Source organism: Mycobacterium sp. pV006, from assembly GCF_041287115.1.
Lineage (GTDB): Bacteria > Actinomycetota > Actinomycetes > Mycobacteriales > Mycobacteriaceae > Mycobacterium.
In genome coordinates this window covers 1-47942 of record NZ_JBGGKT010000023.1, presented here as the reverse complement: position 1 = coordinate 47942, position 47942 = coordinate 1, and the positions used below count along the sequence as shown (strand labels likewise).

Annotated in this window: 37 protein-coding genes and 3 pseudogenes; 13 read left to right on the top strand and 27 right to left on the bottom strand. The window is 62.4% G+C overall.

Features of this window, described 5'->3' with window-relative positions:
* Positions 1–2126, top strand: a 2126-nt coding sequence (locus ACAG25_RS23320) for an endo-1,3-alpha-glucanase family glycosylhydrolase (RefSeq protein ID WP_370490852.1), incomplete at its 5' end; no start/stop codon positions are given.
* A 60-nt stretch (positions 2127–2186) separates the two neighbouring features.
* On the opposite strand, the gene ACAG25_RS23315 is transcribed toward ACAG25_RS23320, so the two are convergent.
* The gene (locus ACAG25_RS23315; protein WP_370490851.1) at positions 2187–3356 is read right to left on the bottom strand and encodes an acyl-CoA dehydrogenase; all 1170 of its coding nucleotides are present in this window, start codon (positions 3354–3356) and stop codon (positions 2187–2189) included.
* Between the two features lie 258 nt (positions 3357–3614).
* On the opposite strand from ACAG25_RS23315, the gene ACAG25_RS23310 reads away from it, so the two are divergent.
* On the top strand, positions 3615–4340 hold the full coding sequence (locus tag ACAG25_RS23310) for a hypothetical protein (RefSeq protein ID WP_370490850.1): 726 nt from the start codon (positions 3615–3617) through the stop codon (positions 4338–4340).
* A gap of 18 nt (positions 4341–4358) precedes the next feature.
* Here the strand turns inward: ACAG25_RS23310 and ACAG25_RS23305 are convergent, their stop codons facing one another.
* The 15 genes from ACAG25_RS23305 to ACAG25_RS23235 all read right to left on the bottom strand — a co-directional run bounded on the left by ACAG25_RS23305 (position 4359) and on the right by ACAG25_RS23235 (position 22111).
* Positions 4359–5645: a Wzz/FepE/Etk N-terminal domain-containing protein gene (locus ACAG25_RS23305; protein ID WP_370490849.1), complete on the bottom strand. Its 1287-nt coding sequence runs from the start codon at positions 5643–5645 to the stop codon at positions 4359–4361.
* A 73-nt stretch (positions 5646–5718) separates the two neighbouring features.
* On the bottom strand, positions 5719–7026 hold the full coding sequence (locus tag ACAG25_RS23300; protein WP_370490848.1) for a hypothetical protein: 1308 nt from the start codon (positions 7024–7026) through the stop codon (positions 5719–5721).
* Positions 7026–7802 carry an SGNH/GDSL hydrolase family protein gene (locus tag ACAG25_RS23295; protein ID WP_370490847.1) on the bottom strand — a complete coding sequence of 259 codons (777 nt, stop codon included), beginning with the start codon at positions 7800–7802 and terminating at the stop codon, positions 7026–7028. Before ACAG25_RS23295 ends, ACAG25_RS23300 begins: the two co-directional genes overlap by 1 nt.
* A 36-nt stretch (positions 7803–7838) precedes the next feature.
* Positions 7839–10808: a hypothetical protein gene (locus ACAG25_RS23290; RefSeq protein WP_370490846.1), complete on the bottom strand. Its 2970-nt coding sequence runs from the start codon at positions 10806–10808 to the stop codon at positions 7839–7841.
* A 17-nt stretch (positions 10809–10825) separates the two neighbouring features.
* The gene (locus ACAG25_RS23285) at positions 10826–11530 is read right to left on the bottom strand and encodes a hypothetical protein (protein ID WP_370490845.1); all 705 of its coding nucleotides are present in this window, start codon (positions 11528–11530) and stop codon (positions 10826–10828) included.
* Positions 11531–11589: 59 nt separating this feature from the next.
* Positions 11590–12732, bottom strand: a complete 1143-nt coding sequence (locus ACAG25_RS23280) for a glycosyltransferase (protein WP_370490844.1) — start codon at positions 12730–12732, stop codon at positions 11590–11592.
* An 11-nt stretch (positions 12733–12743) separates the two neighbouring features.
* A complete protein-coding gene (locus ACAG25_RS23275) occupies positions 12744–13976 on the bottom strand; it encodes a WcaI family glycosyltransferase (protein WP_370490843.1) in 1233 nt (410 codons plus the stop codon).
* Positions 13973–14545 carry a DapH/DapD/GlmU-related protein gene (locus ACAG25_RS23270; protein ID WP_370490842.1) on the bottom strand — a complete coding sequence of 191 codons (573 nt, stop codon included), beginning with the start codon at positions 14543–14545 and terminating at the stop codon, positions 13973–13975. Before ACAG25_RS23270 ends, ACAG25_RS23275 begins: the two co-directional genes overlap by 4 nt.
* 15 nt (positions 14546–14560) lie before the next feature.
* Positions 14561–15742 carry a lipase family protein gene (locus ACAG25_RS23265; protein ID WP_370490841.1) on the bottom strand — a complete coding sequence of 394 codons (1182 nt, stop codon included), beginning with the start codon at positions 15740–15742 and terminating at the stop codon, positions 14561–14563.
* A 55-nt stretch (positions 15743–15797) separates the two neighbouring features.
* A complete protein-coding gene (locus ACAG25_RS23260) occupies positions 15798–16766 on the bottom strand; it encodes a GDP-L-fucose synthase family protein (RefSeq protein ID WP_370490840.1) in 969 nt (322 codons plus the stop codon).
* A 7-nt stretch (positions 16767–16773) separates the two neighbouring features.
* Positions 16774–17796 carry a GDP-mannose 4,6-dehydratase gene (gene gmd, locus ACAG25_RS23255; RefSeq protein WP_370490839.1) on the bottom strand — a complete coding sequence of 341 codons (1023 nt, stop codon included), beginning with the start codon at positions 17794–17796 and terminating at the stop codon, positions 16774–16776.
* Positions 17797–17915: 119 nt separating this feature from the next.
* Complete coding sequence (locus tag ACAG25_RS23250) at positions 17916–19385, bottom strand: sugar transferase (protein WP_370490856.1); 1470 nt, start codon at positions 19383–19385, stop codon at positions 17916–17918.
* A gap of 433 nt (positions 19386–19818) precedes the next feature.
* Positions 19819–20205 (bottom strand): hypothetical protein, encoded by a 387-nt coding sequence (locus tag ACAG25_RS23245; protein ID WP_370490838.1) that lies wholly within the window; start codon positions 20203–20205, stop codon positions 19819–19821.
* Positions 20202–20507: a hypothetical protein gene (locus ACAG25_RS23240; protein ID WP_370490837.1), complete on the bottom strand. Its 306-nt coding sequence runs from the start codon at positions 20505–20507 to the stop codon at positions 20202–20204. Before ACAG25_RS23240 ends, ACAG25_RS23245 begins: the two co-directional genes overlap by 4 nt.
* A 77-nt stretch (positions 20508–20584) precedes the next feature.
* On the bottom strand, positions 20585–22111 hold the full coding sequence (locus tag ACAG25_RS23235; protein WP_370490836.1) for a glycoside hydrolase family 71 protein: 1527 nt from the start codon (positions 22109–22111) through the stop codon (positions 20585–20587).
* A gap of 155 nt (positions 22112–22266) precedes the next feature.
* Here ACAG25_RS23235 and ACAG25_RS23230 point away from each other — a divergent pair, with 155 nt between their 5' ends.
* Positions 22267–23064 carry a hypothetical protein gene (locus tag ACAG25_RS23230; RefSeq protein WP_370490835.1) on the top strand — a complete coding sequence of 266 codons (798 nt, stop codon included), beginning with the start codon at positions 22267–22269 and terminating at the stop codon, positions 23062–23064.
* Here the strand turns inward: ACAG25_RS23230 and ACAG25_RS23225 are convergent.
* From ACAG25_RS23225 to ACAG25_RS23190, 8 genes are all read right to left on the bottom strand, one after another.
* Positions 23057–23614, bottom strand: a complete 558-nt coding sequence (locus tag ACAG25_RS23225; RefSeq protein WP_370490834.1) for a YdcF family protein — start codon at positions 23612–23614, stop codon at positions 23057–23059. The two genes, ACAG25_RS23230 and ACAG25_RS23225, sit on opposite strands and share 8 nt — an antisense overlap.
* A 168-nt stretch (positions 23615–23782) precedes the next feature.
* Positions 23783–24430, bottom strand: coding sequence for a hypothetical protein (locus ACAG25_RS23220; RefSeq protein ID WP_370490833.1), 648 nt, complete (start codon positions 24428–24430; stop codon positions 23783–23785).
* Between the two features lie 211 nt (positions 24431–24641).
* Complete coding sequence (locus ACAG25_RS23215) at positions 24642–26315, bottom strand: ABC transporter (protein WP_370490832.1); 1674 nt, start codon at positions 26313–26315, stop codon at positions 24642–24644.
* Positions 26308–27765, bottom strand: a complete 1458-nt coding sequence (locus ACAG25_RS23210; RefSeq protein ID WP_370490831.1) for a glycosyltransferase — start codon at positions 27763–27765, stop codon at positions 26308–26310. The genes ACAG25_RS23215 and ACAG25_RS23210 overlap by 8 nt, the downstream gene beginning before the upstream one ends.
* Positions 27762–29282 carry a hypothetical protein gene (locus ACAG25_RS23205; RefSeq protein WP_370490830.1) on the bottom strand — a complete coding sequence of 507 codons (1521 nt, stop codon included), beginning with the start codon at positions 29280–29282 and terminating at the stop codon, positions 27762–27764. The genes ACAG25_RS23210 and ACAG25_RS23205 overlap by 4 nt, the downstream gene beginning before the upstream one ends.
* Positions 29279–31156 (bottom strand): hypothetical protein, encoded by a 1878-nt coding sequence (locus ACAG25_RS23200; RefSeq protein WP_370490829.1) that lies wholly within the window; start codon positions 31154–31156, stop codon positions 29279–29281. The genes ACAG25_RS23205 and ACAG25_RS23200 overlap by 4 nt, the downstream gene beginning before the upstream one ends.
* Positions 31157–31878: 722 nt before the next feature.
* Entirely contained in the window at positions 31879–32379 is a 501-nt protein-coding gene (gene purE / locus ACAG25_RS23195) for a 5-(carboxyamino)imidazole ribonucleotide mutase (RefSeq protein ID WP_370490828.1), read from the bottom strand.
* Positions 32376–33533 (bottom strand): 5-(carboxyamino)imidazole ribonucleotide synthase, encoded by a 1158-nt coding sequence (locus tag ACAG25_RS23190; protein WP_370490855.1) that lies wholly within the window; start codon positions 33531–33533, stop codon positions 32376–32378. The genes purE and ACAG25_RS23190 overlap by 4 nt, the downstream gene beginning before the upstream one ends.
* Positions 33534–33663: 130 nt before the next feature.
* Between ACAG25_RS23190 and ACAG25_RS23185 the strand changes: the two genes are divergently transcribed.
* Positions 33664–34335, top strand: a complete 672-nt coding sequence (locus ACAG25_RS23185; RefSeq protein WP_370490827.1) for a GtrA family protein — start codon at positions 33664–33666, stop codon at positions 34333–34335.
* Here the strand turns inward: ACAG25_RS23185 and ACAG25_RS23180 are convergent.
* The 3 genes from ACAG25_RS23180 to ACAG25_RS23170 form a co-directional block, all read right to left on the bottom strand.
* On the bottom strand, positions 34290–34808 hold the full coding sequence (locus ACAG25_RS23180) for a PH domain-containing protein (protein ID WP_370490826.1): 519 nt from the start codon (positions 34806–34808) through the stop codon (positions 34290–34292). The genes ACAG25_RS23185 and ACAG25_RS23180 overlap by 46 nt on opposite strands.
* 123 nt (positions 34809–34931) lie before the next feature.
* Positions 34932–36260 (bottom strand): UDP-glucose/GDP-mannose dehydrogenase family protein, encoded by a 1329-nt coding sequence (locus ACAG25_RS23175; protein WP_370490825.1) that lies wholly within the window; start codon positions 36258–36260, stop codon positions 34932–34934.
* Between the two features lie 60 nt (positions 36261–36320).
* Positions 36321–36842: a low molecular weight phosphatase family protein gene (locus ACAG25_RS23170; RefSeq protein WP_370490854.1), complete on the bottom strand. Its 522-nt coding sequence runs from the start codon at positions 36840–36842 to the stop codon at positions 36321–36323.
* A gap of 614 nt (positions 36843–37456) precedes the next feature.
* Here ACAG25_RS23170 and ACAG25_RS23165 point away from each other — a divergent pair.
* The 9 genes and pseudogenes from ACAG25_RS23165 to ACAG25_RS23125 all read left to right on the top strand — a co-directional run.
* Positions 37457–38929, top strand: a complete 1473-nt coding sequence (locus tag ACAG25_RS23165) for a sugar transferase (protein WP_370490824.1) — start codon at positions 37457–37459, stop codon at positions 38927–38929.
* Positions 38930–39172: 243 nt separating this feature from the next.
* Positions 39173–39673: pseudogene (locus ACAG25_RS23160) on the top strand (glycosyltransferase); the annotation flags it as partial.
* Between the two features lie 51 nt (positions 39674–39724).
* Positions 39725–40273, top strand: coding sequence for a glycosyltransferase (locus tag ACAG25_RS23155; protein ID WP_370490853.1), 549 nt, complete (start codon positions 39725–39727; stop codon positions 40271–40273).
* Between the two features lie 587 nt (positions 40274–40860).
* Positions 40861–41847: a glycosyltransferase gene (locus ACAG25_RS23150; RefSeq protein WP_370490823.1), complete on the top strand. Its 987-nt coding sequence runs from the start codon at positions 40861–40863 to the stop codon at positions 41845–41847.
* A gap of 287 nt (positions 41848–42134) precedes the next feature.
* Positions 42135–43310 (top strand): glycosyltransferase family 4 protein, encoded by a 1176-nt coding sequence (locus ACAG25_RS23145; RefSeq protein ID WP_370490822.1) that lies wholly within the window; start codon positions 42135–42137, stop codon positions 43308–43310.
* Positions 43311–44046: 736 nt separating this feature from the next.
* Positions 44047–44886: a hypothetical protein gene (locus tag ACAG25_RS23140; protein ID WP_370490821.1), complete on the top strand. Its 840-nt coding sequence runs from the start codon at positions 44047–44049 to the stop codon at positions 44884–44886.
* A gap of 154 nt (positions 44887–45040) precedes the next feature.
* A pseudogene (locus tag ACAG25_RS23135) lies at positions 45041–45615 on the top strand (transposase); the annotation flags it as partial.
* 483 nt (positions 45616–46098) lie between these two features.
* Positions 46099–46695 carry a hypothetical protein gene (locus ACAG25_RS23130; protein WP_370490820.1) on the top strand — a complete coding sequence of 199 codons (597 nt, stop codon included), beginning with the start codon at positions 46099–46101 and terminating at the stop codon, positions 46693–46695.
* A gap of 199 nt (positions 46696–46894) precedes the next feature.
* Positions 46895–47318 (top strand): annotated as a pseudogene (locus tag ACAG25_RS23125) (ATP-binding protein); the annotation flags it as partial.
* Positions 47319–47942 lie beyond the last annotated feature (624 nt).

Below are 47942 nucleotides of genomic sequence, written 5' to 3'. Positions count from 1 at the left end.
GCATCTCCGTCATCGACACCACAACCAACCAACAGATCGACGCCAATCCCAGCATCTTCTCCAAAACCATCCGAGTCGGCTCACGGCCATCGGGCTTGGCCATCAGCCCCGATGGCGGAGCCATCTACGTCACGAATCAGTACAGCAACAGCCTGTCAATAATCAATGCCTCAACGCTTTCTGCCGTTGCGTCGATTTCTGTGGGCATGCGTCCCTCGAGCATCGCCATCAGCTCCGACGGAATGACCCTTTACATCGCGAACGCCAATGACCGCATTACCGTGGTCGACACTGTGACCAGGCGAGTGGAAACTGTAGCAGCGAGTTCTTTGACTGGGTCGAGGGTACCCACACTCGCTTTGAGCCCTGATGGCAACGTTCTCTACCTTGGCGACGAGGTCCGAGATGCGGTGCACCGCATCGCTGTTGTTCGCGGCAACACCGCTCCGACGATCGAAGAGGGACCAAGCCTCGGAGAACCTGACAATGCGACCGGTGCTATCACCGGTTCTTTGCACGTGACTGATCACGACGGCGATGCGCTAAGTTACGTTGTTGTCGGCCAACCCAAGCACGGTGCTGTCACGATAGACACGACCGGGACATTCACATACACACCGAAGCCCGACGCTCGTCAGAGTTCACCATCAACAGTCGACGTCAATAGCACCGCCGATTCGTTCACCATCAGAATCAGCGACGCTCATACCAGTACTACGGTCACGGTGACGGTGCCCGTCATCACCGCTGGACAAGTCCTGTCCACTCCTTACCTGCCGTTCGACATGGTGGTGACCGCCACTCCGCAAAAGGTGTTCGCTCACTACGTGCCTTGGATGCCGATTTCCATTGACAACCTGCCATCCGAAACCGACTATTACACAGTCCATCTGATGAATCCTGACGGAGAGAACGGGATTCATGCCCGCTACGGTGGTTACATGCGGAACAGACCAATGCCGCGCGACCCCATCAGCGGTACGGATTGGCGCTACCAGGATGCGCTTACCGACGTCAATCAGGCCAGAAGCGTTGGTATTGATGGATTCACCGTCGATATTACCAACACAACCCTGCAGGACCAGGCCGTCCGAAATTTGTTGCGCGCAGCAGAGGCAACGCCGGGCTTCAGCATACAACCGCAAGCCGACCTGGCCTCCGACACCATCGCAGGTATGACACCCACGCAGTTCGCGGCAGCGTTCGCGCCGTACTTAGCCGCGGACGGCGCATTTCGTCTGTCTGATGGCCGCGTTGTGTTGAGCGCGTTCTACGCCGAACGCAAGTCCACTGCCTGGTGGGACGATGCACTGGGCGCGCTTCGGAAAACTTATGAGCTCGACGTTGCATTCGTGCCCACCTTCCTGCATGCGCATCTCTATATGACCGCGTTCGCTCCGATCAGCTATGGGTTCGGAAACTGGGGCGGCCGGAACCCATCGACTGTGGACCCTGACAACCCGGGTTTCGGTGCGCAGGTCGGTCTGGTGCGAGATGCCCACGCGCTCGGCAAGATCTTCATGCAGCCCGTTGCCTTTCAGGACAACAGACCCCGATCAGGCTTGTTCGAAGAGCCGTTCAACTCGCAAACTAACGCCAACGGATGGGAAATCGCTGTCAATGAGGGCGCGGAGTGGGTGCAGTTGGTGACGTGGAACGACTACGCCGAGGGCACAGCAATGGCACCCTCGGTTCAGCATGGCTGGAAGATGTTGGACATGCAGGCATTCAACATTGCGCAGTTCAAATACGGCAGCGATCCGACGCTGGTCCGCGATGCGCTCTACGTCTCGCACCGATCACAATTGGCCGACTCAGTACCGTCGTACGACACCAGTTTTCCCATGCAAACCGTTCCTGGCAGCCCGGCGGCGGTAGACAATGTCGAGGTGGTGGTGTTTACGACCGCACCAGCGACGGTGCGGGCAACCATAGGTGGCATCACCTCCACATGCGCCGTGGGCGCGGGCCGGAGCGTCTGCAACTTCGACCTACGTCCCGGCGAGGTGATCGTGAGCCTTGAACGCGCCGGTAACGTTCAGGCCCTTGTGCACTCACCTTTCCGTGTTACCGACTCGCCGTACATTCAGAACATGGACTACCACATGGCGGGCGGCCTTCGCTGAAACCGAATTCGTATTGCTGACCTGGCCGCCTACCACGGGTCGCCAAACTGTCGTGTCCGATTACTTGAGCAGGGCTCGGCTCATCACTACGCGCTGAATCTGGTTGGTGCCTTCGTAGATCTGGGTGATCTTGGCGTCGCGCATCATCCGCTCGACCGGGAAGTCGACCGTGTAGCCGGCCCCGCCGAACAGCTGCACCGCATCGGTGGTGACCTCCATGGCCACGTCCGAGGCCAGACACTTCGACGCCGCGGAGATGAAACCGAGGTTGCCCTCACCCCGCTCAGCGCGTGCGGCGGCGCTGTAGACCATCAGCCGGGCGGACTCGACCTTCATCGCCATGTCGGCAAGCATGAACTGCACGGCCTGGTTATCGGCGACCGGCCGGCCGAACTGCTTGCGGTCCTTGGTGTACTCGATAGCCGCGTCCAGCGCCCCCTGGGCGATGCCGACGGCTTGGGCGCCGATGGTCGGGCGGGTGTGGTCCAACGTCGCCAGCGCGGTCTTGAAGCCGGTGCCCGGGTCGCCGATGATCCGGTCGCCGGGGATGCGGCAGTTCTCGAAATACAGCTCGGTGGTCGGTGAGCCCTTGATGCCGAGCTTGCGCTCCTTGGGCCCGATCGCGAAGCCCTCGTCGTCGACGTGCACCATGAACGCCGAGATGCCGTTGGCGCCCTTGTCCGGGTCGCTGACCGCCATCACCGTGTACCACGAAGACTTGCCGCCGTTGGTGATCCAGCACTTGGCACCGTTAAGGATCCAGTCGTCGCCGTCGGCCTTGGCGCGGGTGCGCATGGCCGCGGCGTCGCTGCCGGCCTCCCGCTCGGAGAGCGCGTAGGACGCCATCGCCGCACCGGACGCGATGTCGGGCAACACCTTCTGCTTCAGCTCGTCGGAGCCGCGCAAGATCAGCCCCATAGTGCCCAGCTTGTTGACCGCCGGGATCAGCGAAGCCGACGCGTCGACCCGGGCGACCTCTTCGATCACGATGCACGCCGCGACCGAGTCCGCGCCCTGACCGCCGTACTCCTCGGGTACGTGGACGGCGTTGAAGCCCGACGACACCAGCGCGTCGAGCGCCTCCTGGGGGAAGCGCGAATTCTCATCTACATCGGCGGCGTGCGGCGCGATCTCCTTCTCACACAGCGCGCGGATCGCCTCACGCAGCTCCTGATGCTCCTCAGGCAGCTGGAACAGATCGAACGACGGATTTCCAGCCCAACTAGCCATCTTCTTCTCCTTGCTACTCGCCAGTAACTTTAGCGTGTTCGGGGCCGAGGTTAAATCTCGGGTTCCCAGCCAGGCTCGTCTCCGATCCGGCGGGCTGTCAATGTCACAGCGCCCTCGGGGCGCCTCTACCGAATAAGGGCTCCGATTTCCGGCCTGACCAGGATCGAAGCCAGTGCTATCGTGCCAATGAGTGGCCTACGACAGGCCTGATCTCCACCCACGGGCAGCTGGGTTGTCCCGGAGCGAGAGGTGTAACGGTTGATCGCGGAGACTTCGTTGAATCGTCCGAACGCGCTGCTGTCGCTCGTCGTGTGGTTGTTGCCGCATAGCCGGTTCAAAATCTGGGCTCTGCGGCGTCTGGGGAACGCCATCGGCGACAACGTTGTCATCGCTCCAAATGTGGTGCTCGGCTGCGGACCTTTCGAACTCGACGACGACGTCGTCATGTACAAGCTGAACATCTTTCGCAATCTGGCCGCCGTCAGACTGGGGCCCAAGGCGATGATCGGTTCGATGAACCAGATAACGGCCGCTCCAGGCTACCAACAGTTCAGCAGGTTTGTCGGAATGCTCATTCTCGAGGAACAAGGCGGCATTACGAATCGCCACTATCTGGACTGTTCCGGTCAAGTTGTGCTTCGCAAGTACGCGGCCATCGGCGGAGTCAAGAGCATCTTTCAGAGCCACGAGATAGACCTGTCGGACGATAAGACGACCGTTGGTCGGGTGATCTTGGGCGAGCGCTCCATCAGCACGACTTCAGTGATCATGCTCAAGGATTCGTACCTGCCTGCGCGTTCGGTACTTGCGGCCGGTTCGCTGATGGGCAAGCAACGCGAAGGTGCCGAACTACCCGAATCCATGCTTTACGCGGGTGTTCCGGCCAAACCGATCGCACCGGTGGATGACTTCGCGTGGTGGCATCGCGACTCCCATGTGACGCCGGTGACATCGTTCGACGACAGCGTGTTCCGTCGAACGTAAGTCGCCACGCCGCAGCGGTCAGACGTACACCGTCTCCGGCGTGCTGGTCTCCTTCGCTTGGTTGACAACGATCCCGAGCACCGGGGTGTCCAAGACATCCATGGAGGCCCTCAGCCGTGCCAACGCGTCCAGATGAGTGTGACCGGGGCGCACAACGAGGAGTGCGGCATCGGCTACCTCCGCAACCATCTGGGCCTCCGCGGTTTCGGCAAACGCCGGAGCGTCCAACACGACGAGATCGCACTCCCCCGCGAGGCTACCGATGAGATTGCGCAGAGCCCTCTCGGAAAACCCCGCTTCACCCTCGTGGATGCAGAAGTACTTCAGACCAGGAAGCTTTGATTCACCAGAGGTCAATGCAGCACGATGCAGTGGGGGCTCACCAGTCCGATCCGCATCGATCAACGCGACTCGGTGTCCGCGGTCAGCCAGCGCAGCAGCCAGTGCGGCGGCAACCACTGACCGTCCTTCAGAGCCCGAGACACTCGATACCGCGACGCTCGGGACTGTGCCGGTACCCGCCATCCGCCCGAGCACATGGTCGACATTGACGGATAATCGCCGCGCTGATTCTGCGAACGCAGTCACGTCCTGATAAGTCTCCAGCACCGAGCGAGACTCGAGGGCGCGGGCAGGAGGCAAAGTTCCCACGACGGGTGCTCCGGTAGCCTCCTCGATCTGCTTGCGGGACCGGACCCTCGTGTCGAAGCGCTCCAAGAACCACACGAATGCGCCCGACAGAACCAGCGCGAGAATTGTGGCCAGAGTGACAAGCAGCCACAGGGGCTGGCCTCCGCGAAGTGCGTTCTCGGCAGTCGCCGGCTTCACGACGACGACCAGCGGAGGCACGTCAGGATCGTTTTCGAGGTTCTCGACGCGCGCGATGTACTGCCCGAACACGTCGCCGTAGGCGTTGGCGATATTCGCTGCCCGTTGCGCGTCGCTGTCAGTCAACGAGATCGTTACCAAAACGGTGTCCTGCACGATCTCAGCATCGACGCGTTTGGAGAGCTCGGAAGGCTGCTCTGGCAACCCGAGCCGGTCGATCACCAGTGTCGCCACCTCTTCGCTCGTAATCATCGACACGTACGTCTGCGCGCGCTGGCGGGAGAACAAGTCACCCTGGTAGGCGCTCGCCGAGCTCTTGACATCGGGAGCTCTCAGGAAGATCTCTGCAGAAGCGGTGTACTCCTCGCGCTGTGTCGCGTTGATAAGGCTCACCGCGACGATGGCCGCCACGACCGTGATCATGAGTACCGGCCAACGACGCCGCACTACCAGCCATCCACGCTTCAACAGTTCCATGCCCGCCCCGTCCTCTTGAGATCCTTTGTCGAGTAATCAATTCCAGGCCTGCTCCGGTACGACTTGGGCCCAGTCATCTCTGTGATTCCAAAGTGCTGACCGCTTCCGGATTCAGGATCAGAATCTTGCCCAGGTAGTCCGCGTCCGCCAAACCCAGCAGATACTCACCCTCGTCGATGTCCTCGGCCGCTGTCGCAGGTGGACACAAAAGAGCGCAGGACCCAGCGCGGTTGGCCAGGTCGATCGCATCGGTCGATTCGAGAACCGCCGGGCCCTGCAACAACACGTAGTCAAACCTACGACCCAATTGCGTCACTACTTCGGTGATCGCATGACTGGTGAAAGCAGCTGTCACGTTTTTCGGCGGCTTTCCCGGCCCGACCAATGCGTGCCGATGAGGCCCCAAAGGGATGAGAGCGTCATCGATAGCGACCTCTTCGGAGAGCAATTCGCCCAAGCCAGGGCCGTCGATCCCGAAGGGGTGCATCGTGTAGTCGGCAGCCACCAGTACCGTGCTGGCACCCGACTCTGCCAGCGCCCGACTCAACTGCAGTGCTGCGGTGAACGCCAGCTCGGACGACCGCGGCGCTGTCAGTAACACCGCACCCGCGGGCTTCTCGTCGAGAGCAGCCAACAGCGCGATGCGGAGGAATCGCGTGTCGCCGCTGATGTCCCGAACCTCGCCATCATCGTTGATCTCGTTCATGGTGATCACACCGAGCAGGTTCTCACCAGTTGCGGGGGGCAGCACGTCACGGCGACGGGTACGGAAGGCTGCCAGGGTCATACCAATCACCAGTCCGACTGCCAGCCCCGCGCCGACATTCACCAAGACCCGTGGCGACGTCGGACCGCTTGGTGCAACAGCCGGCCTGACGATGATCGGCTGCACCGGAGAGGCGCTGTTGAACGTCGGCTTCTCGACTTCTTTGATGACCGTTATCAGCTGCTCGGCCACCGCATTGGCGATCGTCGCAGCGCCACCGGCAGACTCGTATCCGGCTTCGATGTTGATCATGACCGTGTCAGGGACGGGCCTGGTGGAGATGTGCTCGCCAAGCTGCGCCGGCGTCATCTCCAGTCCCAACCGTTCGACTACCGGCGCCAGCACTACTGGCGTCTCGACGAGGCGCTGATAGGTGGGGATCCGCATCTGGCTGTACTCGTCGCCGTACGACGTCGGCCTCGGCCCCGTAGCACTTGGCATCGCGGTCGAGTCGTTCCAATTCGGGGTAGCGATGAACACGGTCGCGATGGCCTTGTATGTCACCGGCGCCATCAGGTTGGCAGCCCCTGCCAGCACTCCACCGATCAAACAGCAAGTCGCCACCATCAGCCAGTTCACGCTCACGAGGTGGAAGAGGTCGCGCAGTTCACGCATCAGTTACCTCCAGGGGATTCGATGGAAGCAATACTTATCTTGTTGAGGGCCTCGGCGATCTTGTCGGCGTAGTAGGTCGTTCCTGCCCCGTTGAGGTGCACCTTGTCGGCGAACAGCAGCGGTTCCAGATCGATTCCTGTCCACCAGCCTTCGGTCACCGGGTCGATCGTCGCCGCACCAATCCTTGTCGCGATCTCGTCGATTGCATTGGCTAGCGGCGGATAGTTCGCGGGTACTGCAGCGGACGCGAATTGTGGTTTCACAACGACGATCTGGGCATCGGGCCAGGCCGCACGTACCTCGGTGAGATATCGGTCGATCTCGGGGACGACAGCCGCCGGGTCGAGTGCCAGATCGTTGCGACCCGCGTCGACCAGGACTATGTCCGGTGTGTAGCTGGCTTTGTCGGCAGGCAAGCGCTCGATCAGACTCGGCCTTTTCCGACCACTTTCGGTCACGTTCGAGACGTATCCCGAACCGCCGACAGCGTCGATGCGGACATTCCAGCCCATCTCGTCGGCAACCTGCTCTGGATAGACGACGACGGTGGGGTCGCCTGTTCCACCCACATATGAATCACCTACGACGAGAAGCGTGGGCCGATGATCGAACTGCTCGCTGGGCGGCGTTGGTGCGAGCAGGGTTTCGGCCAGCGCGGGACGTGCGGTCGCATCGTCGTTGTGGCCCGGAGCAACACGCGCCAGACCAAAGATCAGGAGAGCGACTACGGCCGAAACGAGCAACACCACGGTCAAGACTTGGCCAGATTTCTTCATTTCAGTCTCCCGGGGCATTCCATTCTCCAGGCTGTGTCAGACATGGCTCACCACCTCCTCCGCAGCAGCTCTGGACGCGGGCCTGCGTCCTGGCTGCAGCGGGAAGGGCTTCGGCACCGTGGTCTTCGAGTTGGTCCGGCGAGTCACGAACAAGGTGCACAGGATGGTGAAGAACAGATATGGTGCCGCCTGCAGCAACGAACCGCGCAGCAGGATCAGCATGTAGAAGGGGAGAATGCAGCCCAAAATTGTCGGCATACTGTAGAGCGCGAGTTCACGGTCCAGATTGGTGTCCCACCGGTGCAGCGCGACCCCAAGGGTGAACATTCCGAGCACCAAGACGAGCCAACCGCCGTTCATGAAGAATTCAATCCACAGCGGCGCGGACAAGTTCGTGAATCCATAGCCACGGCTGTTCGCGATGACAATCCCGGTGTCGTAGGCCTTACCAGGCCATATCGCACGCGGAATCCAGAACAGGACGACGCCCAAAGCCTGATTGCCGAAGTCAATGCCATCGCGCATCGCGACCAGATACCCATTGATGATCTGTGCGAACGAATCATAGTCGGGGGTTTGTAGCGATTCGATCGGGTCGGAAAGATCGACATTGGCTTGGGAGGAATACCGGAAGGCATCGGCTTGCGGAAATATGACCAGTAGCGCCAACAAAAAACCATATGCACTGAAGCGGAATCGGTTTCGCGTGGCGAACATACCAAGAGCTGCCGCAACAGCCAGGACTGCCGTTCCGGACAGATACCGTGCATTGGACACGGGGTTCAAGCTGTTGGCCAACAGCACGCCAACGACGACTACGAGTATCAGGTTGAGATTCAGCCGAGCACGCGATTCAGGTCGTCCGCGGTCCGCGGCGATTCGCGCCTCGCGCCGGTACCGGATCAATCCCACCCAAGCGACGATCAGGCTCATGAACACAGCAGACCGGAAAACCACGCCGATGTTGGGCGTCGGGAAGTTCGCGGCGAGCAGTTGGAACGACTCGTCGCGGCTCTTGACGAATTGGAAGGGGCCGACAAGTGACAGGTAATAGATGTTCAGCACGACAGTGCCGATGGTGAGCATCATGAGCCGCGAGTAGTGGACGGTTTGTTTGAATCCGTCGAAGTCCTTCCGGGTGGAGCGTGCGCGCCGGTTGTTGAGGATGTGGTCGACCCCCACCCCACACAGGAACGCAAGGATTCCGACCAGCACAATGGCTGACGCCCACGCGGTGATGGTGGTATCGGTGCGGGGAACTGTTACCGGCCAGGGGCCACGCAGCAACTGCGCGAGCGGTGCCAGTCCGAGAAACGCATACGTGAAAGACCAGAAGATCATCTCGAAAAGGCGCCGTTCGCCTGTTCCCATGATCCAGCTGAACCGTGCAACCGACACCACGATTATCAGCACCGGGCCCACCCACAAGTTATCTGTGGGAAGCGCCGTTACTTGAAAGATGTACACCGGTACCAGAATGGCCATCACGACGAATGTCCACGCCGCGATCACCCCCGGTGTTGCCGAGCGGACGACTGCTCGCCGCAACTTCGCCACCGAGGCAAGATGAGGCTTCTGGCCGGGCAGCGTCATACGAACCTGACTCAGGAGCCCCGCCCCTGTTGCCGGTTGCGGGGCACTCGAAGGCTGCAGCGAGTGGGCGGCGATCGCCCGTTGCGGTTCGAGGTTGCCCAACGCTCCGTCGACTTCGGCCAAGAGCGCAGGCTCGACGCCTTCGGCAAAAACCTTGGCATCGTCAGGCTCGTTTATCGTCGAACCCGCAGCGATATCGACCGATTCTGCTCGCGGCCGTGGTTGCCACGGCATGAACCAAGCGAACGCCACAGCCGTCACCAGGATCGACGACACGGCGAGCCCGATCGCCACGCCCACAGCGTTGCCGAACAGCACGGCCGCCGAGGTAGATCCGATGATCAGAGCTCCGGACAGGGCTGCTTTCAGCGCCAGGGTTTCAGAACTTCGATTAAACGTGCGCAGGAAGATCGCCAGTGATACCGCGAAACCGGCTGCGACATACTCGAGCACGATGAAAGGAAGGACCTGAGTGGCCAACACCCACGAATCGCCGAGAAGGTAGAACCCTATCGCGTCCGGCAACAGCTGCACGACGAATCCACCTGTCGCCGTGACAAAACCAGTTACTACGGCGAGCCTGAACAGCGAGTTCCACACCTGCCGCGGCTGTGACGACAACCTGGTGCTCTCGGAGATCACGACGACCTGAATTGCGTTGCCGAACATGCCGATGGGCGCCATGATCGCGGTAGCGCCGCGCAGAGCTGCGGCCACCGCCGGCGAGGTCAAGAGTCCAACCGCGGCAAGGACGACGAAGACCGAAACTTGCTCGAGACCGGCGTCCACGCCGTAGCGCAGCCGGTGTTGCCACCCAGCTTGAATCCAGGACACCCATCCCGACAGTCGTGGATGTACACGGACCGCGGCCAGTAGACCGACCATCGCGACCCCGGCCAGCGCCGCCCATCCCCCGAGAAGCAGCGTCACTGTCGCGAATTGCGAACCGATCCAGGACAAAACCAACAGCAAGATGGTTCCGACGCACCACAGGCCATCCCAGACTGCGGCGATGTGCGGCCGCCCCTCGGCGATCACGACATAACGCAGCACATCCTGGGCGAGTACGAATGGCACGGCGAGCGCCAGACAGACAGCACCGGGGCCGACCAGTGGAAGCCCGACACCGAGCAGGATGGCTGCCAGCAGTGGACCGACGATCAGCGTGGATGTCAACGCGAAGGAACCTTCGCGCCGGATCTGTTCCACGGTTTGGTTGGACTTCAACAACAACGGCGTCCCGAGTGCCCCGCGAGTACAACCGAGGGCCGCGACGAGAGCGGTCATCAGGATCGAGATCTGACCGAAAAGTTGCGGGGTGGACACCACCGCGACCGCGAAGACGATAAGCCCGTTGCTGGCGCTCGAGAAGACCTGATCGAGTCCGCCGGCCAAGGCCCGAAAGCGCGACATCCCCACTCCCGAGGCCATCAGCCCTGGCCCTGCGCATCTGCCCAGATCTCGGTAAATGCCCCGACCGAATTGTCAAGACCATTGTTCGAGTAGAGCTCGAATGTGGCGAAATTGCCCTGCCACTGCGAGATTCGAGCGTCTCTGACGACGTGACGCTTACCGTCCGGCAGAGCTATGGTCGCCGCGTCGCCGTTGATCGCTATGGATGTGCTGTAGATGGTGCGCCCGTCCTGGGCAAGTGGTTCGTCGAAGAATCCAGCCGCGATCGGCTGGAGTTCGTCGCCGTCCGCCTTCTTCAGGCTGAGATTCCAGTTGATCGCAGTGGCGACGAAATGAATGGGAATCGGCGCCCGGATTGGGGGGAACTCGACTTGAATGTCGCGGGAGACGACCAAGGCTATCGCTCCGTAACCTTCTCTTCCCGGCGTGAACACCCAACTGGCGCCGAGGGACTTCACCGGCGCACCAAGATCCTCACTGCTGAAGTACGCGGCCGCGGCGGACGTTGTCGTGGGCCGGTAGGTGAGTCGCCCGGCACGGATGAAGATATCTGAGTCGGCCAGTTCGGGCGAATGGGTAAGGTGCGCAGACTGACCGGTGTCGAACTGAGTGGGCGGAGTTCCGTCGGCCAAACGACCGAAGTTCAATTCAATGCGTGTTCCCTGCGCGACGAGGCGCGCATCGTCTCGCAAGAATCCCCACCACAACGCCAGTGCGAGCACGCCAGTAAGGGTTACCGCCAGGACGACCCCTGCGGTTCGCGATCCGTTTCGACGCATGTTCACGCTGCCGGTTCCCTCCGCCCCTCCAGCACGTCGTTGTAGATCGACTCCAGCCGTCTGCCCACTGCTGCAATACTGAGTTCATCCGCAACCGCGGAGCGTCCCCTTCCACCCATCTCGCGCGCCGCTTTCGGATCGTTGAGCAGGTCGGTGATGGCCGCGGCCAACGAGCTGACGGAACCATCGACGACGGTTCCGCACCTGTGCCTACTGACGAACGGCGCGAGACCGCCGTCCGCACACATCACCACCGGAAGTTCGAGCGTCAGTGCCTCGAGAATAGTCATGGCAAACGGCTCCCGGACCGCTGGGAGTACGTAGATCGACGCCTGGGACATGCGCTCGAGGGCCCGCTCCGGCGGTGTCGCCGGCTCCCGGACGAGCAGGTCTGGTCCGTATCCGAGGGCGCGCGCACGCTCGATCACCGCGTCCACGGCCCGCTCGCCCCCCTCTGGGGGTCCTACCACGCTGAACTTCGCTTTAACCCCGGAGATGAGCAGCTCGAGTGCCGCCTCGGCGAACACATCGGCCCGTTTGCGCTCGTGTAGGCGCGCGAAGAACAGGACCTCGGGAAATTGCCCCATCTCGTCGCGACTGTTGCCGCGCTCGTAATCCAGTGGCACTCCGTTCGGCAACTGACGCACCTTCAAGCCCGATCCCCCGACGGCCCGTAGATCACGAACCTCGCGCTCGGTCAACGCAAGCACGCAATCTGCATTCGCAAGCAAATCGGTGGTCCACACTCGGTCCACGACGCCGGCAAGCGGATGGCTCATGGGCGTCACCATGCCGTGCGGCTGCAACACCATCGGCATGCCGAGCCGGCGCAGCGTCCGAGCGGCCGGGATGGTGACCAGGTCTCGGGCGAAGTGGACGTGCGCGATGTCGAAATCCACGCCGTTGTCGATGATCCACCTCCGCATTCGCGGCGCGCAGGTGCCTGCGTATCCGAAACCGGGAATTCTGCTCGCCGGGAACGGCACCACGGGGACGTCACCGATCTCAACGGGCAATTCGCGGTAGCCCGAGGCGCCGGCGGCGACGACGACTTCATGTCCGAACGACCGAAGAATCTGCGCTTGGTTGAGGGCCACGCGCAGCGGACCCCCGTAGGCACCGTCTGGCGAAATCAACGTCACCACGTGAAGCACCCTCATCGTCGCCGCGCGATCAGCGATGTGCACCAGCGCTCGTAGGACCTGATGGCGAAGCCGGCGTCGAGTGTTTCCCTCGCGTACGTGCGCCCCGAAGCGCCGAGGCGTTGGGCGATTTCTTCATCCGAGCCGATGGTTTGCACCGTCGACAGCAGCGCTTCGGGATCGCCCGGCGGCACGAGGATTCCGCCACCCGACAACTGAATCTCGCACGCGGTGGCGCTGCCGGGGTCAGTTGCGGCAACCACCGGCCGTCCACTCACGAAGTAGGACGTCAGTTTGCTCGGCACCGCCATTTCGCCGACTCCGGGCTTCTCGTTGACGAGCAACACATCAGCCGCTGCGAGCACTCCGCGGAACTCATCCTCCGGCAACGGTTCGAGGATCTCCAAACCGGGGACCCCACGCGCGCGCTGTTCGAGCAATGCCCGCTGGTTGCCGTCCCCAATCAGGACGAACCTCACTCGACGACCGGGGTGCTCGCGGCGTGCCTGGAACACGGCTGCGTCGACGACGTTCTCGAGTCCCTGTTTGACGCCCATGTTGCCGGTGTGGATCGCCAGGATCTCGTCAGGCGTCCAGTTGTGCGCAGCGCGGACTTCTGCAACAGGGACTTCGTCGTTCGGGGGGGCGATGTGCGTCCAATTGCGGATGACGGTGACTTTGTCTTGGCGCACGCCAAGTTTGGCAATGCTGTCGACGAACTTGGCGTGGATTACCGCCACCCCGTCGGCGCCGTTGAGAACCGCGCCTTCGAACTGCGCCACCGCGCGCGCCGGCCAACCGCTCATCGCCCCGGTTTCGACCACCCCGCTGCTGTACAGATCTTGAACAATCACCCCGCATGGCAGCTTGGCCAGCCGCGCCCTGGCGACCACGGCACCGGCCGACATCAAGGTGGGACTTACCGCGACGACCAGGTCGGGACGGTGCCACGAAGCGCGGACCGCGGCCTGCGCGAAACTCGCCTCGAGGAGCACACGCCCGCGCGGACTGGGCCGGGCCGGCACGCGACACCTCACGCGTCGCACCTGCACTCCGTTGATGGACGAGGTGGTCCCGTAGGCGTTCTCATACCCGGGTGCGATTCGCCATTCCGGGTAGTGTGGCGGTGCGGTGACGACGTTGACCTCGTGACCGCTGTGAGCCATGCCCTCGGCGAACCCGGTCGTGTAGGGCGCGATTCCGGTCAATTCGGGCGCGTAGTTTATACCGACGACGGTGATTCTCATGAGCGATCCGATTCTGGTATCGCCAGGACCACACCGCCCGGAGCGACATCGCGGGTGATCAACGCCGAGGCGCCGATGGTGGCGCCGTCGCTGATCGTGACACCGCGCAACACGGTGGCCCGTGCAGCCACCCACACCGAGTCGCCGATGACGATCGGGCCGTTGTCGAATTCGAACGTCGGACTGCGACGGTGATGGCTGCCGGTGCACAGCATCGCCGATTGCGAGATGCAGGTGTTGCTGCCGATCGTGACGTTCTCGAGATTCAATATCCACGCGTCTTCACCGACCCAGCAGTTGTCCCCTATGACCAACTTCCAGGGCCAGTGAACTTTGACGTCAGATCGCATCCGTGTACCTACACCGATATTTGCCCCGAAGAGCCTGAGAATCACTATACGAAGTTTGCTGGGACACCACCACTTCATCACCACAAGTCGCGATGTCGCCAGCCAGAGAACCTGTATGGCGAGCGGCCTGCCCTTGTCGTACCCGCGACCGGTGAACTTGTCGAGACGGAATTGGTTACCCTTCGCAGCGCGGTCCGGACGGCCTGCGAATTCTGTCATCAGTTACGCCCTCCATCAGCTCGACGATGCACAGGACGATCCCGCAGGCTCGCCGGCGAAACGGTCCGCGATCCAAGACCACACATCTTCGTCCGGCTGCACATCACCGTGCCCGGCACCGGAAATCTCACGATGTTCAACGCTTCCCCCCAAATCACAGCTACGGGCCACCGCCCCCGCCACCCACTGCGGAAAAATTGCTTGGTCTTGCAGACCATTGACGACGAGCAACGGCACCGATAAGGGACGCTGCGGCAGAGCAATCCGACGTAGGGCGTCGGCGAGTGTGGCGGCGTCGGAAGGTGTGGTCGGCCCGACGTCACCCGCCGTGACCACGGTCGCCCGATCCACGGGTGCACTGGGTTGACAGCCGATGAGCACATCCAGCAGGTCTCGTACCGGTCCTCGCACATAGTTGTCCAGCACGACCGAGGAGTCATAGCGCGCGAGCCCAGCGATCACCATGGGGGCGATCATGAGCTGTTCGTCTGTCAGTTCGTGCCGCTCCGCGAGCTCGGAGAACCCGACGATGTTGGCGGCCGGCGCGAGAGCAACCGCCCCGACCAGGTCGAGTCCATTGCCGTACCAGTCGTCGAGTTCTGCGGCCGCCCAGGCTGTCTGGCCGCCTTGCGAGATTCCGTAAGCCAGCCATCGAGTCGACACCGTCGGCGCGAGATGGCGAAGGGCGCGCACGGAGTCGATGAGGTTGAACGCCGCGGTCCGGGGCTCCAAGAATGGATGGACACCATTGGGCCCGAGCCCTTCGTAATCGGTGATCGCCACCGCGAAGCCCTGGTCGACCATGCCAGCTACCAGGGGCGCATACCCGCGCAGCGCGGAGTCGGTCGAAAGCCCGCAGTTATTCAGGGCCCCGGTGGTGCCGTGTCCTAGCGCAATCACCGGCCAGCCACCGTCGGGCGGGACTCCGGCGGGGACGAAGAACACACCCGTCACATCGACTTCTCGGCCCGTGACCGCGGACACTGACCGATACGTCGCGCGGAATGCCTCGGCGCGGATGCCCGACAGTGCTGGGGCGACTACCGGGAAAGCCGACTGCGTCACGGTCTCCCCCCGCTGTTGCCATGTCGCCGGACCAATTGGTGCCGGGTCTACGGTGATCGGCGGGAGGTCGGCGGTCGCGCGGTATTGCGGCGCGTCTGGAGCGCAGCTAGTCAGCAGGACCACTGCTGCCATCAGCGGCACTGTCCAGACCGGTTGTCGGCGGCGCCTCCCCGGCGCCGCGGCGAAGCTAGACACGCAGAGTCGACCGGTGCGAACGGAACCAGTCGACGGTCTCACGGATGCCGTCGCGCAACGAGATCGAGGCTTGCCAACCGGTACTGCGCAGCAGGCTGACGTCGAGTAACTTGCGTGGTGTGCCATCGGGCTTGCTGGTGTCCCACTGGGTCTCACCGGTGTAACCGACGGCATCCGCGACCATCTCGGCGATCTCACGGATGGTGTGGTCTTCGCCGGTCCCGACGTTGACTTGCTGCGGTCCGTCGTAATGTTCGACCAGATGCAGGCAAGCAGAAGCCATGTCGTCGACGTGGAGGAATTCCCGCCTCGGCGCGCCGCTGCCCCAGTTGGTAACGACGGAAGAATGGTCGGCGACCGCTTCGTCGTAGCGGCGGATAAGTGCTGGGAGTACATGCGAGGCGGTCAACGAGAAGTTGTCTTCAGGACCGTACAGATTGGTGGGCATCGCCGAGATCCAGGCCAGACCGTATTGTCGGCGGACCGCTTGTACCTGAACAATGCCTGCGATCTTCGCGATTGCGTACGCATCGTTGGTGGGTTCCAGGGGACCGGTCAGGAGCGAGGCCTCGACGATGGGTTGGTCGGCAAACTTCGGATAGATGCACGATGACCCGAGGAACAGCAATCGAGGCACCTCGACCTCTAAAGCTGCGTCGAGCGTGTTCACCTGGATTCGCAGGTTCTGCGATAAAAAATCGACGGGCTCAGAGTTGTTCGCGCCGATTCCGCCGACTTTTGCAGCTGCCAAGAACACCACCTGCGGGCGAACTTGTCGAAAGAACGCGTGGGTGGCTGCCCGGTCGGTGAGGTCTAGTTCGCTCCGACTTCTCAGCACGAGGTTGGTAAACCGTTCGGTCTCCAGCTTGCGCCGAATTGCGGAGCCGACCATGCCACGGTGACCTGCGATGAACACAGGTACCGAACGGTCCACAGGCTCCGGATGATAGGCCACGGGCATCAGATGCTCACCGCCACGAGATCACAGCGGGCTGGTCGATCCACGGCCTGCCTTGGCATTCCAGTTGTGCGATGTCGGCCTCTACCATGATCCGCGCCAATTCGGGCGTGCGCACACTCGGCTTCCAGCCCAGGAGGCGCTCAGCCCTGGAGGCGTCGCCGACGAGAGCGTCGACCTCGGTGGGCCGCAGATAGCGTTCATCGAAGAGGACGTGCTTCTCCCAGTCGAGTCCGGCATGTTCGAAAGCAGCTTCCAAGAACTCGCGGACGGTGTAGCGGTCACCCGTAGCCAAGACGTAATCGGTGGGCTCGTCGGCTTGCAGCATCCGCCACATGCCCTCCACGTACTCGGGGGCGTAGCCCCAATCGCGAACGGCGTCAAGGTTGCCCAAATAGAGGTGTTGATCCAGACCCGCTTTGATCCGCGCAGCCGCACGGGTTATTTTTCGTGTCACGAAGGTTTCGCCGCGCCTGGGTGATTCATGGTTGAACAAGATGCCGTTCACCGCGAACATGCCGTAGGCCTCGCGGTAGTTGCGTGTCATCCAGTACGAGTACACCTTCGCCGCACCGTAAGGAGACCGCGGGTAGAAGGGAGTGTCCTCGTTCTGGGGCGGCGGTGTGGCACCGAACATCTCAGAACTCGAGGCTTGGTAGAAACGGCAGTTTACTCGTCCGATTCGCACCGCTTCGAGTAGTCGGACACTACCGATACCGGTAGTGTCGCCGGTGTGTTCGGGCTCGTCGAAACTGACCCGCACATGTGACTGAGCAGCCAAGTTGTAGACCTCGTCGGGATCGATCCGCGTCAGCAGCGTGACCAGTCGCGCTCCATCGCTGAGATCGCCGTAGTGGAGGAACAGCCGGGCGCGGGGTTCGTGTGGATCTACATACAGGTGATCAATACGCGACGTGTTGAACGTCGATGAGCGCCGGATGAGACCGTGGACCTCGTAGCCCTTGCTCAACAGCAATTCCGCGAGGTACGAACCGTCCTGGCCGGTGATACCAGTTACCAACGCCTTTTTCATTCGAAGTCTCCTCACGGGCCGACCGCCAGGCGACATCCGGGGTTCGGCGCCGGGTTGTACGCCAGCAAAGCCGATTCTAGATCCGGCTGGCCGAGATAGTGGTCAGAATTACGGGTCGCTCAGTAGGCACCTTCATGCCGCAGCACCGCACGTAACGTCTTACCGATGATGACGAGATCACCGGCCATCGACCAGTTCTCAATGTAAGAAAGGTCGAGGCGGACCGACTCGTCCCAGGAGAGGTCAGACCTCCCGTTGACCTGCCACAGTCCGGTGATGCCGGGTTTGACCAGCAGCCGACGACTGACCTTGCCATCGTAGGACTCGACCTCGCGGCGCAGTGGCGGCCGAGGACCGACCACGCTCATGTCCTGCTTGAGGACGTTGACGAACTGGGGCAGCTCGTCGATGCTCAGCCGGCGCAGCAACCGGCCGACTGGCGTCACCCGCGGATCGTCCCGCATCTTGAAGAGCACCCCACCGTCGAACTCATTGCGGGCGAGTAGGTCGACCACTTGACGATCGGCGCCATCCACCATCGTTCGAAACTTCAGCATGGTGAAGGGTTGCCCGTCCTTGCCGATGCGCTCGGCGCAATAGAAGACAGGGCCCCGGCTGGTGAATTTGATCGCCGCCGCCGCGACGAGCATGACCGGGGCAGCCGCGATCAGCGCGATCAACGCAAAGGTGAAGTCGAAAGCACGCTTGGCGAACCTGGCGGCACCGTGGTACTGAGGTTTTTCCACGTGGATCAGCGGGAAGTTGGCTACCGGTCTCATCACCAACCGGGCCTCGGTGACGTCCATGACCCCGGGCGAAACCACCAGATCCACGTCGAGCTCGTCCAGGGTCCATGTGAGATCGCGGATCCCCTGGACCCCGAAGTGTTCAGTGCCGGTGATTGCCAGCGTGTCGACGCCACCTCGAGCCACGGTCGCTACGGCGGCATGCTCGTTGCCGATGATCGGCACCTGACGCCCGTTGATCGCGACGGTTTCACCACACGGATCGCCATATCCGGGGATACCGATGCCGACAATCCGATAGCCGTGCACGGGGTTCCTGGTCAGTTCGGAGGCCAGGATCGAGACCTCGGCGCGATCACCGATCGCGACCACCGTCGTCTGGATATCGCCACGGGCACGGCCGCGCGCCAAAACCCCCCGCCAGAGATGACGAGACACCACCAAGCCGACTGCACCCACCGGCAGTGCCACCGCGAGATAGCCGCGTGCGACCTCGAGACGGAGGAGCAGGGTGACAATCGCGATGACGCCGAAAGTCCAGAACGACGCACTGAGCACGCGTCGGTACTCGTCGATTCCTGTGCCGATCACGCGAAGGGAACGGGTTCGGAATATCGACAGAGCGGACAGCCATACCACGACGAACGCCGCGGAGAACCCGGTCAATTGTTTGCTGGCCTCTACGTCCGACACCGCTGCGTGGCCGAACCTCAGGTACTGCGCAAGCAGCACAGAGAGCACCACCACAGCGGTGTCAGTGATCAGCAGGCGAGTCGCGTACGCACGCTCCCACCGGGGCGAACGACTCACCACCGGACCGGCGGACGTAGATATCAACGACATGCGGAAACCCCCGTTTGACCATGCCAACTGTAATTTGCTAGTTCGGCACTTTCCTGCACCGATCACGAACCAGAATCCCACATGTTCGATCTGATCGCCACCGGAACGAGCAAATATCGCAAATTTGACTTTTAGGCAAAAAGACAGCGATACCAGTGTTTATAGCAGGAGTACCAGGTCTCAGCAAGATACTTAGGTGGGAGGATGGGTTTCCTCTCGCATCGGTGGACACGCCAACCGATCCGCATTGTGTAAGGCTTCCCAATTAACCACGACGTCAAGAGGGTCGACGATTAGATGTCGGTCGGCGGCGAGCAGTCGCGTCCGAAGCCCGTAGCGAACGTCGATTCGCGCAGACTCCCAGCCAGTAGCGCTAGTGGGGAATTCTCAGCGAATGACGCGCAGTAGGGCTGGCGGCCCCGGGTGGGCGGTGCTACACGCTGCCGGCGAGGTAGACGGCACTTCCGGCAAGGAACCCAGCAAGCGCGAAAGCGCTGCCGATCAGCAGGTGAAACCCTGTCACTGTGGCTGCGTTCACCGCCGCCTGCGCCGCGGTGCTCGCGTCCTTCACGCTGGGCGGGTGAGTGATGACCCAGGCTAACGGGGACATTGCGCATACGAAGCCCAACAGGGCCGGCATCGCCGGGTGCAGCCAGGGGTAGGGCGCGCCAAACGCCCCGCCGAGCGCGGTACATGCCGCTGCCGTCGTGACCAGCAGCTGCGCGTTGGTGGGCTGTCGGTGCCAGATAAGGGCCATAACGCACGACCCGATCAGGGCGCCGACCGTCGCCGACAAGACGAATGAGGACGGCGCCGTCACCGGTGTCTCCGATTCGGGTGATAGCGGATCCCGCCGCCGAGTGCGGAACCAGCGAAGACGCCAGAGCCTGCGATCAACGGCAGCACGACCAGATAGAGGATCGTCCACGTGGGGGCGAGCTGCATGATGGATATCGACAGAATTCCGATGCTGCCCACGGCTGCGGCAAGCCCGGAGACCAACGCGCCTAAACCTCGGCCTACCCGCGCCGTCAGCGTTGCGCTGGTGATCGTCGCAACGACTGCCAGCACCAGCGCGTCCGCACCGAGCCGCAGCGGCGGGGGCCACGACAGAGAGCTCACGTACAGGGCCGATCGAGCGACCGCACCGGTCGTGGCGCCTGCGACGAACAATGCTGCCGCGACGGGCGCCCACCTTCTCACCGCAGCCCGCCCGCCACGGCGTACTGCAGGTCTTGGACACTCGGCCTTGTGGTGACCGCTAGCGTCGACTGGGCCCGCGCCACCAATCGATCGTCCCTGGTCATCTCCGCGACAATGTCCCCTGCCTGTAGAGGAACATTGCACACTCCGATGCCTGCGGGGACTTCACAGGTGTATGTCACCGTGCCGACAACCGCCCGCAGCGTCGCCGGTGCCGTTGCGAACGAAACGAATTCCACCTGGTCGCGAGCCGCGGGCGTGCCCGGCACCGGTCTCATCAGGCGCAACTGCAATTGCGTTGGCCGCGCCGCGAACGGCTGCGTCCGATAAGAGACGAACAAGGCGTCGCGCACGATAGCGGGTGGTGCGGCGTACTTGAACAGCGCGATTGAGTAAGCATTCATGTCAAGCGCGCGCCACCCGCTCTTCACCGACGGCGCAATGTGGGTGTTTTCGGAGTAGTCGTTCCACGTGATCAGCTGTGCCCACTCGGCGTTCTCCTGGATGGCGACCTGCCACGCCTGTCGCAGGGTCTGCCCATTGCCGGACTCCTCGAAACGGCCGGCATCAGGTCTGTTGTCCTGGAACGCGACGGGCTGCATCCAGACCTTGCCCAGCGCACGGCTGCGCCTCGCGAGGTCGACTGGGAATCCAGGGCCGGACGGCACGGTTGCGACCGCCACAGGATTTCGACCACCCCAATTGGAGAACCCGTAGCTCACCGGCGCGAAGGCGTCGAGATGACGCGGGGCGTCGAGAAATGTCGGGACGAAAGCGGCGTCGACACCATGGTCGTTACGCAGCACAGTAAGAAGCTGCTGCCAGAATGACACGGATCTGCTCTCAGCATAGAACGCGCCAAGCACGGGGCGGCCGTCGGCCAGCTTGAATGTCGCCGGCGAGCTCAGGTAGGGAGCCAGCTCAGCGGCCAGCCGGGAAGCGGTGAACAACCGAAAGGGCCCGGACATGTCCGCTGTGGGCAAGATCGCGAAACCATCCGCATTCTCGGCCGCGGCGAGCAGCCGGGTGGGGACGTCCGACCAATTGGTGGGCGTAGGTGACCTGGCCACGATGATATCGACGGCGAAGCCGTCGATGCCGACACTCTTGGCCTGCGCGATCTCGGTACGCAGGTCACGGTCTTTCCACGCCGCGTCTTCGATCGGATCGCGCGGCAATGGCCTGTCCCGCAGGTAGCCGCCGTAGGCCCAGTGTGCTCCGCGCTCGCCGGTCCGAGTCAGATACTGCGTGGCGTAGTAGTCAATGTCCGGTGGCTTGTTATCGATTGAAATCGGAAAGTTCGGCATGTAATGCGCGAACACCTTCTTCACCGAAGGCCCGGTCGGCAGGTCGAAGGGCAAATACGGAGTGGCTGTAAGCGACATGGTCTGGACGGCCCGCGGTCCGCCACCGATGCTGAGTGGCGCCAATGCAGGCCAAGCAAATACAAGCAGCGCTGTTCCCGCCGCTATGAGCCGAACGCCGAGGAAGCGATGTCGAGCGGGTCCGATCCGGCGCACCACGATGACTCCCTGACATCAGTACCCCCACAACAATTTTGACAACGTATGATACTTAATAATTAGCCGATCGACTGGTAGCCACTTCGCCGCGAGTCTCGCGCTGCGGTGTTAGCGTAATGGCATCTTCAGCCGATCCTGCGATGCAGGAGGTTCATGTGAACACCTCGACACCGAACCGCTCGCAGCCCCGGTGGATCTCGATGATGCAGTGCCCATTCTGGCTGCTTCCGCCGTCCAGGCTGAAAAATCGGCTTCTCCGTTTGTTCGGTCACCATATCGCGACAACCGCCCGTATCGGCCCGTCGATCGTCCTGCGTGTGAAGTCGGTGCACGTCGGTGAGTATGCACGCGTGGAGTTGTTCAACGTCCTGCGCGGGATGAGTTCGGTTCGCCTCGAGGATTTCGCGATCATCGAGTCGTGGAACTGGATCTCTGCTCACCCGGTTTATCAACGCCTCGACCCCGACGCCGGCACGCTCTATATGGGGTTTCGAGCCAAGCTCGGTAGCCGCAACTATCTCGACTGTTCCGGAACGATCGCGATCCGCCCGTACGGCACCGTCGGGGGCAACCGATGTCTCCTACAGACTCATCAACCAGACTTCCTCCACGACCGACAGGCAGTCGGCCGGGTGACTGTCGGTCGTCACGCATCCGTGGGCAGCTGCGCCGTCCTACTCAAGGGAGCATTCCTGCCCGACCGATCGATCCTCGCCGCCAACTCCACCCTGACGTCGGCGACAGGCAAGGCCTTACGTTCCGGGCTGTATGCCGGTTCCCCGGCAGTGTGGAAAAAGGAACTGGACGGTGCCTGGTTTCACCGCCATGCCTACGAGATGACCGAGCATGTCGTCGACGAACCGATGGGCGTGACGTCCGAGGACGCACTCGCTCTGGATGTGCCCGAACAACCGACCGCGGAGGAAGTTCGCAACCGTACCCAGTTCAAGTGACGTCGGAGCATGGCCCCTGGATCATTGCTTTGGCCATCGCCGCGAACTGATAGAGAAAAATCTGCTGCCAGACGGCGAAGGGCAGTTGTCGGCGGTCCGGCACGCCCACATAGGCGACTGAGCCGGGGAGACGCGAGAAGCATTGACCGAAGATCAACTCGGCGCGCCGGAGATGAAAGCGCCAACTCACGACGACGATTCGTCGCCAGCCGTGGCGCGTCGCCAGATCGCGTGCTGCGATCGCCTCGCCGCGTGTCGTAGGAGGATCCGGACGTACACAAAGCACCTCGGTCTCCACTACGGAGCCGGAACACAAACTTCGCATCAGGCTGTCGCTCGTTGGATAGGGGTCAGACAAAACAACGGTCGAAGCCTGAAGGCGTTGCGCCAGAAGGATGCCGAAGACTTCTCGGCCGTCGTGTTCACCACCGAGAACGACAACCGCATCTGCGGACGAGACATCGTCATCAGGCGTATTAGCGATCAGTAGCTGGCCGGCAATCGCGAGATTTGTGAACGCCGCGACCAAAACGCAGCCGACGATTATCACTGCGCGTTCGAGTTTGAACAGAGCACCCCGCGTACTGGGCAAGGAAGGCTCACCAACCCGACGACGACCACACACCGGTGACCGACGCCCAGACCAGGAAGGTGCGGTTCGCGCGATTACGTGTAGCGGCGGCGCATTCATCCCAAGTCCGGGCCAACGCATTGGGGATCAGCATGTGAAGTTGCGCAGCTCAGGGGCCGGCACACCATCGAGCACGGCCTGGGGCGCGCAGATGCTGCTGGGAAAGCTCGTGTAACGCGTCCACGTCCCGTCGACGAAGCGGATCAACGATCGCGCATCGCCAACTTCCCCGCTGCCGACGTAAGCCCAGCTGCCGTAGCAGCGTCGCACATGAACCAGCTCGCCGAGGTCCGCAGCGATCACGGTTGCGTCGCACGGCACCCACGTGGGTTCGGGGCTGACCCGCTCGGGTGTCACCAGGATCTCCCCGCCGATGCTGTCCCGGCATGCCGACATGTAGCCGTACGCCTCGGCGGCCGCGGCGGTGGGTGTGGTGCAGACCCAGCCGTCGAATTCGGCGGACCAGGTGTTGCCGGTGTGCACCAGCAGAGGGTCGTGCAGGTAGCGGTCCATGACGTCCATCGCCGCCGTACAGGACACGGGTCCCGACGTCACCTCCACGACCCCGCGCGCCCCGGTACCGGGGTAGGAGACCACCCCACAGCCGCCGGTGAATGTCGGCGGCGGTGATGTCGTGCTGCTCGGATCGGCGCGCACCGGTTCTGCGGCCCACCCCGCGCTAACGACGACGGCCACGGCGGCCACGATCGTGACGGCCAATGCTCGGAAAGCCATCGTCTCCCCCTCTGGATCCCCGCCCAGGTCCCATTGTGCGTCAACACCCGAAGACCGGACCGCAAAACACCCGGGTTGCGCGCGTCGCTGCAGTTCATGGTGTCAAACGTTCGAATGCTGCTGGTTGACGCCCGTCAGCCACGACGGGCTCGATTACCTGCAGTTCTCAAGCTGTCTGCCGTCTCACCGAAACGGTGCCGGAATGAGTCCTTCAGCCATCCGCGGCGCTCTCAAAGACCCGATACAGCCGCCAATCCGGTTGGCTGTCACCGTCATTTGGAATCTCCAACTCCAGCGTCGCGATATCGGCTCCCGTCTCATACAGCGTGGGGTAGCGCTGGTTCAGCGCGTCGGACACCCCACGGCCGGTCAGCGGAACAGCCAGCAGATAGCGGATGCCCCCGGCCGAGGGCTCGTTGAGCAGCGATGTGAAGTCCGGATCGGAGGGAATCACGAAAGTCTTGGGTTTGGCGGACGCGGCCAGCACCGCGAAGCCGTAGACGGTGTCGGTGATCACCGAGCTTTCCGGCAGATCGAGGTCATCCAAATACTTGGCGATCGCGCGCTCGGTGGAGAACGAGGCGGCGATACGCCGCTCGATCGCCTTCTGCTGCGAGACGTTGTCAGGCTCGGGGGCCAGGACAACGCCCAGCGCGTACTCCTGCGGCGCGTACCGCGGAGACCCCATCCCCCACGCGGTCACCGGAATCGACAGCGCCAGCAACAGCACGACCGGCACGTATGCCCATCGCGTGTGCGGGAGGGGTGCGAACGGAAGGGCGGGATTCGGCGCATAGCGACCCGGCCGCTTGGCCGCTTGCAGCCGACCGTCGGGCACCGCAAGCATGGCCAGGCAGGTGGCCAGCGGGATCGCGATGATGAAGAAGCGCAGGAACGGAAATGTCGACCCGGTCGCGTAACTGAAGGCCTGAAACGCCAGCGCCGCTCCATACACCGCCAGTGGCACCAGCACCACCGGCCAGCTGGGGGTGGCCCAGCGACGAATCACCGACCATGCGGCGAGTGGCACGAGCGCCGGAGCGAGCAGCGACACGCACACGGCGGCAAACAACAGACCGGAACCGAACGAGGGCGCTTGCGAGCCCGATTGCTCCAGAATCGCCGTATTCCCATACTGAGAGCTGAACTGTCCGAAGGCTTCTCCGGTAATCAGCCAGCTGACCGCCGCCCACCCGAAGAATGCCAGCGTGCCGGGCCCGGAGACCATCACGGTGTCGAGTAGGGCGCGCCGAAACCGTGGCTTGCCGCGGGCCCGCAGGTAGGTGGTGGCGCCCACCAGGATCCCGGCGGCGGCGATGCACGCCACCGCGTCGTAGCGGGTCAGGTACGCCAGACCCATCGCGATGCCGCCGGCGGTGATCAGATGATGGACGTCGTCGTCGAGCATCCACATCATGAGGCGGCGCACGGCCCAGGTCATGAAGAAGATGAACGGCGCCTCGCTCATCCCGTTGGCCCCGTAGAACACGATCATCGGGTTGAGAGCGAAGATGACCCCGACGGCCAGCACGAAGTAGCGCGGCAGGCCTCGGTCCAGTGCCATCGACAGAATTTGCACCACGGCCCCAGCCATGAACAGCGCCGACATCACGGTGCCTGACAGCGCCCGCTCGGCGATGTCCGGCCAGATCGGGTTGAGCAGGAGTACGGGAAGCTGCACCATCGCCGTCAGCGGGGTGAAGATGAACCCGATCGCCGCCAAGTGCGGGTCGCGGCTGAACAACACCGACTGCGCGGCGGCCACCCGGGACAGGGCGTCGCCCATGATGTAGCCGTTGCCGGCTTGCAGCCAGTAGCCGACGGCGAAATAGATAGCGAACGACGCGAAGTAGGCCAGGACCAACAGCTTGCGTCGGTCAGTCATCGCCGGCCTCGGTGGGCTTCTGCGCCAGACCGTGGAACGTCTTCTCCCAGTAGGACGGATTGCGGATCATCTGGTAGCAGCCCTTGGCCGCGGCGATACTCATCATCAGCCAGAACAACGGCACCGTCAGCGCCGCACCGAGCAGATCGGAGCGGTCGTCCTCCCGCAGCGCGATGAGGTTCATGTAGATGGTCGCGGTGTTCCCGAAGACCAGCGCGATCAAGGCCGGGAAGTAGATGTACGGCGGGAACACCGCTTCGACCACGGCGGGCTGCCCTAGGAACCACACCAAGGTGATGAGCCAGAACAGCAGGTTCAGCACCGCGACGACGGGCGTGCCGGCGAGCACCAGGTTGAACCGGATGAAGCTGCGCAGACCCAGCGTGCGGAACAACCGCACCGGCTGGCGGATGTGGACCAGCCAGGTCTGCAGATAGCCCTTGTACCAGCGGGAGCGCTGACGGATCCAGTTGATCGGATCGCTGTTGGCCTCTTCGAGGGTGCTGGAGTCAATGACCGCGGTGCGGTAGCCGCTGGCGGCGATCCGCAGTCCGAGGTCGGCGTCTTCGGTGACATTGAACGGGTCCCATGCACCGATCCTTTCGAGGACATCTCGGCGCAGGTGATTGGACGTGCCGCCCAACGGGATCGGCGACGAGGAGCCCATCATTCCGGGGAGCAGATAACCGAACCACATGGCGTACTCGGCGGTGAACCAGGCGGTCAGGATGTTCTGGTGACCGTTGTGGTAGACCAGTTTCGCTTGCACACAGGCGATCTCGTCAGGAAGCTCGCGAAATGCTGCTACCACCCGCCGCAGCTGCAACGGCTCGGGCAAGTCCTCGGCGTCGAAGATCGTGACGATTTCGCCGGTGGCAAAGTGCAGTCCGTAGTTGCACGCCTTGGGCTTGGTCCGCGGATCAGCCGGGGGGACCAGCACGATGGTGATGGCATCGGACTGCGCGCATTCCTCGGCGGCGGCGATGGTGACGTCGTCGTCGGCCTCGAGCAGCAGCAGCACCTGCAGTTTGTCGGCTGGGTATTCCAACGCGGCCATCGCTCCGATCAGGTCGCCGACCACTTCGGGTTCGTTGTAGGCCGGCACCAGGATCGTGTACGGCGGGAGGTCCTCCTCTTTGATGGCGCGGGCCGCCTCGTCGGCGACTCTGATCGCGCGCGATGACAGGCCCTCCCGGAAGATCAGCAGGCGGTCCAGCATGGTGCCCAGGTAGGCGGCGGTGCACAACCCGATCAGTGTGATCGCGGTGTACATCGGCTGCCACACGGCACACATAACCGTGACGGACAGAAGCACCCAGAGCAGCACCCGCTGCCAACGGGTCACCGCGACCGACGCCGAGCGCAGCGGGTCGTCCTCCCGCAGCCCGTTTATGGCTCGGTGCAGCGCATGCTGCTGGGTCACCGTCGTCGCGGCAGGTACTGCAGTCACTGCGAACTACCCAACTGCGCGGCGACAAGGAGACGTCCGAAGTAGGTCAACATCTCGGCGTCTTTGAACTGCGGTGTGCGTTCGTCGAGGACAGCGTTGCCTCGAAACAGCAGGGTCACCAGCGTCCGCAGCATCGGGAACAAGTTCTGGGTCGGCTGCGGGAACGGTGCGTCCTGTTCATGGTTGTCGACAGCGATCAGCATGATGCGCTGGGTGAGATCCCTGCTGCCCCAGTTGAATTGCATCATGGTGTAGGTCACGAGCAGGTCGTCGTCGACCACCGAGACCATATGGCCGGTCACCCCATTTCCCAGGTCGACGGGCCAGATCTCGCTGATCCGCGCCGATGTCAGCCCGTAGAGGACCCGAGACGGGAAGGTGCCGAACGCGTGGGGCTGTTCGCTGACGATGCTGTCGACCACCACCGTCCGGGGCCGGGCGTACTTGTCCCAGCGGGGATTACCGTTGTCGGCAGTCACGTACTGACGTACCAAGACCGCGCCCGAACCGTAGAGACGATTGACGGGGTAACGGATCACCTCTCCTGTAGTGCCCCACCCGGTCGGGGGGATCACCTCCTGACCGGTATTGAGCGGATAGGCGTCCAGGCGCGGGTAAATGGGGGTGTTCGGCGATACCGGCAACGGCATGATCGACAACGCCAGCGCGGAGGCGACCACCAACGGAACCGCCGACCAGACCTGCTTTGCCGCCAGTGGTTCGACCTTGCGGTCGAGCACCCGAAACGGTTGACCGCGCCGAGCGAGGAAAAACATCACCAGCCCAACGAGGCTCAAACTTGTGAGCACCGGCACCTCTTGGAACACCAGCACCGGCGCGTCCGGGAAGAACACCGCGATGATGGCCAGCACCGCGAACCCGACCACCCAGGAAGCCAGCGAGGCGACGACACCCCGCCGTATCGAGGTTCCCAACGCGATACCGCTGCCGAATCCGGCGATCAGCAGCGCCGCCGCGCCGGCGGCGGTCTTGCCGCCTCCCAACGTGATCACCACCAGGTAGTAGGGCAACGTCAGGCTCATCAACAGCGCCAGGGCCCACACCCAGGCGAAGCGGATCACCGGACGCAGCCCGAACAACACAACCGCCGAGCTGCTGGCGAACAGCCACATGGCGATCAGGTCCAGCCGCAGCAAGTCGAAGTACAGCGTGTAGCGCGGGAGCAGCACTGCCTGGATCAAGAGGGCCAACCCGAGGCCCATGATCCCGACGATGATGTCGGTTTGCCGGTCGTGGATCGGCAACTCGGTGCGCTTGCGCCGCGCGACCGCCACCGCGACGAGGATCGCCGCGGCCGGCACGGCCCATACGAAGCCTCCGAGGCTGCCGTTGCGGGCGACCTCGGCGAGGCTGATCCAGCTGTCGTGGAACGCGACGCCGGTCGCCGCCACAATCAGCGTCCAACGAATGGTCAGCCGGTACGCCGGATGCAGCTCGTAGTAGCGCTCCAGCGCCGACTTCGGCTGCGCGTGATCGGCGGTGGCGACGGCCGTCACGGGGAGCGCCCAGCCGTGCGGCGGCGACGTGTGATGAGCGCGCCGAGCAGGAGGACGAGGACGACCGCGCCGAGCGTGGCCGCGGCCCATACCCACGCGGGCCGGACAGCGGAGGCTGCGTCCGCGGCCTGCGGTTCGCCGGAGGTCCCGAACACCACCGGTTCCCGGTCGGGCACGGCTATCAGAGCGGTGCCGTCGAGAGCGGCCCAGCGCTGGGGGTTCTGGTTCAGCCAGCCCAACAGCGCGTCGAGTTGTTCCGGCGCGTTGTTCGACGTCGCGACGAGGACGGACCGCGAACCGTCGAAAACTGTTTGCAGCGAGGCGTGGGACAGAGCCGGTGTCACGGTCAGGGTCACTGATTCCTCGACTGCTGCGTCGGTGCTCGTCACTGTGAACTCGCCGGCCGCATCGGTCTGGACGGGCAGCGTGATGCGATCGTCGTCCCATCCGTCGGGGCTGATGATCACGGCAGGTCCGGCACCGTCGACCGCATCTGCGATGGGCATCACCACGGGCTCGATCGGGAGGGCGCTGAGTCGCTGCAGCGCCACCATCAGCGTGACCGCCCGCCGGAGGTCGTCGACGCCGTCGCCGATTCCCACCGCGGTGCGCGGCATCAGCGCCTGCGGCAGCGCCTGCAAACCGCCCGGCACCGGAGGCTGCGCGGGTGTACTCACCACGGGACTGTCACCGTCGATGGTCAACGTCAGCGGCTGGAATTCGCCGCACGGGCCGGTGTCGCCGGTGATATCGAGGCGGACCCCGAGATTCGTATAGCGAACCAGCATGCCGTCGGGAATGTCGACCCAGCGATCCACCGACCCTGACGGGTCGGCCGGCCACCGGTCGATCGTCTCGCCGGCGATGGAGGCCACCAGTTGCCCACCGATCGCATCGGGCAGCGGGGTGTAGGAGCCGCGCAGGTGGACGCGCACCCCGCGGGCCGAACGACCCAACCGCGTCTGGTCCAGGCCGATGTTGACCTGCGGTGACAGCGCGGTCGCGTTGACGCCCGGTTGCCCCAGCCGGCGCAGCGTGGTCTCATCGGGCGACAGCTGCGGGATCGAACTCAGTGGACCCACAACCGCTTTCGAGGACAGCGCCAACCGGCTCACGTCGCTGGCCAGCAACCGGCTCTGGTTGGCCAGCTGATCGGGCGGTCCCGCGATCAGCAGCGGCGGCACACCGGGTGTATCGAGCAGCGAGACGCCGGCGTCGGGACCCTCCCGAATCACGATGTGGCGCTGCAGCGGTGCCGACGGTTCAGCCGGTAACTGCTGCCCTTCCCCCAATGCGACGACGGCGATGTCCGGGTTCTGCGTGCCGTACCGCGCCGCGATCGCGGTGGCCACTCGTACCGCTGCATCGGCCTCCGCGCGGGACGGCGCAGCGTCGACGAAGATGCTGAGTTGGCGCAGTACCGGCGGCAGGAAGTCAGCCACCGTCGCCGGGGGCCGCTCCACGCCCGCGTAACTCACACTCACCTCAGAGAGCCGCAACGGGTTCGACGGGTCGAGGCAGTAGCCGTCGACGGGCAACAAATAGGTGCGCAGCATGACGCTGACGGCGTTGTCCTCAATCACCGCTCCAGTCAGAGGAATAACGATCGGCGCCCGCTCCCCCGGCGCGACGTCGACGCGGGCGATCATGCGATCGCCTTGCATGGCGGTGATCGTTGCGCTCCGCACATTCACCGGCAGTTGCGTGACCGCGTTAACTGTCGCCGGCGTCAGCCCCGGCGGCACCGGCACGGTGAGCGTCTCGGTGCCCTGCACGCCGTAAAAGGCCAGATCGGGGCGGCTACCCAACTGGTACAGCGGCAACGTTGGATCTGCAGAGACACCCGCCTGCTCGACGGGCTGACTTCTTGCCACGGGCAAAATCAGCAAACCAACTAGGCCAACTACGGTGAGCAATCCCCCCAGGATTGCAGCGTGACGCCTCATCGCAGGTCAGCGTACCTGCCTCTACAGTCGCGCAAACACGAATTCCACTGACGGCGTGGACGGAAGGCACACCTCGGCAACGAACTGGCATAGGACGACGCGCGACTTCCGGATCGTCGGCAAACTCACGCGAGTTCTCAGGCCACGCTCAGTCTCCGCGGAATTAAATCTCATGCGAGATGGGTACTTTTTCACCATGCAGACATACGTCGCCGGTAAGCCTCTCCGGCATATGGCGCTGTGCGACTGTGGGTGGGGCGGCAAGTCACGGTGGTGCCGATCATCAGCGGTTCTCGACGCCGGGACCCATGCGGCTGAGACCGGGCATTTTCTGACGTCGATCCCGGTTTACGAGACCGAAGAGTCGTTGAAGCCGGCCCTCGTCTAGGCCGATTGGCCACACGGTCGGAGAAGTCGCTGTATATCGGCGCCTTGACGGCCCCCGACCGCGTAATGTTCGGGCGGTGGGGGTTCAGTGCGATTGCGGCCATGACCTCGCTGCGCACGAGCACTATCGCAGAGGGTCGGACTGTTCGCTATGCGAGTGCCGGCGTTACCGAACCGGACTCGTCGGAATTCGCGATCGGGCGGCTGAGTTGATCCGGCGGGTAACGAAACGCCTCAGCTGACTCCGGCCACGATCCACGGGGTCAATCCCCCAGCAACTCCCGACGCAGCGCGGCGTCCTTCTCCAGCACCATCTGCTCCAGCGACTTCTGATACGCAGCCATCCGCGACTGCAACGCAGAATCCGAGGCTCCCAGAATCCGCACCGCCAGCAGCCCGGCGTTGCGCGCGCCGCCGATCGACACCGTGGCCACCGGCACCCCGGCCGGCATCTGCACGATCGACAGCAGCGAGTCCAGGCCGTCCAACCGCGCCAAAGGCACCGGCACCCCGATCACCGGCAGCGGGGTCGCCGAGGCCACCATGCCGGGCAGGTGCGCCGCGCCGCCGGCCCCGGCGATGATCACCTCGATACCGCGCCCGGCGGCCTCGCCGGCATAGGAGAGCATCCGCGCGGGCGTGCGGTGCGCCGAGACCACGCCGACCTCGAACGGCACATCGAATTCGGCCAGCGCGTTGGCGGCGTCGGACATCACCGGCCAGTCGCTGTCGCTGCCCATGATCAGGCCTACCCGAGGTGTCATGCGTGCGGATCCCATCCGTCGGTCCAGACTGCGTGCGCCAACCAGTGTGCCGCCCGCTCGGCGCGCTCCCGCAGCCCCTCCACATCGGAGCCGACCAGGTTGACGTGCCCGATCTTGCGGCCCGGCCGCTCAGCCTTGCCGTACAGGTGCACCCGCGCATCGGGCATCCGCGCGAACAGATGGTGCACCCGCTCGTCCATCGACATGTCCGGGGTCGACGGCGCCCCCAGCACGTTGCCCATCACCGTGTACGGCGCCAGCGCGGCGGTGTCACCCAGCGGATAGTCCAGCACCGCGCGCAGATGCTGCTCGAACTGCGAGGTGCGCGACCCGTCCATGGTCCAGTGCCCGGAGTTGTGCGGCCGCATCGCCAGCTCGTTGACCATCAGCCCGCCGGAGGTGGTCTCGAACAGCTCGACGGCCAGCACCCCGACCACCCCGAGCGACGACGCGATGCCCAGCGCCAGCTCCGAGGCCTCCGCCCCGACCGCGGGGTCCAGCCCGGGTGCGGGCGCGACGACGGTGACGCAGATGCCGTCGCGCTGCACCGTCTCCACGACCGGCCAGGCCGCACCCTGCCCGAACGGCGAACGCGCCACCAGCGCAGCCAGCTCGCGGCGCATCGCGATCCGTTCCTCGACCAGCACCTCGACGCCGTCGGACAGATACTGCTCGACCACCGACCGCGCTTCAGCAACCCCAGACGTCAGCACCACGCCGCGGCCGTCGTAGCCGCCGCGCACGGTCTTGATGACGACGGCCTCGCCGACCGCGGCGCAGAACGCGTCGACGTCAGCCACCGACGAGACCGCCGCGAACCGCGGCACCGGGGCGCCCAGTGCCGCCAGTTTCTGCCGCATCACCAGCTTGTCCTGCGCGTGCACCAGCGCCGACGGCGGCGGATAGACGGCCACCCCGTCGGCCACCAGCGCCTCCAGCAACTCCCCCGGCACATGCTCGTGGTCGAACGTCAGCGCGGTGGCGCCGTCAGCGGCCCGGCGCAGCGCGTCGAGGTCGGTGTGCGACCCGATGACCACGTCCGGGGTCACCTGAGCTGCGGATTCGTCGGGGCGCAGCGCCAGCACGCGCAGCGTCTGGCCGAGCGGGATAGCAGCCTGGTGGGTCATGCGGGCGAGCTGTCCGCCGCCGATCATGGCGACGACAGGAGGCGACGCGGCAGTTCTGGGCACGGCCATATGGTGTCATGGCCGATACCGCACCGTTGACCTGCGGTAACTGCAGCGATGCGGCATTAGGGCCGCCGTTTCCGTAAACTGGCTCCTTGTGTCCTTTGCCGATGCGACGATCCGCCGCCTTCCGGGGCCGATCCGTCCCTACGCCGAGCGGCACCACGAGCTGATCAAATTCGCCATCGTCGGCGCGACCACGTTCGTCATCGACTCGGCGATCTTCTTCACGCTGAAGCTGACGATCCTGGAGCCCAAGCCGGTCACGGCGAAGATCATCGCCGGCATCGTCGCGGTCATCGCGTCCTACATCCTCAATCGGGAGTGGAGCTTCCGCGACCGGGGCGGGCGGGAACGCCATCACGAGGCGTTGTTGTTCTTCGGGGTCAGCGGCGTGGGGGTGCTGCTGAGCATGGCTCCGCTGTGGGTGTCGAGCTATGTGTTCATGCTGCGCGTGCCGATGGTGTCGCTGGCCACCGAGAACATCGCGGACTTCGTCTCGGCTTACATCATCGGCAACCTGCTGCAGATGGCGTTCCGGTTCTGGGCGTTCCGCCGCTTCGTGTTCCCCGACGAGTTCGCCCGCAACCCGGACAAGGCGCTGGAGTCCGCGCTGACCACCGGCGGGATCGCCGAGGCGCTCGAGGACGAGTACGAGCTGCGCCACCCGCACGGCTCCGACAACGTCACCCCGATGCGGCCGCCCCGGCGACGCCGGCGCACTCAGCTCGGCGATTCCTCGGAACCGAGGGTGTCGAAAACTTCGTGATACAGCAGTGAGTGCACCCGTTCGACCTGCGGGATATCGGTGAACTCCAGCGGGTCCTGAGACGCGGATTCGATGATCAAGGTGCCTTTCCGGAACATCCGGTCGATCAGGCCGTGGCGGAACTCAACACTATTGATGCGGGCCAGCGGGATGTCGATTCCCGACCGAGTGAGCAACCCGTGGCGGAACATCACCCGTCGGTCGGTGATCACGAAGTGGGTGGTCCACCAGCTCAGGAACGGCCAGATCGACAGCCAGCCGATGAGAATGAACCAGACCGCGGCAATGACCAGGAAGACGACGTTCTTGGCCGTCGGCTCCCACGCCAGGGTGTTGACGTAGCCGGCTAGCAGCGAGGCGGCGGCGGTGGCGATGATCAGAAGCAGTGCCGGGGGGACGAGTCGCCCCCAGTGCGGGTGACGGTGGAGGACGACATGTTCGTCTCTGGCCAGCACATTGTCCGGATATCCCACGGAGGCACTGTACTGGAGCGGTTATGCGTTGAGGTCCGAGTCCGTTTGCCGGTGAGTTCCTGAGGCTTCAGGGGACTCATGCACTCGCGTTCGCAACGTGACAAGGTCGGCTGGTCGCCAACGCTACGGCCGCCCAATCCCGATGTAGTGCCAACCCGCCTTCCGCCAGATCGCGGGATCCAAACAGTTCCGTCCGTCGATAACTACTCGTTGACGGACAGACCGTTCTAGGTCGCGTGGTTCGATGGATACGAATTGCTTCCACTCGGTCAGGATCAGAACCATGTCCGCACCGGTACAAGCGGCTGGGATATCGGGGGCATAATGCAGTGTGGGGAAGATCTGGCGGGCGTTCTGCATCGCCTCTGGGTCATAGACGCTTACCGCGGCACCCTGCAACTGTATTTGGCCGGCGATATTCAGTGCCGGTGAATCTCGCACGTCATCGGAGTCGGGCTTGAACGCCGCCCCCAAGACTGCCACCCGCGTACCTATGAACGAACCGCCGGCAGCCTGACGCGCCAACTCCACCATCTTGTTTCGCCTGCGCATGTTGATCGCGTCGACTTCGCGCAGCAGCGCAAATGCCTGTCCAGCCCCAAGTTCACCGGCCATCGCGATAAAGGCGCGTATGTCTTTAGGTAGACAGCCGCCACCAAAACCGATTCCGGCATTTAGAAACCGTCGGCCAATTCGGACATCGAGTCCAATGGCATCGGCCAGAACCGACACATCGGCGCCGGTGGCCTCGCACACCTCCGCGATAGCATTGATGAACGAGATCTTCGTGGCTAGAAAAGCATTCGCCGATATCTTCACCAGCTCGGCAGTCGCCAAGTCTGTGACCAAGAAGGGAATGGCCTCGTCAAGTAGCGACGCATAGACGTCGCGCGCCACAGCCTCGGCCTTTCCCGGTCGACCCTGGTCCACTCCAAGAACAATCCTGTCTGGGTGCAGGGTGTCTTGGACTGCGAAACCCTCTCGCAGAAACTCCGGGTTCCATGCTAGTTCGGCCAGGTCGCCGACGGGAGCAAGCTCACGCACGCGAGCACCAAGGCGTTCTGCGGTACCCGCAGGCACAGTGGACTTGCCCAGGATGACCGCAGGTCGCGTCAGCAGAGGAGCCAACGACTCAACGACAGAGTCGACGTAGCGCATGTCTGCGGCGAGCTCACCGTGTCGTTGCGGCGTACCGACCGCGAGAAAGTGGACGTCCGCGAACTCCGCTGCTTCTTCGTACGAGGTCGTGAACCGTAACCGTCCGGCGTCTATGTTGCTGCGCAGAACCTCCGGTAGCCCTGGTTCGAAAAAGGGAAGCTCGCCCGCAGCAAGCTTAGCCAACTTGCCTTCATCAACATCAACACCGACAACCTCATGACCCAATTCCGCCAAGCACGCCGCGTGGGTGGCACCCAGATAACCCGTGCCAAATACTGCTATTCGACGACTCACGCGTCCTCCCAACGACCGTTTCTGTCGATGCTAAATCCAGGTGTCCAGTTAGGGACTCTGCTAGTCATCGACCGCCCCAAGTCGGCACAATTCCAATACAGGTGGCAACAGAGTGGCAATCTGTTCACCGACCGCGAGGAACACATCTGCCTCTCGACCGATGGGGTCCGGCACATCGGCGAGGTCGTCTCCGTCGAGGTACGGACGCAACTCTGATAAATCTCCGAGAGACCCAGCGCCTAGTTCCGTCACGAGCCTCGACGCTTCAGTCAAAAGAAAAGTCCGCCGCATCATTTGAGGTGCAACCTCGAGGACGGCATCCCTATGACCCCTCGTCATCGTAAGGATAAGGTCAGCTGCCATGGCCATCTTCTGGGTGAGTTGGCGCGCATAGAAGTCTTCGGGATCACCACCGAGACTTCGCAGCACTAGCGCCGCCTGATCATGAATCCGATGACCGATCACCGCCTGGGTTCCTGCGCTCGAAAAATGGAGGTCAGGGATTGGGAGATTGGCGCTTCGCGCGACCGCAAGCCTCTCGGCAGTGGGTGAGCGGCAAATGTTACCCGTGCAGACAAACAGGACGCGCAGGACAGACCCCCCTCGACTCTTGCATCGACGGTCCTTCCGTCACAGCAATCAGCCAACCCACGCCAGATGGCATGTCGCGAGGCAGCTTAACTCAGGAGCAGACTCATGGCACCGCCTGGAACTCCCCGCCGAACCGATTTGACACAGCGTCGATATCGCAGCATGAGACATCTCCAGTAAGAAAAGTGCCGTGGATGGGCAGTTGCGTCCAGCTATGACACTCCAACTAACCAGGACGCCAGTTTACGCGTGCGTAGGCCCGCCATCCACCGGCCGGTTCTGCGGAAATCGGCAAAAAGACGACGATTCGTGTGGCCCTCGCGGCTAACACCGGTTACTATTTCAGCGTCGGGCCAACGGTCCCGACAGCCGAGGGGACCAAGCTGTGCGCGGCACACTTGAGCGACCAGAACGGCACGGGGATCGCGTTGCGAATCCGGCCCGCGGCGCCGAATTCGCGTCGCGCATGGTTGGGGACCGCGACTACTGGGGGGAGAGTTGCTCAGAATGCATGCGGGGGGGACTGAGCGGCGCTGGCCGTCATCAGACTTGTCGTCACTCGAGACGAGTTCGTGGATCGACCGCCGCAAGGCGCGGGTTGTCTCATGACCGAGGTGATCGATCCGGGCACTGTGACAGCAAGGAAGCCCGCCAATACCCATTTGGGGCATGCACCACCTATTCCTGCACTCAGAGCCGTCCATCCGGTGGCGAGTCCGGCACCGGATAAGCGCAATGCAGCCATGCGCTTTCTCGGAGGCATCCACGCATGGATGGTTGTGCCGGTTGTCGATTTTGCGTTGATCCTGACACCTCTGGCTTGGCGGCCGCCTCAACCCACATCCGTCCTAACCCTTGCCGCACTTGCGACACTGCTCCTCATCGGTAGCGGGGGGTACAAGGCCCGCTTGCACCTCTCGGTGTTAGATGAGCTACCTTTTCTAATCACCCGTCTTCTCACCGCGGTGGCAGCTGTGTCCGCCATAATCCTTTACCTGCATCAGAAGACGCAGGTTCTGACGTTTCTGGAGACGGCGTGTCAGGCGGTTGCGCTCGTCCTTGTCGGCCGAGTAGTGATTACCCGCCTAATCGCGTTCGGACGTCGGAGTGGGATCAGTAGGCACAGAACCGTGCTGATCGGCGGTGGGACAGTAGCGACCGAACTGGCAAGGATTATTCGCGACCACCCCGAGTATGGCCTGAAGATCGAGGGTTTCGTCGATGATCACGACTCACCGCGCGCCCTTGCGTATCTCCCCCACCTCGGCAGGCTGTCCGAATTGGACATGGCAGTGGCATCCACAGGCGCAGACACACTGTTGGTCGCCGACGGAGCCTTCGAAGAACGTCGCCTGATCGATGCCGTGCGCTCCTCGGCATGCCGGAACGCAGAACTGATGGTCGTGCCGAGGATGCATTACTTCCACACGCAAACCGGATTGGCGGATCACATTGGCTCGATTCCAATCATGCGTATCCGCAATCCAAACTTGCAGGGGCCGGCGCGAGTCATCAAACGCGCATTCGACATCGCCGTTGCCTCCACCGCACTGATCGTCTTATCTCCGGTGCTAGCCGCCGCAGCGCTCGCCACGCGAATCGAAGGCGGACCTGGTGTCATTTTCCGGCAAGTCAGGGTGGGCCGTGACGGTAAGCACTTCGAACTGCTGAAGTTTCGTTCGATGCGACCGGCGGATGAAAGCGAATCGCAAACTCAGTGGAGCGTCGCCAAAGACAGCCGGGTTGGCCCTGTGGGAAGATTCTTGCGCTGCACCTCTATTGACGAGCTACCGCAACTCTGGAACATTCTGCGGGGCGATATGACCGTAGTCGGACCCAGACCTGAGCGACCACATTTTGTTGAGCAGTTCTCTAGTCAATTCGACAGGTACGCGCACCGGCATAGAGTCCAAGTTGGTCTCACAGGATTTGCCCAAGTCAGCGGACTCAGAGGCGACACTTCGATCGCAGACCGTGCGAGGTACGACAATTTCTATATTGAAAATTGGTCGCTTTGGTTGGATCTCAAAATCATTATCCGGACGTTCCGCGAGGTTCTGTTTTACCGCGAGCGATAATCACGCCGCCGGTAGCGCAGCGGGCGAAGGACTCTCCGGCTCGCGCTGGGAAAGCCCGGAATCCGGTCTACCGCATCAAGTTCGATGCCGTGCGCCCGGGGGAGTCGGTAGTCGAGACTACGACTCCGACCGTATGTTAGGCCGATCATCTCGCGTACAACCGGGGGGGGAGACTGGCGGCAAGTGGGCGAGTAATCGGCGGCGAAAGAAGGATTTGTGGCGGGCGTTATTATCCATGAGTGGATGTCATCGCACGGCGGGTCGGAGAAGGTATTTCATGCGATGAGTCGCGCCTTTCCGGACGCCCAGCTTCGCGCGCTGTGGAGAGAACCCGGGGCCATCGAGACAGATCGTGAGGTAATAGAGTCATGGTTGGCGCGCACACCACTACGCCGCTCGAAAGTTCTCGCCTTGCCTCTCATGCCCCGTGTCTGGCGTTCGCTGCGGAGCAAGGAACGATTCGATTGGATGCTAGTTAGTTCGCACCTGTTCGCTCATCATGCTCGCTTCCGAGGGCACAATCGCGACATCCCGAAGCTAGTTTATGTGCACACCCCGGCTCGCTATATATGGTCACCGGACCTCGACTTCCGAGGCCGCAATCCCGCTGTCCGACTAGCGTCTACGTACTACAAGTCCATCGACCGGCGACGAGCTGCCGAGCCTCTGGCCATCGCCGCAAACAGCGCGTATGTCCGCGAGCGAATCCGGAAGTACTGGGATCGGGATGCAGCCGTAATTCATCCTCCCGTTTCTGTCCATGCCATCGCAGCGTCGGTCCACCGTCACTCCGAATTGACCGCCGAAGATCGACGCATAGTCGATCGTCTCCCAGATACGTTTATCCTTGGCGCATCCAGGTTCGTGCCGTACAAGCAGCTCGATAAAGTAATTGCGATCGGTGCTCTATTGGACGTTCCAGTTGTTATCGCCGGCGACGGCCCCGAAGAGCAGCGCCTGCGACAATTCGCGGCCGACCTATCCGCTTCCACAACCTTTGTCCAATCACCGTCAGACGCTTTACTTCACACGCTTTACGCGCGCTGCGCAGTGTTTATTTTCCCCCCTGTGGAAGATTTCGGCATCATGCCTGTTGAAGCCATCGCAGCGGGAGCGCCTGTAGTGGTCAATTCAGTAGGAGGAGCGAAGGAAAGTGTAGGCGAAACGATGGCGGGAGTTGTCGTCAACTTCGAGGACATCAGGGACGCGGCCGACCGTACTCGCGAACTGCTCGACAGGGGCGTTCGTCCCAGTGTTGCCGATGTTGCAGATTTCGATGAATCGCGATTTCTCAAACGTGTCAGGAATTGGGTATGTTCCGAAATGCAATCATTGCAGAGATGAAGTTGGAATGCTCAAGGCTCACCGCCGGAAAGGGCTGTTACGAGTTTCAGCACGCTCGCGCCGCGGCTTATTTCCGTACTTTTACACGATGAGATCGTATGTGCGGTCGAGGGCCGCATACCTGAGCCGGCCGCCCGGTACATGGTCTATGTACGTGCAGCCATAGCCGCGGGGCGCAGGTACGTGCACCAGATTCCTGTGCCGATCGCTTAGGAATCCGCACGACATCCCCCGAACTGCCTACTACAACGGCCCGGCCCGACTGCTCATGTGTGAAGAGAGTTCCGATTGAGTTGGGCTCCATGAGCTCCTGCTCATGCAGGCAGTCACGAGAAAGACTCGGCCAACCCAGAGAGGCCCATATGACAGCGGCATTTTGCTTACAGATCCCTTTGGCCGTAAGACTGAAACGAGCCACTGAGCGGTTACCCGGCCACCTAGGCTGGCCTGTCACCTGGTCGCCCCTGGCCTGAATATCGAAAGCAACCGCCCCTCTTGAGGTGTTCCTCACTGACGGCCGTGGAGCGCACCTCGGTAGCAAGGGGCGTACGAAGCCCTACCGTCAACCTCGGCAAAAGGACCTCCTGATGAACCGAACGGTCTATATCGATAACCGTTACACCGGCGACCACGGTATTGCACGTTATGCACGTGAGGTTGTGCGCGGGCTCAACCTCGCGTGGACACCCCTACCCGGCAAGTATCGCCCGGGATCGCTCATAGACGCCGTCGATCGACACCGAATGTTCCTACCGAGCGATGCCTTGCTCTACAACCCCGGCTACACCGCTGGCCCCAGTCGTGCGTGCCAACTGCTCACCCTTCATGATCTGACCCATCTCCGGACCTCAGGAACGCGAAGACTCGTCCAGCGTGTCTACTATGACCGCGTGGTCAAACCAGCCATAGAACGCTGTGGACACGTGGTTACGGTTTCGGAGACCTCCGCGACAGACCTTCGCAACTGGCTCGGCGAACAAGTCGAGGTTCACAACGCTGGTAACGGATGCTCCGATGTTTTCGCATTCGACCACGGTGGCGCAGTGTTCGAGCGCCCGTACTTCTTGTTCGTTGGCAACTTCAAGGCGCATAAGAATCCTGCGCCGCTCTTCAGGGCAATGCAAAGCTTTCCCGATCACCAGTTGATCGTCGTGAGCAGCGACCACACGTCAGCCATGCGCCTCGCTACCGCGTGCAAAATTGAGGACCGTATCCAGGTCCGGGCAGGTATCGACGACATCGCACTGGCGCGTCTCTACCGCGGCGCCGAGGCGCTCGTCTTCCCCTCTCTTTGGGAGGGTTTTGGACTCCCAGTCGTGGAGGCGCTGAAATCGGGTACCAAGGTCGTATACGCGGCAGGCGCGACTTCTGTCGCGGAAATCTGTGACGGGACGCAGTACCCCGTTGAGGACGCCACGTCTCCAGAGCACCTAGTTGCGGCGATGAAGACAGCGCTGCATGGAACATTTGAACCACCGACAAACTTGGCGGACTACTCGTGGACTTCTGTCAGCACTAAGGTCGAGGCCGTTGTCAACTTGCTGAGCAGCGCCCCTTCCCGAAGAAAAGTTTGATGCGCTCTCCTTCAGTCGGTGAGAACTCGGAGAGTGTTGGCTATGGTCGGCACGACTGGAATGTGTATTGCTACTCCTACCAGTACGAAGTTATGTCAGTCCCACCGCATTATGATCCGCAATATCGCGTATTCGAAAACGTTCCGCGCGGAGGTTATCAGGTTTCATACATCTCTGTACTGAGCTCCCGGCCAGCCAAATATCGAGGCGCACTTCTGAAAACCTTGATGAACTAGACAAGAGAGAGCACTCATATATTGAGCAACAAAATGCGTCTTGCTCTAGTAATGCCCGAGATCTTCTACGGCGGGGCCGAAACTCAGTTTCGCATACTACTGGATCGCATTAATACGCAGCGATTCGATGTAACAGTTTTTGTGGAGCAATCCCATAAGAACTCTGATAGGACTGCTGGTCAACAGTGGATGGCACGCCAAACAGAATTACAGTTCGTATTGTGCCGGGGGCTTAGCCGTGACCGGCGTCTGCTTTCAGCTTCGAGGCTTTCGAGGATCCTCATCCCCTACCTTCGTCGACGCCAGTTCGATGCGATCCTGGTCTACTCTGCTATAGGTCTTCGAGTGACGCCCATAACGAGGCTGTTCGGCGTTTTCACGTTGTATAGCGAGCGTAACGAGGCATCGTATTCAGCCCTCACGCGGATCCGCAAGCGAATATACTTTGCATCGGCCAATGTCATCGTCTGCAATTCATCTGTTGCGCAGCAAAACTACGAGAGTTACGGATATCGAGCCGCGTTAATCGAGAATGCTGTCCTGCCACCCGCGCGTCCACGCTCAGTACGCAGTCACCAAACTACAGGAATTACCGTCCTGGTCCCTGGCCGGATTGCTCCCGTCAAGAATCAAGAACTAGTAGTGCGCGCTCTCCCGGAACTCGGAAAGTCCGTAAAGCGCATCCTCTTCGCTGGAGTAATTGAGGACACCGACTACTTCCAGAAGCTCGAGGATTCGATAGCTCGTCTAAGTTGTGCTGCATCCGTTGAATTCTTAGGATTTGTTAAAGATATGGATGAACTTTACGAAAGTTCGGACTTAGTGGTGTTGCCCTCACGGTCGGAGGGGACGCCCAACGTCGTGCTGGAAGCACTTGTCCGAGAAATCCCATGTCTGGCAGGCGACATTCCTACCAACCGATCCGTGTTGCGCAATGAATTGCTTTTTTCAGTTGACGATCCAAACTCTTTTGCGGCAGCTGTGGAACGGTTGACTAGACTTTCGGCCATCGAAGTACACAATCTTGTGGCGTCTCTGCGGGAGTATGTGGCCGAGCGATTCTCTGAAAGGAACATGGTTGACTCCTATGAGCGCCTGTGCGCAACGCGAGGGAGCCTTTCTGCAGATCGGTACGCAACGCCAATTGAGCGCAGAACTGGTGCCAAGACATCTCAACCGGATGCCAATCGGACCGTGATTTCCCGTGTCTTCCGATCAAGACGTTGACGACGACTGAATGTCGGCAACACCCTGGACCTAGACAGAGGGGTGGGAACGCCGCGGACCTTACTCACTTCCACGATGGCAGGGGCCGGCGGACGGCTCACGTTGACGCGAATGAAGATGAGGGTCCAACCTGCGGCTACGAAGCCGTGCGGCCGCACGCCGTCCGCGGCAAGTACTCACAACTCCGGCGACTTCACGTTACAGCAGCCACGCACTTGGTGATCGCGCACCCGGCTCAAAGTAACCTTTGGCTCTCTGTTGAATTAGAGCACCGGCTCGGGAGGAACTAGTGTCGGGAGAATTAAGAAGCCGGATCCTGACGGTGTCCGCACTGGCGTTGGGAAGCGCGCCATCGTTCCTCGTACCTATAGTCGTGGTGCAGCGGCTCCCGATAACCGAAGCGTCAACCGTACTATTAGTTTACTCGGTCTCTGCAATTGCGGCTGGCGTTTTCAGCAGTGCCATCGAAACTACGGCGATGGCAAACTTGAGTTCAATTTACGCCGCCGGCCGGTCAGTATCCAAACTCCAACTCCGTGCTCTTGCAGCAAGAAGTCTACGATTAGTTGGATTGCCCGTCCTTGGCGTCTTCTTCGGGCTCTTACTTTTGTACTGGCGACTTGGGACTGATCTCTCATTCGTCGATCTCTGGGCCGCCAGTTTATTCATCAGCCCTATTCCGTTAGTCCTCGCGGGGTGCGCGGCATACGCGGGCGAGCTTTACGCTCGGCGGAAGTTGGCGACCGTCTACATTTCCAACTTGGGGCGGGGCGTGCCACCCCTGTTGGCGTGCTTCATTACTCCACATATAACTGCTGTTGCGGCCGCTTACCTGGTTGGTGAGTGTTTGAGAGCAATATTCTTATGGAGGAGCTGTATTGATGGTCTCGACGACCGCAGCGCCTCGGCAGACGTAGGGATTCAATTACGGCAACTCGTAGCACTGTTTACTTCGAACGGGATCGCGCAATTACTACCTACCCTCATGCAGGCGATTTTTGCGTGGTCGGGGCCAACCGCGATCAGTCAAGGCGCAATTGCGCTAAGGGTGCAAGCTGCGGCCACGCAGATCACGACAAGTGGACTGACTATGCAGAATGTCGCGCGGTTTGCAGCCGTAATTACGCGGGCGGGCGAGAGAGCGGACGCAGTCAGGCGGGCGCTAATCGGCGAAGCCATCAAGGTATTCTCCACTGCGGTTTTAGTCGCCCTCTTCGGATCAGCAACAATAATCGCCGCACGATTCTTCTTTCACGACTCGTTGTCAGCTATCGTTCTGGCCGGATTATCTTGGTCGTTAGTTTTGGTAGCGGCGATCCCTACGGTTGCGCTCACGTTCTGGGCAGGGCGCGGGCTCATCATCGCGGGGTTCCATCGGCCTTTGCCTATTGTGATTGCCATTTCCTCGTCTCTCAGTGCATTGGCGGCGTTAGCGCTGCTGCCTGTTATTCATGCGATTTCCGCTCTCGTAGCCTCAGGAATATGCTCCGTAATGACTGCACTTGGATATACCTATATCTTACTCCGAGCAGGACCTTCAAAGCTCGCTGAGCGCAATCGGGACCAGTCCGATTAGCAATTTGCGGATCAACTCTCCGCCAGCGCAGTTGAGTCCCGCATAGTGGTGTAGCGCGGTTGCTGGGTTCGTCATCGTGTCGGTGATGGACGCGACGCGGCCACCGCGTGATCCTTCGTGTCAACCTTCCACAGAATCCTCGAGGAGCATCACGATGACCACACCCCACATTGCGACCCTGCAGGCCTTCTTGGCGAGGCCCTCTCCGAAGCTTCGCCCGATCTAGTGCGCTCGCTGCTTTAGACGGTCATCAACGCTCTGCTGTCGGCGGATGCTGATGCCGTGGTGGGCGCCGAATGGGGCCAGCCCACACCGGGGCGCCGTGCCCAGCGCAACGGGTACCGCCACCGCGGCCTCGATACCCGGGTGGGCACCATCGATGTCGCAGTCCCGAATTTGCGCAAGGGAACCTCCTTTCCGGACTGGCTGCTGGAGCGTCGCAAGCGGGCCGAATCGGCGTTGATCACCGTGGTGGCCGACTGCTACCTAGCCGGCGTGTCCACGCGGCGGATGGACAAGTTGGTCAAGACCCTGGGCATCGACTCGCTGAGCAAATCGCAGGTCAGCCGCATGGCCACCGACCTCGACGAGCACGTCGAGCAGTTCCGCCACCGCCCTCTGGATGCGGCTGGTCCGTTCACCTTCGTCGCCGCGGATGCGTTGACGATGAAGGTCCGCGAAGGCGGCCGGGTGGTCAACGGGGTGGTGCTGTTGGCCACCGGCGTCAACACGCTCGTATTCGATCGAGGTCAACTGGCCGAGGCGACTTGCCGACGGTTGTCGGTGGTAGATGCGTTCGGTCCCCGTGACGATCGCGATGCGCATCGACGCTCTCGAGTGTGCCAGCAGCGGTCAAAGATGTTTTCTGAAGCAGGCTGAAAGAAGTCTCCACCGGGGCGTTGTCGCCGACGGCCCCCACGCGGCCCACCACCAAGCCGACCATTCCGATGATCGTGCAGAGCGTGCACGAATCGCCTTGACCCGAATTAAAAGCAGCGGTCGCTGTGGACTACGCAGCGTGCAAGTCGATGCTGTAGCCGACGACGCGGTTGAAGAAACGTCCTTGATTGCGCAGAAGTGAGCTTGCCCTCACCGGTCTGGCGCTCGGCGATGTCAATGAGCCACCGTGGATTTGGTGCATCTGTTGACGACGGTTGAGAAGCCGGCCAGTCGCGACGGCTGAAAAGTAGGCCACCCGATCAGATTGGATGGGTGATCCCCTTGGAAGACTGGGCCTTGATCCGGCATCTTCACCGCAGCGAGGGTTTGTCGCAGCGGGCTATCGCGAGGCAGCTGGGCATTGCGCGGGATACGGTGGCCAGCGCGCTGGCCAGCGACGGTCCACCGAAGTACCAGCGAGCCTCGATGCCGTCGCCGATCGACGAGGTGGAGCCGCGGATCCGGGCGTTGCTGACGGCCTACCCACGGATGCCAGCGACGGTGATCGCCGAGCGGGTCGGCTGGACCGGCTCGATCTCCTGGTTCCGTGAGCGAGTCCGGGCGGTCCGCCCGGAGTACCTTCCCGCCGATCCGGTCGATCGGCTCGAGCATCCGCCGGGTCGGGTGATCCAGTGCGATCTGTGGTTCCCTGCGCCCAAGATTGCGGTCGGTTTCGGCCAGAAGACGATGCTGCCGGTGCTGGTGATGGTCGCCGCGTTCTCCCGGTTCATCGCCGCAGTGATGCTGCCCTCCCGCCAGACCATGGATCTGGTGGCCGGCATGTGGCAGCTGCTGGCGCAGAACTTCACCGCGGTGCCCCGCGAACTGTGGTGGGACAACGAGGCCGGCATCGGACGCCCGGCCGGCTGACCGAGCCAGTCACCGCCCTGGTGGGCACGCTGGGCGCTCGGCTGGTGCAGCTTAAGCCCTATGACCCCGAATCCAAGGGGATGGTGGAGCGAGCCAACCGATATCTGGAGACTTCGTTCCCGCCCGGCCGCCGCTTTACCTCCCAGCACGACTTCAATGAACAACTCAGGCAGTGGCTGCCGACTGCCAACAGCCGTCGGGTGCGGGTTCTCGACCCGCCCAGACCGGGCACCGCATCGCGTTCGCCACCGCCGTGGACCGGGTCGCCCGCCTTAAGTCTGCTCACAACGCCGGGCGCCTTCCCGCCGAGCTGGCCAAGCTGCGCCGCATCAGTCTGCTCGTTGTCGACGAAGTCGGCTACATCCCCCTTCGAGCAGGACGCCGCCAACCTGTTCTTCCAACTGGTTTCCAGCCGCTATGAACACTCCTCACTGATCCTGACCTCGAACCTGCCCTTCGCCCGCTGGGGCGACGTGTTCGGAGATCAAGTGGTGGCCGCGGCGACGATCGACCGCATCGTGCACCACGCCGACGTCCTGACCCTCAAAGGCTCCAGCTACCGGCTCAAGGACACCGGAATCGACACCCTGCCCTCCACCAGAGCCGACAACACGGCACAATAGCCACCGACCACGTGGCCTACTTTTCACCGTCGCTACTGGCCTACTTTTCGACCGTCGTCAACACCCCAGTTCGTCGGTTGAAAGTTGAGCCTGGTGTCGTTCCTTGATCATCGGTTCCCAACATCTCGCGTCTCTCGGTGAGATAACGGTAGCCGTACCTGGGGGTCCTCGCGGTGGGCGTCAAACAGGGCATTGGCGCGGTACTCGTACGATCAGTACGGCATCGGTGATGGGGTCGGCTAGCCAGTCGGGCCGGCCCGTGACAAGTAGGCCGCGGCCCGGCGCAGAACTTGGTCCTCCTGCTCCAACAGTCGGTTTCGTCGGTGTAACTCACGCAATTCGGTCGATTCGCTCGTCCTCCTGCCGTGCTTGGCGACCTCGTCGCGAGGCTTACCCCGGAGATACCTGGCCCACGCCGGCAACGCGGCAGGAAACTGACTGACTGATCACTCGTGGCACGAAGTCGAGTGCAGCGGAACTGGATTCATCAACTCGTTCCCTCGCCCGACCATCGGACCTGTCTTGGAGTACTGTGAAGTACTTCGGGGTCAAGTCCAGGGACGTGGTGTACGACGTCGTCGTGTGATTCTTCGTGGTGATGGTTCAGGCGGTTAGCACTGCGGG

Excerpts from the sequence above, each read along its gene's own strand:
- ACAG25_RS23215 (WP_370490832.1), bottom strand. The coding sequence starts at position 26,315 with ATGACTGACCGACGCAAGCTGTTGGTCCTGGCCTACTTCGCGTCGTTC.
- ACAG25_RS23250 (WP_370490856.1), bottom strand. The coding sequence starts at position 19,385 with ATGTCGTTGATATCTACGTCCGCCGGTCCGGTGGTGAGTCGTTCGCCC.
- gmd (WP_370490839.1), bottom strand. The coding sequence starts at position 17,796 with ATGAAAAAGGCGTTGGTAACTGGTATCACCGGCCAGGACGGTTCGTAC.
- ACAG25_RS23315 (WP_370490851.1), bottom strand. The coding sequence starts at position 3,356 with ATGGCTAGTTGGGCTGGAAATCCGTCGTTCGATCTGTTCCAGCTGCCT.
- purE (WP_370490828.1), bottom strand. The coding sequence starts at position 32,379 with ATGACACCTCGGGTAGGCCTGATCATGGGCAGCGACAGCGACTGGCCG.
- ACAG25_RS23190 (WP_370490855.1), bottom strand. The coding sequence starts at position 33,533 with ATGATCGGCGGCGGACAGCTCGCCCGCATGACCCACCAGGCTGCTATC.
- ACAG25_RS23145 (WP_370490822.1), top strand. The coding sequence starts at position 42,135 with ATGCCCGAGATCTTCTACGGCGGGGCCGAAACTCAGTTTCGCATACTA.
- ACAG25_RS23290 (WP_370490846.1), bottom strand. The coding sequence starts at position 10,808 with ATGTCGCGCTTTCGGGCCTTGGCCGGCGGACTCGATCAGGTCTTCTCG.
- ACAG25_RS23265 (WP_370490841.1), bottom strand. The coding sequence starts at position 15,742 with ATGGCAGCAGTGGTCCTGCTGACTAGCTGCGCTCCAGACGCGCCGCAA.
- ACAG25_RS23270 (WP_370490842.1), bottom strand. The coding sequence starts at position 14,545 with ATGACAGAATTCGCAGGCCGTCCGGACCGCGCTGCGAAGGGTAACCAA.
- ACAG25_RS23150 (WP_370490823.1), top strand. The coding sequence starts at position 40,861 with ATGAACCGAACGGTCTATATCGATAACCGTTACACCGGCGACCACGGT.
- ACAG25_RS23295 (WP_370490847.1), bottom strand. The coding sequence starts at position 7,802 with ATGAAGAAATCTGGCCAAGTCTTGACCGTGGTGTTGCTCGTTTCGGCC.
- ACAG25_RS23220 (WP_370490833.1), bottom strand. The coding sequence starts at position 24,430 with ATGGCTTTCCGAGCATTGGCCGTCACGATCGTGGCCGCCGTGGCCGTC.
- ACAG25_RS23165 (WP_370490824.1), top strand. The coding sequence starts at position 37,457 with ATGACCGAGGTGATCGATCCGGGCACTGTGACAGCAAGGAAGCCCGCC.
- ACAG25_RS23305 (WP_370490849.1), bottom strand. The coding sequence starts at position 5,645 with ATGGAACTGTTGAAGCGTGGATGGCTGGTAGTGCGGCGTCGTTGGCCG.
- ACAG25_RS23275 (WP_370490843.1), bottom strand. The coding sequence starts at position 13,976 with ATGAGAATCACCGTCGTCGGTATAAACTACGCGCCCGAATTGACCGGA.
- ACAG25_RS23260 (WP_370490840.1), bottom strand. The coding sequence starts at position 16,766 with ATGCCCGTGGCCTATCATCCGGAGCCTGTGGACCGTTCGGTACCTGTG.
- ACAG25_RS23300 (WP_370490848.1), bottom strand. The coding sequence starts at position 7,026 with ATGCGTGAACTGCGCGACCTCTTCCACCTCGTGAGCGTGAACTGGCTG.